This window comes from Enterovibrio baiacu (assembly GCF_004120195.1).
In the GTDB taxonomy this organism is placed as follows: domain Bacteria; phylum Pseudomonadota; class Gammaproteobacteria; order Enterobacterales; family Vibrionaceae; genus Enterovibrio; species Enterovibrio baiacui.
In genome coordinates this window covers 115343-172830 of the sequence record NZ_SCHN01000014.1, presented here as the reverse complement: position 1 = coordinate 172830, position 57488 = coordinate 115343, and the positions used below count along the sequence as shown (strand labels likewise).

Here is a 57488-nt window from a genome sequence, read left to right as displayed (position 1 = left end):
TTCTAAAGAAGGCAGCAGCAACTTGCTTTACTTGCCTTTAGATAAACTCATGAATCAATCACAACAGCAACGCACAAATGTTGATAACAATGCGTCTGATTACGGCATTGAACTTGAAAACACCACCGTTGCACCTGGTACGTCTTCACCTCGCCAAACGAATCGTCAGGGGAGATATTAATTATGCGTAAACTATTAATCCCTCTCATCATCGTTTCGATCGTGGTTGGTTTGATGTCTGTGTTTGTCGTCGATGAAGGCGAGAAAGGCATTGTGATCCGTTTTGGTCGAGTACTGAAAACGGACGATGACTTGGCACGTATTTACAATCCTGGTCTGCAATTCAAAGTGCCGTTGTTTGACCGCGTGCAACTACTTGATGCACGTATCCAAACCATGGATGACCAATCAGATCGTTTCGTAACGTCTGAGAAAAAAGACGTGATCATCGATTCTTACGTTAAATGGCGTATTAAAGATTTTGGTCAGTACTACCTGTCAACTGGCGGTGGTAACCGACTGACTGCTGAAGCGTTATTGCAACGTAAAGTAGCCGATGGTCTTCGTGCTGAAATCGGTTCGAAAACGATCAAAGAGATTGTGTCTGAGAAGCGTGAGCAAGTCATGGCTGACGTACTCGCAGAAGCGCAAGAAAGTGCGGCTGATATCGGTATTGAAGTGATTGACCTTCGTATTAAGAAGATCAACCTGCCTGACGAAATCAGTGGTTCTATCTACGCACGTATGCGTGCAGAGCGTGAAACTGTTGCACGTCGTCACCGCTCTCAAGGTCGCGAGAAAGCCGAAGTTATTCGTGCTCAAGCGGAACTTGAAGTGGCAACAGTGCTGGCTGAATCAGAAAAAACTGCACGTGTAACGCGCGGTGAAGCTGATGCAGAAGTTGCGAGGATCTACGCAGATTCGTTCAACCAAGAGCCTGAGTTCTATAACTTCCTACGTTCACTACAAGCGTATGAGAAGAGCTTTAACAACAAAGGCGACATCATGGTTGTGGATCCAAACAGTGATTTCTTCCGCTACATGAAAGAACCAAACCTTAACGTTAACTAAGATTCTTAGTCGCGTTATAGAAAGACAAGGCCTTCGCGCCTTGTCTTTTTTTTATCCGTTTATTGAGGTGTGAAATGGGAAAGGAAATCATACTGGCGCTGGGTTTGGTGCTGGTGGTCGAAGGCTTGGGTCCTATGCTCATTCCGAACAAATGGCGCAATATGGTGAGTGAGATGAGTCAGTTACCTGATGCTACGTTACGACGCATTGGTGGGTGTTTAGTCGTCGCTGGCGCGGTTATCGCATATATGATGTGGCCGTCTAAGTAAATGAAAAGAGAAAAAGTTTGTGACGGCTTGGTATTCAGCATCGCGACGACGGTTAAAAAATGACTGCAACGTTTAAATGAAGGTGCTAGAATCCCGTTTTAATCAGCAACTGACTGGAAAAGATGAGTAATAACGTAGTCGTTCTCGGCACTCAATGGGGTGACGAAGGTAAGGGTAAGATCGTCGATCTTTTAACTGAAGACGCAAATTACGTGGTTCGCTACCAAGGCGGTCACAATGCGGGTCACACTCTCGTTATCGACGGTGAAAAAACCGTTCTGCATTTGATTCCTTCTGGCATTCTTCGTAACAACGTTAAGTGCATCATCGGTAACGGTGTTGTTCTGTCTCCTGACGCATTGATGAAAGAAATGGGCGGCCTCGAAGATCGTGGTATTCCAGTTCGTGAACGTCTGTTCCTGTCAGAAGCTTGTCCACTAATTCTTCCATACCACATCGCTCTTGATGTTGCGCGTGAAGCAGCTCGTGGTAAGAAAGCTATCGGTACTACGGGTCGTGGTATTGGTCCTGCTTACGAAGATAAAGTTGCTCGTCGCGGTCTACGCGTTGGCGACCTTTTCGACAAAGAAGCATTTGCTGAGAAGCTTAAAGAAGTGATGGCATTCCATAACTTCCAGTTAGAGCACTTCTACAAAGCTGAGCCAGTTAGCTACGAAGACACGCTTGCGAAGATCATGGAACAAGCAGACGTACTAACCAGCATGGTTATCGACGTGACTCAAGAGCTTGACGACGCGCGTAAGCGTGGCGACAAGATCATGTTCGAAGGTGCACAAGGCACACTTCTGGACATCGACCACGGTACCTACCCATATGTAACGTCTTCTAACACAACCGCTGGTGGTGTAGCTGCAGGTTCTGGTTTTGGTCCACGTCACCTAGGTTACATCCTAGGTATCGCAAAAGCATACTGCACCCGTGTAGGTTCAGGTCCTTTCCCGACTGAGCTGTATGATGGCCTAGAGAAGCAAGATCCAGTGGGTAAACACCTGGGTACTGTTGGTCACGAGTTTGGCGCGACGACTGGTCGTCTTCGCCGTACTGGTTGGTTTGATGCCGTGGCAATGCGCCGTGCAGTTCAAATCAACTCTATCTCAGGCTTCTGCTTGACCAAGATGGACGTGATGGACGGCTTGGAAGAAATCAAGATCTGTACTGGTTACCAGTTGGCTGATGGTACGGTTCTCGACGTTTCTCCAATGGCTGCTGATGCGTACGAAAACGTCACACCAATCTACGAAACTGTTCCTGGTTGGAGCGAGAAGACCTTCGGTGCGAAATCAATTGAAGAACTGCCACAAGCAGCACTTGATTACATTGCACGTATCGAAGAGCTGACGGGTGTGCCAATTGACATCATTTCAACTGGCCCAGATCGTAACGAGACCATCATTAAGGTGCATCCTTTCGCGTCTTAATCGGTTCGAATTTGAAAAAAACCAGCCCAAGTGGCTGGTTTTTTTTTATCCAAAGCCCTCTATACTCAGTGAAGATCCTCTTGGGAAATATTCACCAGAAAAAAGGTAAAGTTCATCCTTGGGGTGCCGATACAAATTAGGCAAGACGACTCATATCGAACTTACTGACTTTCACAAAGTGGGAATGCATGAAACTGCGAACCTTATTTATATCACTCATGTTTGCCAGCTCTGCCGCCAAAGCAGAGATAGGGCCTGCATTGCCTGTATATGAAGATTCGCAATTACTCCGTCTGTTTGAAACCAACAGCCACCTGCAGAAAGTGAAAGCAGATGAATGTCAGCTTCTGCAAGATATCGAAGCGCGTGCTATTCGCGTTGAATCGCCATCGTATCAATTTCTCTATGGCGACATGTTGGCGTGGGGCGTGTGTGTTGACCGTGATGTCGAGCAAGGTGTTTATTACATGCAGCTTGCTGCGCAGCAAGGCTTACCGGCTGCACTCGAACAGCTTGGGCGTTATTACACGCGTGGCACCTTGGTTCAGCAAGATAAAGAACGTGCAATTCCCTACTTACGTGAAGCCGCGTCACTTGGCAATACACGTGCGAGGTTGCAACTGGCAGAGCTTCTTGTGAACGATTATGGCAGTCCACTCGACTATGAGGATGCGTATCGTTGGCTTTATCACACCATCACAGCGGATCGCTCAACACACCAAAAAGTCGCCATGCTCCGTCGTGCACTTGAAGACAAAATGCCGAGAAACGTTATTGCACGCGCCAAGCGTCGAGATACCTATTGGTGAGTTTACGTTGACTGCGTTGCACTCAAGAATAGTGAAAGCCCCGCATATTGCGGGGCTTTCGTTTACTTACAGATGAAAGGCAGTGATCACCTGCAAAGTAATCAATCAATCACTTTATGTGGGCCGAAGCACTCATAGTGAATGCTACCTTTGCTGACGCCTGAGCTCACTAATTGCTTGGCGACAGCTTGCATGAAGCCAACAGGTCCACATAGATAGAAATGGCGTTGAGCATCGTCGGTTAATCCATCAATGACACTCAGATCGATCATGCCCGCGTGGTCATAATCTTCTGCCACTTTGTCACTCGCTAACGGATCGCGATACCAGACGTTGCGTGTTGCGCGTGAGTTTTGCTTGATAAGGTTATCGATGTGCTCACCAAATGCATGGTGCTGGCCGTTTTCGGTCGCATGGATCCAGTGAATATCTGCGTCATGTTCGCCAGTCAGTGTTTCAAGCATAGAGAGCATTGGCGTTAATCCAACGCCGCCAGAAATCAGCGCAACAGGGGTATCTTTGCTGGCTTCGAGGAAAAAGTCTCCGCTTGGCGGGGCTAGCTTCACTGTATCACCCACGTTCAAGTGATCGTGCAAGTAGTTCGACACAAGACCTTGAGGGTCACGTTTTACTGAAATACGGTAAGTATTGGTTTTAGGTGCGCTAGACAGGCTGTATTGACGGATCTCCTGATGCTCAAATTGCTCAGGATTAAGGTAGATACCAATGTACTGCCCCGGCTTGTAGCCTGTAACAGGCTCACCATCAACGGGCGCAAAAACAAAGCTGGTGATCACATCGCTCTCTTTGGTTTTTGTCAGCACTGTAAATTCTCGCGTGCCACGCCATCCACCTTGCGTACTTTCTTTGCCCTGATAAATCTCTTCTTCTCGGGTGATAAACACATTCGCCAAAAGGCCATAGGCTTCCGCCCATGCATCAATCACTTCTTTCCCCGGGTTGAACATCTCATCAATGGTGGCAAGCAGGTTTTCACCGACAATGGCGTACATTTCTGGTGTGATGTTAAAGCTGACATGCTTCTGAGCAATTTTCTCCACCACAGGAAGCAGCACTTCGATGTTATCGATATTTGCTGCATAACCATGAACGGCATTGAACAAGGCTTCGCGTTGCGCACCCGTAAATTGGTTGCTCATGTTGAAGATGTTTTTCAGTTCAGGGTTGTGTTTGAACATACGCTCGTAGAAGTGGGCAGTGAGTGCTGGACCCGTTTCAGCAAGCAATGGTGCGGTCGACTTTACAATCTCAATCGTTTTTGGACTTAACATATTCGTCTCTTCTTTAAAGTTACATCTAAAATGCATGTTTTAAGTTGTATCTGAAATGTATGTTTAGATCAACTAAAAATGATCTTTTATTTTGAAGAAAGGCAAAGATGATCAATGCTGATAAAGTTGGAGAAAAAAGAAACAGTGACGAAGCGCGCCTTTTACATCAGTTCAGGGTACAATGCGCCAGAGGAGATTTGAAAACGTGCAATTAACCAGTTTTACAGACTTTGGCCTAAGGGCTCTCATGTATCTGGCTATGCTGCCGCCCGGAGAGTTGACCAGCATTAGCGTGGTCACAGAAAAGTATGGGGTGTCTCGAAATCATATGGTGAAAATCATCCACCGTATGAGTCAGGCAGGCTACGTAGAAGCCGTCCGTGGAAAGAATGGCGGGATACGATTAGGCAAACCAGCAGCATCAATTGTCATTGGCGAAGTGATCAGAGCGCTTGAACCTCTGCATCTTGTCAATTGTGGTGAAGACAACTGTCATATCACCCCCGCTTGTCGTCTAAAAGATGCACTCGCGAAAGCGATGCAGGCATTTCTTACAGAGATGGACAACCACACACTTCACGATTTGGTGGCAGGAAATAACAACCTACACCGCCTTCTTATCCCTGTTCGCCCGGCTTAACAAGCGTATTGATAACTTGTCGTCATTTTTTCGTGGCAATTCTGCTGGGCACCCATTTTCTTTTATTTAAAGCGATATACTTGAAATCAAGTGTCGCTAACGGGAATCCTATATGTCTCAGGACAAACACCTACATAGCAACGATCCGCATTTGGTTCGTGAAGCAGAAAAATATGACAATCCGGTACCAAGCCGCGAGCACCTACTAGAAGTCATTAAAGGTTTCAGCACGCCGGTTAACCGTGACCAGCTTTTTGACGTGCTGGGCTTAAAATCAGACGAAGAGTATGAAGGTCTTCGTCGCCGCCTTCGCGCCATGGAGCGTGATGGACAGCTTATCTTTACTCGTCGCCAATGCTACGCCTTGCCAGAACGCCTGGACTTGGTGAAAGGCACCGTGATTGGCCACCGCGATGGTTTCGGCTTCTTACGCCCAGAAGGCAAAGGCAATCGAGAAGACTGGCTCTTGCCGCATCATCAAATGAAAAGCGTCATGCATGGCGATTTCATTCTCGCGCAACCTGCAGGCACTGATAAGCGAGGCCGCAAAGAAGCACGCGTTGTGCGCGTGCTTGAAGAACGCAAAGGCCAAATCGTTGGTCGTTTCTTCTTGGAAGATGGTAACGCCTACGTGGTGCCTGATGACTCGCGTTTAAGCCAAGACATCATTATTCCTAAAGATGATCGTAAAGGCGCTCGCATGGGCAATGTGGTGGTGGTGGAAGTTTTCCAACGCGCAACACGCCAACAAGGTGCGATGGGCCGTATCGTCGAAGTACTGGGTGAGAACATGGCACCGGGTATGGAAATTGAAATTGCGCTGCGTAGCCATGACATTCCCAATGTGTGGCCAAAAGACGTTGAAAAGCAGATCAAAGGCCTGACAGAAGAGGTGCCTGAAGAGGCGAAAGTCGGTCGCGTAGATTTACGTGAATTGCCATTGGTGACCATCGATGGTGAAGACGCGCGTGACTTTGATGATGCCGTCTATTGTGAGAAGAAAAAATCAGGTGGTTGGCGTCTATGGGTTGCCATCGCGGATGTGAGCTACTATGTGCGTCCTGATTCAGCGCTAGACAAAGAAGCCATCAACCGTGGTAACTCGGTGTACTTCCCGTCGCAAGTTATTCCAATGCTGCCTGAAGTGCTGTCTAACGGTTTGTGTTCTTTGAACCCGCAGGTCGATCGTCTGTGTATGGTTTGTGAAATGACCATCTCCGAGTCAGGCAACCTTTCAGGCTACAAGCACTACGAAGCTGTAATGAATTCGCATGCACGCCTGACGTACACCAAAGTGGCGCAGATGTTGGATGGCGACGAAGAGCTTCGCGATCGCTACGCACCGTTGGTGCCGCACCTTGAAGAACTGAATAAGATGTTCAAAGTGCTAAAAGGTGCGCGTGAGCAACGTGGTGCCATTGAATTTGAAACCGTCGAAACCAAGTTCATTTTCAATGCGATGCGCAAGATTGAACGTATCGTGCCTGTGGAGCGTAACGATGCGCACAAGATCATCGAAGAATGTATGATTTTGGCCAACGTTGCCTCTGCACGTTTCGTCGAAAAACACAAAGAAGCCGCGCTCTACCGTGTGCACGAAGCGCCGGGTGAAGAGCGTCTTACTGGCTTTAAAGATTTCTTGGGTGAAATGGGTCTGTCACTCAATGGTGGTTTATCGCCATCACCAACAGATTACGCACAACTGGCGCACTTGATTCAAAGCCGCCCAGATCGCGAATTGATCCAAACTATGCTGCTTCGCTCAATGAAGCAGGCGGTATATCAAGCAGACAACCAAGGTCACTTTGGTTTGGCGTTGAAGCAGTATGCACACTTCACCTCGCCAATTCGTCGTTACCCAGACTTGTTGCTGCACCGCGCGATTAAGTACCTTATTGCCAAGCAAGAAGGCCGCAACACTGATCGCTGGACACCAACCGGCGGCTTCCATTATTCATTCGATGACATGGATGTGATGGGTGAGCAATGTTCGATGACAGAACGTCGTGCAGATGATGCAACACGTGACGTGTCGGATTGGCTAAAGTGTGAGTACATGCAAGACCACGTTGGCGATACCCTTGCGGGGACGATTGCAAACGTGACAGGATTCGGTTTCTTTGTGCGCCTGAATGAGCTTCACATTGATGGTCTTGTCCATATCTCGAACCTAGACAATGACTACTATAACTACGACATGGTGGGTCAAAAGCTCGTGGGTGAGAGCTCTGGTCGCGTTTTCCAACTTGGCGATCAGGTCACGGTCAAAGTATTATCCGTCAACCTTGATGAAAGGATGATCGATTTCGAACTGGAAGGCACAACGCGTAAACCGCGCGGTGCAGGTAAAACAGCGCGCAAACATGCCAAGAAAGGCCGAGCTGAATCGGGCAAGAACCCTGAATTCAGCAAAGAGCGCGGGTCTGTTCGTCAGCAACTAAAACGTGGCGCTATTCCAAAAGCTGGTGGGGACGATAAAGCCCCTGAAGGTAAAGGGAAGGGCAAAGGTAAAGGCCATCGCAAAGGTCCATCGGCGAACAAAGGCCAATCCGCAAACAAAGCGACGGATGGAACTCCAGCGAAGAAAAAGAGCAAGGCTCAGAAGGTGCGTAAGAAAAAAGCGCAACGAGGCAAACCCGCGAAAGCCGGCAATTAAAAGAAGTAACTCATGAGCAATGAAATGATTTATGGCATTCATGCCGTCAAAGCCGTGTTGGCATCTGATCCTGCACGCTTTATCGAAGTTTATGTTTTAAAAGGTCGTGAAGACGATCGTTTACTGCCCGTGCTGAAGGAATTGGCTGAGCTTGGCATCACCACTCAGGAAATGGGACGCAAGGCGTTGGATGATAAAGCTGATGGTGCGTCGCATCAGGGCTTGATTGCACGTGTTAAGCAAGGTCGTCAGTACAACGAAAATGACCTTGATGCGATTCTAGAAGGCAAAGATAACCCACTGTTGCTGGTTCTTGATGGCGTCACAGATCCGCATAACTTAGGTGCATGTCTGCGTAACGCCGATGCGGCAGGTGCGTGTGCGATTATCGTTCCGAAAGACCGCTCTGCTCCATTGAGTGCAACCGTGCGTAAAGTTGCTGTTGGCGCGGCAGAAATTGTGCCGTTGGTTCGTGTAACCAACCTTGCGCGCACCATGCGAGCACTGCAAGAAAAAGGCGTGTGGTTTGTAGGTACTGCGGGCGAAGCCACGCATGACATCTACCAAAGCAAAATGACAGGTCCACTGGCGATCGTCATGGGGGCAGAAGGCGACGGTATGCGCCGCCTAACGCGTGAAACCTGTGATGAGCTGATCAGCATTCCAATGGCTGGCAGTGTGTCGAGTTTGAACGTGTCTGTCGCAAGCGGTATCTGCCTGTTTGAAGCAGTGCGTCAGCGCCGCAGCTAAACGTCTACCACCTGTGATATATAAAAAGGAGCCTCAAGGGCTCCTTTTTTTATGCCAATTCTTGATGGGCGAGCAGTTTGAAATCAGGGAATGTTTCGCATTGCGATAACCCTTTTCCGGCCTTGTTATTCACTAGCGTGAGGAACAAATCATACAGGCCCATGGCGTCTTCATAGTCGTGTTTACTGAGCGCCATGAAAAACACCAGATAGGCTTTTTCGCCGTTACCCCAATCGATACCACGTGGTGCCGCGACGGTGTAGACCAAGGAGCGCTTTGCAAACAGTTCGATGGAGTGAGGAAGGGCAATGTGTTCGCCCATCATGGTAGAGACGATCACCTCTCGTTCTTTTAACGACGCACCGTAGCCTTTTTCCACTAAGCCTTGAGACTCTAGTTGGCCGCAGACTTTGTCAAATAAAGTGGCCTGGTCGATTGTCTCGTCGATATACAAGAATTGCTCGTCGGAAAAGTATTTCTCCAACATGTATGGGCCAGTACGGTCGACCAGAACCAGCTTACCGAGTTCTTCGAGCTGGTGCTGCGTGGGGAACGGGTCGAGAACAAATAAAGGCACGCCGGAAGACACGTTGGCTGATGTCGATATCAGCATATCTACGTTTGAAGGTTGAAGATTCTCAAGTGCCTTTTCAGAGTGAATAGTCTGCAACTGTAATAAAGGGTAATGACGACGAATGATGGCTTCTAATCCACGGGAGGCTGCATTTCCTGCATCGCAGAACAAAAGTGCTTTCGGTGCACGTTGATACAAGCAGTGGTTGCGTTCTAAGCCGACTCCAACGTGAATAACCAGATATCCAATTTCATGTTGTGTCATGCAGTAGCCTGTTGTTCGTATCCAATCGGCAATTGCGGCGAGTGTAATATCGTAGGCGAGCGGGTAGTGCTGCTTAATATGTTCAGCAAGGGGGTTTACCGTCGCAACGTGGTGCTTCACGCGAATGATCATATTGCTGATGTGCGTTTTTAAATCTTTTTTTAGCTGTTCATCATCTCGGATATCGTAGGGATAGTGTTGATGTACATAGTTTAGTATGTGGTTGACCAACTCTTCTGCTTCACTGACCACGCGACTATTTAAATGAAACTGATTAGCCGTAATACGCGCCTGGACATGCACGGCAAGTGCCGCAATCTCATCCTCATTCGCGGGCAGCAGCATCGGTAAAACATCAAACATGGTAGAAGCGATAGGCAGAATATCGTCAATCACATCTTCTTTTGGAAAATCACTTAACGCTTGGCCGGCGGCTAAGCGCTGTAAGGTAACGGCGGCATAAATGGCGAGCCACTGCAGACCGTCATCATTGATATACAGGTTTATCGTGGATAATACTTCACGAAAACGCGATGCAAAAACCTGCTGCGACTTGGTCGGAAACAGTGTGCCAATCAATCCGCGTGTGCGTTGTGATTCTTTTTGCTCTGCATAGATTATTTGTGCCAAACGCGCTCGAATCGCCGTTTCGCTTCCCACGATGCGCATCCCCAAACGCGGCTTACTTTCAATGTGTAAGTCAAACGGTGAAAGCTGACCTCGCACATCTGCCATATCACCTTGTACCGCTGTTCGGCTAAGGTTCCACGTGTCTGCTAGGTCATCGAGTTTGACCCAATCATCAGAAGTCAGTAGCAGTACTTGAATTTGAACGATGCGTTCTTTACTTGTGCGCGGAGCTGGATCTGCATCTCGAACGGCTTGTTGAAACGCACTGAACGCCTCTTGGTTATAAATCTTGAGTTGATAGCCAGCGCCACGCTGGTGGATCATGTGGGCGCCGTGATTGACCATCACATTGTTGAGTGTCGCGACATCCGTCCTGACAGTGCGCGTTGAAACGGCGAGTTTTTGGGCTATCTCTTCTTGAGTTAACGGGGTGTTTGTGACGGCATCGAGTAAGCGAATCAGACGAGGGTGAGGGAGCTTGGACATGTTTGGGCGTTTCCTATTGCTTCACTGGTTAGGTGCCGAGTACGTTTGTCACAGGAAGGTGAGCAAACGTACTCGGCAACACGACGTCGACATGCCATTGCACACATGAAGTGCGCTGCCGTTTGAATCAGCGAGAAAGCAGACGTTTAGTGATTTCTAACAGTGTTTTTACATCTTCTGGACGGGTTTCACCGGTGGAAGAATCGATGATTGAGCTATAGATGTGAGGTATAACCTTCTCGACACCTGCATCCAAAGCAATTCGCAAAATTTCCTCAAAGTTTGCAAGGTCAATCCCACCTGTTGGTTCTAACCAGAAATTGTTGCGCGCACATGCCTTGGCAACTTCTTCATATTCATCACGAGATGCTAAGCCGCCCATCGGGAAGTATTTAACAGAGCTGCAACCCATGTCTTGTAACATGGCAATAGCGGTATCCACAGGAACGATGGCGTCAGCCATGCCGGATGATTTAGGGCCGGTAGAAATTTTTACCATGCCCACGGTGCCCGTTGGTGAAATCAAGCCATTCACGACGGTGTCGTTTTGGCCTAGCGCGTTACGGCTTTTGCCCACGCCAGTGAATACTTGGTTCACGTGCTGAGGTTGAAGGATACCCGCTAGTTCAGTGACCATGTCAGACTGATTCGGATCGCCCGCACCAAGGCCGATAGACAGCGCGTTGCCGATTTTTTCAGCGCACGCTTTCATGTCTTCCACTGCACTTGGTACATCAGGGTAGTTCTTTGAAAGCATACCCACGAGCACGTGGCCTTCTGATGCGTCAAACACTTCAACCGCGTTTTGGTGTGAGCCGGCCAATACGTTCAAACAAACACGGTCAGCATAATATTTAGGGCTAAGAGACATGGTGTTACTCCTGATTTAGTTCGGTCATGGCAGCGAGAACTTGTTGTAGTTGTTCTTGAGAGACGCTGCGCACGTCAAATTCGATAGAGCCTTCATTGGCTTTGTATGCACGGCAGTACACCGCAGGGTTGCCGCTTTGTAGTTTGGCGACAGCATCGTTTGCTGAAAGGCCAAATACGTCGGCATCAAAACTCACTTCTGCACGGGCGATATCGCGCCCTGCACTGTCCCAAACCACGCGAGACTGAATGCCAGGTAATGCGTTTAGGCCTTCAATAAATGGGGTCATTTTGCTGATCATCTCTGAGCCGGTTTCTTGTTGGCGCTCAAGGTAGATTTCAATTGCATGGGTAAGGCCAAGAATGCCTTCTTTACCCACCTTCATTGCTCGACCGATGCCCGATGATTGTTGCTTCACCCACTCCACATATTCATGCTTGCCCAACACCAATCCGCTGGTTGGGCCTTCAATGGCTTTTGCGCCACTGTAAATGACCAAGTCAGCACCTTGTTGGTAGTAAAGCCGCAGGTCTTCTTCGGCGGCGGCATCCACAATCAAAGGCACGTTATGGGCTTTGGCAACGGCTGCTGCATCTTCCACGGACAACATGCTCTTTTGCACGCAGTGGTGAGATTTGATGTAAAGAATGGCGGCGGTGTTTGCGTTGATGGCGGCACCCAGTTGCGCGGCACTGCACTCATTTGACCAGCCCGCTTCAACGATTTGACCACCACCTAGGTTGATCATGGTGCCAACCGGTGCGCCGAAATTGACGTTGTGGCCTTTCGGAATAACGATTTCATTCGGTACATCATGTGAATGGGCGTGCAGCTGCTCGAGACGGTAGGTATCACCACGCACAATCATTGCCGCGACGCTTTGCGCGATACCTGCCGATGCACAAGAGACGACAACGGCGTTTTCTACATCCAGCAAGCGCGCTATGTATTCGCCGCTTTTATTTACCAGATCTTTCATTTCGAAGTAATTGTTCATGCCAAAGCAGACGGTTTCTTCAACGTCGGGCTGCGGCGTGGATACGCCCAACGCGGTCATGCGACCAGAAGCGTTGATGACATGCTTAAGATTGTATTTTTCAAGAATGGAAGACATGGTGTGTGTGTCCTCTGTCAGTCAATATAAGGTTGCCGCCAACGATCGCCGCTAGCGGTGCGAAACGTTGTTCGCCAGTTCGTGTGTCGCCTTCGGTATCAGTGAAAGTGACAGGCGTTTGTTCGATTTCGTATAACGTCAAATCTGCATCGCAACCGATGGCAATCTGGCCTTTGGTTTCTAAGCGAAGGGCTTTTGCGATGTTCACCGTGACGCGTTCGATGATTTGTTCGTGGCTTAGACCAAGGGTGAAGAACATCGACATCAAATGCGCTAGCCCATACACCGGACCGTTGATGCGGTTCTTGCAGTAAATGTCTGAACTGATGGTGTCAGGCAAAATGCCTTGCTGGATTGATTGCTCTGCGACATCGAAGCTGAAACTCGCACTGCCGTGGCCGATGTCGAGCAACATCCCGCGCTCCATCGCATCTTTCACTGCACCGCGAAGCTTTCCTTCTGGGGTCAAAATGCGGTTTGGTTTGCCATTAAAGCAATGCGTCAAGATATCGCCTTCGCCCAACAAAACGGCAATGTCTTCAAGTGTTGGGGGCGCGTTACCCACATGCACCATCAGAGGCAAGCAGCCGCAATCATGTTGAAGCTGTTTGGCTGACTTCAAGGGGGCTAAACCGTTCTCGCCGATCACGCTGCCGCTCATGCGAACTTTTAGGCCCACGACGAAGTCTGGGTGGCGTTCCACGGCTTGTTTAGCAAGGGGAAGATCGATGTCATTCTTGTCAGCGAGTTCATTTTGGCGAAGCAACCCAATGCGAGATATGTTCAGTAATGCACGCACTTCGGTTTGACAGGCTTTGGCTAATTCAGCGAAGTCATCAACATCATCAGCGCCCGTGCTGCCGGCATCAATCACCGTGGTCACACCGCCCGTGACGCCAATGGCATCAGGTGCGTCGTTGTAAATCGGCGAGTTTGGGTAGCAATGGGTATGGCCATCAATCCAACCTGCGCTGACGAAGATAGGGTTATCAAGCGTGATTGTGCGGGTGGCGTTGGCGTCGGTAAGGGTGCCTAGTGCAGCAATTTTGCCGTCTTTGATGGCAATGTCGGTTATCTCACCGGAAACCAATTTTGCGTTTTTTATTAGGACGTCGTACATAGCGGGTGTCTCGATAGCCCCGCCCGAAAGCGGGGTAGAAAGATTACAGTGCGATTGGGAACATAGTGCCGAGTGCCATTGCGCCAAGGATTGCGCCACCTGTGATGGGTTTGCCCCACACATAGAAAATCAGTGAGCCAATCAAAGCGCCGATACCGATTGGAATCGATGCACCCATGGCAGACAGAATAATCAGAGGGCCTAGGAAGCGACCTGAATTGTTACCTGCCCCCATCATGACGTCAGCGCCGTAGGTGGAATCGCTTTGGTTGATGGTGAATTTACGCGCCAGAATAATGAGACCGCCGATGGCTAAACCTGCCACCATGCCGGTGATCAATGATGCGGTGAAGTTTTCCACTGGGTAAACAATGCCAGCACCAAGTAGCAGAGCAGGAATACCTAGGCCTACGCCCGTTTGGATGGCGCCACCGATATCCAAGATACCGACCAGCGAGCCTTCAATAATGCGTGCAAACAAGAAGCTTGCTCCGAAGGCTGCCACCGCGCCATATGCGCCAGTGTCCATGCCTGCGCGGAACATAGAAACGAATGCGACTTCGTTAAATGCGCCGACGCCGTGAAGGTAGTACATGTGGGTACCCGCGAAGACACCCGAGGACAGCAGACCAACAAAGATTGGGAAAGACCAGTCTGCGTACCAGAAATTGTTTCTCATTTTTTCATCCATGGTAAGACCCCTTATTTACCGCTCATCATGAGATGGATGTTTTCAAGCCACATCGGTACTTGCATGTGGAAAGACTCGATTAGTTGCATGTCAAAACCGCGGAAGAAAGCACTCAGAGCGAACAGCGCAATGATGGCACTCATCATGATCTTGGTAACTTTGTTCCAGCCGCTTTCTTCGACGCCTTTACCGATCAAAATACCCAAAACCAGACCTGGTACTGCGTTACCCATGATCATCTGCGCAAGACCACCAAAGATGGTTGCCCAGAAGCCTGATTTCTTACCCGCTTCAATGGCGGCCAGCCAGAAGATCACCGGCATGACGGTGTTTACCAGCAGGTTTGCGGCAGGCACCAGTACTTTGACAGCAGTCACCTGAAGCGCAGCTGGAACGGCGGCGGCAGTGGAGTTAAGGAAGGCAACGACAATGGCACCGATGATGGCACAGGCAATGCCCATACGTTTCGGGTCATGCAGTGTGGTCGCCAGATCGCGATTTTTGACCATGAGTGCCGCGGCGCCCCAGTTAGGCAGAATGCGGTGGTCAACATCTTGTGTGAATGCACCTGCAGCAACCGTGGATGCCCACGCGTTGAAGAAGAAGCCAAGGCCAAAAGAAAAGTGAGAAGCAGGGTCGCCTTCACAAGAGTTCAATTCGCCGAGCGTACGGAACGCACCCATACCCTGAACGGTGGGGGCGTGGAACATCCTCGCAGCACCGACGCCGACGCCGATACCAACTAAGCCACCAATAATGAGCGACTTAAATAAAATGACAGAGAACATGTCAGTGATCCTTTGAGTGGCTTGTTAGCGTTTGAAGTCGACCTGCTCCACATCAATGTGGGTTAGGCTGACAGTAACCTCTAGCTTGACGCGGTATTGACGTCGCTCTCTGGGTAAGAAGAAGAAAAGGAATTTCTCTGTTCTTGCATTTTCTTCTGCTTCCAGCACTTTGACGTCTAAAGGTTCAATCCTGAGGAGAACGTTTTGGTTGTTCTTTAGCAACGTGGGTTGGATCTGGCTCAAAGCAGCAGCAAAAGCCTGCTGCTTTGTTTCGCCTTTCCCACTAACAATGACGTCAGTGGTCAGCTGTTCTTTCATGCACTGATACCGTGTTTCGCCATGAATGCTTTAACGAGTTTCTCGCCGAGTTCTTCTTTGTCATTGAAGCCAAAGCCTAGAACCACACAACCATCATTGATTGCCGTAATGCCTTCTTCGACTGAGCGCATGCCGTAACGACATTTGTAGCCATATTTGGTTTGCGCTGTGATGGCACCTGCACCGCCGCTACCACAAAATGAAATACCCATTTGTGCTTCTTGCTGGTTCATGATGTCGCCCAGCTTCATGTCCGCAGCCATACCAGGGATCACGGTGACTTGTGCACCTGCAGCTTCTGCGCCTGCGCCAACTTTCTGGCCTTTACCCATGCGATCGCCGATTACAAGTTTTAGTACTGACATGTTTATTCTCCTTTAGCGGTGCTTAATTCGTTTTCTTTCGCCACTTCGAAGTGGACTGATAAAAGGTGTGCTTCTTCATATGCGAGGTTGTTTAGCCAGCTGCAGGTTTGCTCTGCTAGCGTCAGCGACAGCGCTGAAATTTCCTCAAACATTTCCAGCTCTAGCTCAGGCAGTGCTTCACCGCTGTGAGAGCGCCAGACCATGGCTTTAATGTGCGTAGCGAGCATTTTCTGTTGCAGCGAATCTGGGTAGATGTTGTGTTCGCCTAGCAGTGCGATCGCGCGTTCAGTAATGGATGTGCCTTCTTCTACAATGAGCGCATCATCCGGGTGTAACGGTGTAGAGGTTTGCAAGAGTGTCTCTCCAGACGTTGTTGCGTTGAGTGAAAGATAAGTGGTAAGGCACAGAGGGAGGAGAGGCACTTTTTCCGTTTTGAAGTGGAAACAAGCGGAAATGACGACAGATTGGACAGCTTTATGTGATCGTGAGCTTATAAATTAGCGCGTGCTAACCAGAAAAGCGTGATGGGGGTAACTCCATGTCTGGTTATATCTTCTGATGCGGAATCTGCGTGCCATCACAAAAGTGATTTGAACGGGAAAATACACGCAGTTAAGCAATGCCTTTTGCCAATTCAGTTTGGTATGCGAATAGTGATTGCTATTAACGATGCAATTCTGTACTATCCTGCCTCCAAATTCCCAGTCTTTTACTTTCGTTCCTTGCTTCCTTTGGACGACTGGGCCAACACTGGAAGCTGAATAATCCGTAAGGAGCAACCTATGCGTCATTACGAAATCGTATTCATGGTGCACCCTGATCAAAGCGAGCAAGTTGCTGGCATGATCGAGCGTTACACTGGTTCTATCAAAGAGTCAGGTGGTCAGATCCACCGTCTAGAAGACTGGGGTCGTCGTCAACTGGCTTACCCAATCAACAAACTGCACAAAGCACACTACGTTCTTATGAACGTTGAAGCTGACCAAGCAGTAGTTGATGAGCTGGAAACCGCTTTCCGCTTCAACGACGCTGTGATCCGTAACATGGTCATGCGTACCAAAGGCGCTATCACTGAGCCATCTGTAATGATGAAGGCTAAAGAAGAGCGCGCACCTCGTCGTGAAGAACGTGCAGAAGCACAATCTGAAGACGAAGCAGCAGCAGAGTAATTTGATTTGAAGACCAATCGGATTGAGCTTGCAGGCGTTATCGCTCAAGGCCCGATTCGAAAGCAGAGCCCTGCCGGCATACCGCATTGTCACTTTGTGATAGAGCACCGTTCGGAACAACAGGAAGCTGCACTGCAAAGGCAGGTGTATTGCCGGTTACCGGTCGTCATCAGCGGGCAGGGGTCGCAAAACCAAACTCAGCATTTAGCTTTAGGCAGTCACATTAAGGTCGGCGGGTTTCTCGCTTACCAAACCAGCCGTAACGGCCAAGGTAAATTAGTGTTACATGCCGATGAAATTATAGATATTTAGATCAGGAGATTGCCCATGGCACGTTTCTTCCGTCGTCGTAAATTCTGCCGTTTCACTGCAGAAGGCGTACAAGAGATCGATTACAAAGACGTAGCGACTCTTAAAAACTACATCACTGAAGCTGGCAAAATCGTACCTAGCCGTATCACTGGTACTCGTGCTAAGTACCAGCGTCAGCTGGCTCGCGCTATCAAGCGTTCACGTTACCTAGCCCTGCTGCCGTACACTGACAAACATCAGTAATCGGCACTGCCAATTTTAAGAGGATTAGATAATGCAAGTTATTCTGCTTGATAAAATCGGTAACCTGGGTTCACTAGGTGATCAAGTAGCAGTTAAGTCTGGCTACGCTCGTAACTTCCTTATCCCACAAGGTAAGGCTGTTATGGCAACTAAAGCAAACGTTGAGCACTTCGAAGCTCGTCGTGCTGAGCTTGAAGCAAAAGTTGCTGAGACTCTAGCTGCTGCTGGTGCTCGCGCTGAGCAAGTTGAAGCTCTAGAAGCGGTTGTTATCGCGTCTAAAGCTGGTGACGAAGGTAAACTATTCGGTTCTATCGGTACTCGTGACATCGCAGATGCAGTTTCTGCAGCTGGTGTTAAAGTAGCGAAGAGCGAAGTTCGCCTGCCAGAAGGTGCACTACGTAACACTGGCGAATACGAAATCAGTCTGCAACTGCACTCTGAAGTATTTGCTACTGTTAAAGTTAACGTTGTTGCTGAGTAATTCAGACACACGTAAGCTTTGAAAAAACCGGCCTCAGGGCCGGTTTTTTTGTACCTAAGAAACGAGATAAGAGCAGTTTCGAGTGGCGAGAAAGTGCAAAAGCGAAAACCGATGACTTGATGTTGCTACGTATTGATTTTTACTCTGCCAAATCTCAAATCTCAAATCTCAAATCTCAAATCTCAAATCTCAAATCTTGCCTAAAACTTATAAACCATATTCACGGTAAAAATCGAATCCAGATTACTGAGCCCTGGTGGGACGTCGTTGATGTACTTTTGCGTGGTGGAGATTTTGATCGCCAAGTCATCAATCAAACTGGTTTGCACCGAAAGGCGCGCTTCGAAACTGGTGTTACTTGGTCCACTGATGGTGGTTAAGCGACCTTGGAGTTCAGCGGTTTTGGTCATTTGCCACATTAACTCTGCTTGTCCTCTGACGATGAACTCTTGCACGTTGTGCGGCAGGATCAGATCGTCATCATCAATCTCATCAAGGTTGGGTTTTTGGTAACGATAACCTGGGCCGATTTCTAGCAATAAGGTCATGTCTTCACGCCAAATCGCTTGGTAACCTAAACCTGTCGCGAAGGTAAAGTCGTCGAAGTAAGGGCCATACTTGTCATTGGTGTAGGTGATGTTGGCGAGGACATAGCGTGTGGGGTCGAATTTATAGTTGGCCTGACTTTCCATTTCCCCTTTGCGCTTGTCTTCCTCGCCGTCTTTTTCGACCAACAGGAACTTAACTTCTGAGGTGTGGCGGTATGGGCCACTGGTGTAGTTCATCCCTAAACGGGTGTTCAGCGTGATAGAGTCAGAGTTGCCTGAGAGGGTTTGTAAACCGAGTTCGACTTCAGATTGCCAAGGCGGGGGCACGTCATCGGCCCATGCACAAAAGGGGAGTGCAACCAGACAAAAAAAAGACGGTTTCAACAGCGCCGAGGCCATATGGTTTACCATTACTAAGATCGGAAAAACATTTTAACGGAATCTGCCAAATATGCGTCAGCAAGATGTTAAATTGGCAGGAATTTATTTCATCATTGCGTCAGCCTGCGTTCAGCAAGGGATTCCTTTTCTGATTGGGGTGATACCCAAGCATCTTCGCGTTGTTTGGGTATATAATGTCGGGCGCAATGATAAGGTAACGAGTGATATGGCAGAGCAACGCAGCAAGCAATTTAACTCCAACAAACCCAAAGACCGTCAGGTTGACGCACTGAAAGTGCCACCGCATTCCTTGGAAGCGGAGCAGTCGGTATTGGGCGGCTTAATGCTGGATAACGAGCGCTGGGACAGCGTGGCAGAAAGAGTGGTGGCATCGGATTTTTATAGCCGACCGCACCGCATGATTTTTGAAAGCACCAAGCAATTGCTTGATAGCGGGAACCCGCTTGACCTTATTACTCTGTCGCAGCACCTTGAAAAGAACAGTCATCTCGACGAAGTAGGTGGCTTCGCGTATCTGGCTGAGCTTGCAAAAAACACCCCAAGTGCGGCGAACATTACCGCCTATGCTGACATTGTGCGTGAACGTGCAGTCGTTCGTAATCTGATCAGCGTGGCGAATGAAATTGCCGATGCTGGCTATGAGCCTGAAGGGCGTACGTCTGAAGATCTTTTGGACATGGCAGAAAGCAAAGTGTTTGCCATTGCCGAAGCGCGTACGAGCGAAAGTGAAGGCCCTCAGAACGTTGAAAATGTTTTGGAGAAAACCTTAGAACGTATCGAGATCCTGCTGAAAACACCGCAAGATGGTGTCACAGGGGTGTCGACTGGTTTCACGGACCTCAACAAGAAAACCGCGGGCCTACAAGGCTCTGACTTGATCATCGTCGCGGCACGTCCATCCATGGGTAAAACCACCTTTGCGATGAACCTGTGTGAAAACGCTGCGATGGATCAGGAAAAACCGGTGCTTATCTTCTCCCTAGAGATGCCCGCGGAACAGCTGATGATGCGTATGTTGGCGTCATTTTCTCGCGTTGATCAAACCAAAATTCGTACCGGCCAGTTGGATGATGAAGACTGGGCACGTATCTCTTCTACCATGGGTTTATTGACCCAGAAGAAGAACATGTACATCGATGACAGCTCTGGCCTGACACCGACGGACGTTCGCTCGCGTGCGCGTCGTATTGCGCGTGACCATGGCGGGCTTTCCATGATCATGGTCGATTACCTTCAGTTGATGCGTGTACCGGGTCTGCAAGATAACCGTACCTTGGAAATCTCTGAAATCAGCCGCTCTTTAAAGGCGCTGGCGAAAGAATTGAATGTGCCCGTTGTCGCCCTGTCGCAGCTTAACCGCTCGTTGGAGCAGCGTGCTGACAAGCGTCCTATTAACTCCGACTTGCGTGAATCTGGGGCAATCGAGCAGGATGCCGACCTTATCATGTTCATCTACCGTGATGAGGTTTATAACCCTGAAAGTCCACTCAAAGGCATTGCTGAAATCATTATCGGTAAGCAGCGTAACGGTCCTATCGGTTCGGTACGTCTGACCTTCCAAGGTCAATTCTCACGCTTTGATAATTACGCAGGCCCTGCGTTCGACGAAGAGTAACCGCGAGGTTTCATGAAAGCAGCAACTGCCTATATTCAACTGGAAAACTTGGTTCACAACCTTAACGTTGTGCGTACCAAAGCACCGAACAGCCGCGCATGGGCGGCGATCAAAGCCAATGGTTATGGTCATGGTTTGTTGCCTGTTGCGAATACGCTTGCTTCCCATGCGGATGGGTTTGGTGTTGCACGACTTGAAGAAGCACTCGCACTTCGCGCTGACGGCATCGACACGCCCATTTTGCTCCTCGAAGGTTTTTATTCGGCTGACGATCTGCCTTTGTTGGTTGAACATCAACTACACACCGCCGTGCATTGCATTGAGCAAGTTGAAGCACTTGAGAGCGCCACACTCGCGACGCCCCTTACCGTGTGGCTGAAAGTGGATTCTGGTATGCACCGTCTTGGCGTGCGTGAGGAAGACGTTAGCCAATTCATTGAACGATTGAATGCGTGTCCGAATGTGGCGAAGCCTTTGCATTTCATGAGCCACTTTGGCTGTGCCGATGAGCTTGAAAATCCCGTCACGAACGCGCAGATCGCCCTGTTTTCTGCCGTGACCAAAGGGCAAGATGGCGACCGTTCTCTTGCCGCATCATCAGGTTGTTTCTTTTGGCCTGACAGCCATCTCGATTGGGTGAGACCGGGCATTAGCCTTTATGGCGTGTCTTCCGTTTCATCCCTTACCGGTAACGCGCTGGGTTTGAAGCCCGTGATGACGATGACATCGAGCCTTATTGCAGTAAGAACCGCGAAAAAAGGCGAACCCGTGGGCTACGGCGCGCGTTGGGTAACCGATCGCGACACCAAAATTGGTGTGGTGGCGATAGGTTACGGTGATGGCTATCCACGCGTTGCTCCAGATGGCACACCCGTGATGGTGAACGGACGCAAAGTTCCCTTGGTGGGACGTGTTTCAATGGACATGTTGACCATTGATTTAGGCCCAGACGCGAAGGATTGCGTAGGCGATGAAGTGATCTTGTGGGGCGAGAGTCTCCCCGTTGAAGAGATCGCGAACCATGTTGGGACGATTGGCTATGAGCTTGTCACTAACATTACGTCGAGAGTTGATCTCGTTTATACCTAATCCTTTTCGTGGGTCATTTTGAACAATCATCAATGTCTACTAGCCGCATCTTTGATTGCGGCTTTCTTATGCTTGCCTGTTAGTGCGAGCGCAGAAGACGCGGTTTCGTCATCCAATGATGTGATTTCCACAGACACTAACTCGCTTGATATAGAAATCGTCCCATTTGTATTTTCGACCGAAGCCATGGGATTCTCTGCTGGCATGGCGGGGCTCTGGAAAGGGGCTGGCCAGCCACAAGCCTCAATGTTTGCCGCAGGGCTCGGCACGACGAAAAATACGTGGATGAGTTTTATCGCTGCCAATAACTACGTGTTGTCATCAGACAGCCGCTGGTTGTTCAGTGGGCAATTCTATGAGGCCGACTATACGCAATTTGATTATTTTCTTGGTGATGCGGCGAACAATGATTCCATCAAGTCTGACAGCATAAAAGCAGACAGCCGAGACACGCGTCATCATCTTTCTATGCGTTACATCTTGCCGATCGGTGCTGCAACCTCTCAGCCCATTCGAGCAGCACTTTCTCCTTACCGCGAAGTGACCGGCCATACGCCTTGGGATAGCGGCGTGTCTTCCATCGATTTTCGCCCTTTCTATGAATCTCGCGAGTTAGTGGGCGATGCGGCCAACGTACCGAGTGATTTTTCAGATACTGATGAAGTTTGGGGGCTAGAAACCCGACTTCGTTGGGATAACCGTGATAGCGCGAATAACCCGACAGCTGGCAGTCTTAGCGAATTCATCGTGACGGCGGATCTGGGTTCAAATGATCGCGCAGGTTGGTGGAAGTGGGAAGCAAGCCAAAGTTGGTTCCATGCTCTTGGCGATTGGGACGAACTAGCCAAGCAACAGGTGGTGGCGCTAAACGTTTATACCGCGGATACCCCGAGTTGGAATAACACCACGATCGTGAATGGTGAACGTGTTTATGAACGCCCACCTGAGTTCGCTGGCGCTCGCCTTGGAGGGCTCTATCGTTTGCGCAGCTTCCAAACCGGGCGCTTCGTTGGCCGTTCTGCATTGAGTTACAGCTTGGAATACCGTGTTATCCCTGAATGGCAGCCGCTAGGGAGCCTTCCTGTGTTCAATTGGTACGATGTGCCTTGGTGGCAATGGGTCGCCTTTGTTGATGCGGGGCGCGTGGCAGACACCTATGATTTGGCAGAGCTTCATCGTGACATGAAATGGAGTGCAGGTGGTGCGATTCGCTTCCAAGTGGAAGGTGTTGTTCTGCGATCTGAAATGGCATGGGGCAATGAAGAAGGGTTATTTAGAGTAATGATTAACCAACCGTTCTAAAGGCAAAAAAAATAGCCAAAGCAGCGCTTTGGCTATTTGTGTTCTGTGTTTCTATTATCGATCTAATACGGTGATATTTTGAAGTTGGATATTCACGTCATCACCGCCATCAGCGCGATCAGAGGTGATGTTCCAAGTCAGCCTAAACTTGGCCTGAGTGGATGCAGGGGTAAAGTCATAGGTGTAAGGTACAGTCGTTGGTCTTGAGTAAACACGCGAGCGGTAGTTACCCACCACAACCCAGCCGTTACCGTAGTCCATTTCTACCGTCAATCGTGACAGTCCACCGATGTCTTGCGTGGATAGAATCTTATAATTCAGCGTACTTGCCGACCCTACAGACAAGCCTTCCACTGTGCCTTCATAGCGAGAGGTATGTGTGGAATTGTGGTAGTCGTAGATCATTGTATAGTCGTCAAATTCATGACAGTTGGCGAGTGTTGCTGGTCGTGCTGTCCAACTGCCGTTTGAGCACAACTTAATACCGACTTCAGCAGGGTCATTATCAACAACGGTGACACGGGCTGAGCTCAGGTCGCTCTTGTCGGTGGACACCCAAGCATCCAAAGAGAAGTTCTCATTGCTCTCATGCGTGGAATCGTTAACGGTCGGCACGCCAATTCGTACCGAGGTGACGCCTTGTGGCAAGCTGATTTCGGTCAATGTTGATGAGAGCGTGGCAGATCCCGTGGAGTTATCAGAGAACAGCAACGCGACGGTATTTTCGTAATCGCTATTCAAGGTCGCCGTGCCATCTTTCAATGCAACGCGCAGTGCGGTGTTTGCATCGCTCGTGGCCTTGTCGAAATCAACGGTGAAATACGCGGTAGAACCTTCCGTTACAGAGTCAGATGCCAGTGTAATGCCAGTCACCTCTGGCGTTACATCACTATTGAATTCCGTTTTCTCATAGCAGGTATGATCTTCTGATGTCACCGTTGCCATGGCGCTGATGCGGCTTGGGAATAAGCCGACCACTTTTTTCTCGCCCGTAGAAGGCTTTAAGCGGTACAAGTGATTACTGTTTACGTTACCCGATACGTTCTGGTTCTTGGCTGCAACAAGCACTTGGCCATTTTGATCCAGGGAGGCTGCTGCCACGAAATCAATAAAGTGAAAGGCTTTAAGGGTTTGTGCGCCAGTGCTGGTATTGATGGAAAGCGTGCGGTTGTTTGTGACAAACAGTAGTTCACCACCTTGAAAAACAAAATCGCCCCAGTTAGTAAAACCACCAAACTTCAAACCATTCTCGAAGTCGCCAATATGCGTGGTCTCGCCGGTGGTTGGATTAACCTTAAAAATGGTTTGTGAATCTGACGCAAACAACTCACCGCTATCCGGATCAAATGCCATTCGCAGGATTTGCTTGTTTACGGTAGGGCCAGCAACATGCTCGCCGGTAGCTGGATCCATGTAAGCAAGCTGATAAGACTCGGTGGTTTTGGCGTGAAGATCTAAGTTTTTCAGTTCCTCAGCCGTGACATCGGTTTCAGGTACTTGAACATGGTAAGACGTCGGCTGCGGTGAATTTGTGTAATAAAGGAGATCTGTAATGCGGTCATACGCCATGCTTGATGCGCTGAAAAGCGCACGAGAATGGTATTCCACGCGTTCGCCCGCATCTGAAAAGTATTGCGTCGACATCTGCTTCGATTCTTGTACGTCGAGCAATAAGCCGACGTGCCCACGTCCAGCGTTCATCGAATAAACGTTACCAGCACAGTTTGCGACTGCCTGCATAGAGGTAAGCGCGCCAGCGAGAATTGCGGTTGAAAGCAGGGTTTTCTTCATCATCATTGGAAACCTAGAGTCCGTTAAAATTGGTCGTCCCATCTTCCGTGTTCCATGAAATATGTAGGACTGAGCAATGCCGCGGTGATCGCGACAAATTTACGATGATGAGAGGGTATGCAAATACGCGACTTTGGTTTGTCTTATAAGTGATACGGGTAATTTCTTTGATGATTTATCAGTAATAAACCATAGAAGTGCTCGGGGGTTTTAATGATGAAAGTATTATTTGTTGGTATTTGGTTTTGCTCATTGACTAAAGGGGAGGGTGAGAAAAGTATGTTCTACCAATTTCCAAGATTAAACTTGAGTATCTTTATTTTTCAATGAGATGGGGTATTTTTAGGTGTGTTGAAGTTACCCCCCCCCTGTCATTAAATTGATACATATGTTCGTTATATGTTTTTCATGTGTCAGTCGAGTTTGCTTTGGTGTCGTCCTTTCGTCTTATTTCTATTCCCCCTGAATCGTAACGATGACACGTCGAGAGCCTGCGTGGTCTCTATGCTCGCCGAGATAAATACCTTGCCACGTCCCTAATGCCATTCGTCCATTTGATATCGGCACTGACACGCTTGAGCCCAGCAAGGAGCTTTTAATGTGCGCAGGCATGTCGTCATCCCCTTCATAGGTATGTTGGTAATAGGACGCGCGCTCTGGCACGAAGTGGTTGAAATGCGCCTCCATGTCGCTGCGTACCGTTGGGTCGGCATTCTCATTCAGCGTCAAACTGGCGGAAGTGTGTTGAATAAACAGGTGAATTAGACCGATGTGTACGCCGCGTAACTCCGGAATGTGTTGTTCAATTTCATCAGTGATCAAATGAAATCCGCGGCGCTTGGCGGTTAAATGAATTGTTCTTTGAATCCACATTTTGCACACCTGCTATGTGAGGAAGTATATAAAGTGCGTGTTTAAGTGGCCTTGCATCGCTTTTTAGGATGCGAAATCACTGACCTAACGCAAAACGGTTGCAATGTAATCATGCCAACATGGCACACCTTAGCCAATCGCAATAAAAAGATATCGGCGTAAAACTGTGTAATGGCCTAGCATGGGTACACAGTAGATCGTAACATTACACCACTTTGGCGATTACATGACGAAGTGTGGTCTGCCTCGAATAATGTGGGATGACAGTGCCCACTCGAACCGACTCTGTCTATAAGGAACAATAATTATGTTGAAGTCTATCAATCCGACGCAAACGGCAGCGTGGAAATCGCTTACCGCTCATTTTGAAGATGCGCAGGATTTGACCCTTAGCTCGCTTTTTGCCAACGATCCAAACCGTTTCGATAAGTTCTCTGTCAATTTCGGTGACGATATCCTGCTGGATTACTCGAAAAACCTGATCAGCGAACAAACACTCGATAAGTTGTTCGCGCTTGCAGACGAAACAGAGTTGAAAGCCGCGATTGGTGCAATGTTTGGTGGCGACAAGATCAACCAAACCGAAGACCGTGCCGTGCTGCACATTGCTCTGCGCAACCGCAGTAACACACCGATCATGGTTGATGGCGAAGACGTTATGCCGCACGTGAATGCTGTGCTTGAGAAAATGAAGGCATTCTCTGAGCGCGTGATTGGCGGTGATTGGAAAGGCTATACCGGCAAAGAAATTACTGACATCGTCAACATCGGTATCGGCGGTTCAGACCTTGGCCCTTACATGGTGTCAGAGGCATTGGCTGCGTACAAAACGCGCCTGAACCTGCATTTTGTATCTAACGTTGATGGCACACACATTGCTGAAACGTTGAAAGGTTTGAACCCAGAAACAACGCTGTTCTTGGTGGCATCTAAAACCTTCACCACACAAGAAACCATGACCAACGCATTGTCTGCGCGTGATTGGTTCCTGGCGACAGCAGAAGACCAAGCACACGTGGCGAAGCACTTCGCTGCGCTGTCGACTAACGCAACATCTGTTGCGGAATTCGGCATCGACACCGACAACATGTTTGAGTTCTGGGATTGGGTTGGCGGTCGTTACTCACTGTGGTCTGCAATTGGCCTGTCTATTTGTTTAGCGGTGGGCTACGACAACTTCATTGAGTTGTTAGCTGGCGCACACGACATGGATAACCACTTCCAGCAAACCCCGTTCTCTGAGAACTTACCAGTGCTATTGGCATTGATTGGTGTTTGGTACAACAACTTCTATGGCGCAGAGTCAGAAGCGATTTTGCCGTACGACCAATACCTGCACCGCTTTGCTGCGTACTTCCAGCAAGGCAACATGGAATCAAATGGTAAGTATGTTGATCGTGACGGCCTGCCTGTTGATTACCAAACGGGTCCAATCATTTGGGGCGAGCCAGGCACGAATGGTCAGCACGCGTTCTACCAGCTGATTCACCAAGGCACGAAAATCATCCCGTGTGATTTCATTGCACCAGCAATCAGCCACAACCCACTGAGCGATCACCATCCAAAACTGATGGCGAATTTCTTCGCGCAAACAGAAGCGTTGGCATTCGGTAAAAACCGCGAGCAAGTGGAAGCGGAATTTGTCGCGGCAGGTAAAACGGCGGAAGAAGTGGCAGAGCTTGTGCCGTTTAAAGTGTTCGAAGGTAACCGCCCAACCAACTCTATTTTGGTGAAGCAGATTACCCCTCGTACGCTAGGTAACTTGATTGCGATGTATGAGCACAAGATCTTTGCGCAAGGCGTTATCTGGAACATCTTCAGCTTCGATCAGTGGGGCGTAGAGCTAGGTAAACAACTGGCAAACCAAATCTTGCCAGAGCTTGCAGATCAAGAAGCCGTTGCGAGCCACGATAGCTCAACCAACGGTTTGATTAATGCGTTCAAACAATGGCGCGCCTAATCGCTCAGGTTCAGTAAGAAACAAAAAACGCCGCATTAGCGGCGTTTTTTTATGAGCAAGAATGACGTTAATCGTCAAAACAGATTTCGATATAAGCTCGCCCGAAATCCGAATCAAACGGCATGATGATGATTTGGCCTTCGCTTTTATGCGTAATGGTATGGTCACGGCCAGACACTACGATCGGCGTTGCCATATCAAAATCGAAGCCTTTCTCCGCAAGAAGACGCTTCGCACCGCCTGTCACCATATTGGTGATCTCACCTACCATGTCCGTCACATCTGCATCGATTGACGTTGGTTTCTCGCCCAACATACGGTTCATTATTTCTAGCGCCAGCTCTTCCTCAAACGTGACAGAAAGAGAGCCTTTTGTTTTAGGGCCAACCATGCCAATCAAACCTGACACGTCGCCTTTGGCAACTTCCGATGTCTTCAACTGCGGTTTCTTTGGCGTAATCTCAAGCTGTGCCATGGTCGTCAATACATTGACCAAAGAAGACAAAAATGGGTTTACAAATTCCGCGCGCATAATGTTCGTTTACCGTCCTAATGCAACTAATGTTTCGCTACCTGACAAGATCCACAGGTTCCATGTGTTTCTACAACGTGATGACTCACGGCAAAACCAGCCTTACTTGCTTTCTCTTGAAGCGCTGTGGACAAAGAATCAGCATGACACTCTTCCACTGCACCACACGAATCGCAAATCAGTAATTGTGAACAGTGTTGCGCATGGCCGGGTAAGCAGCAAGCGATAAAGCTATTCGTAGACTCTACTTTGTGCACAAACCCCTGAGAAAGCAAAAAATCGAGCGCCCTGTAAACCGTCGGAGGCTTCGCTTGGGGCTCAGTTTCTCGTAATACGTCCAGCAAATCGTAAGCACTAATGGCTCGTTTACTCTGAACGATAATTTCATATACCCGTTCACGCTGACTAGTCAGGCGCACGCCTCGCTCTTCGCATAAAGCCTGAGCGCGGGTAATTAGCTGTGAAAGATTGGTCATAAGACCTCAAGAATCAGGCTGAAGGCTTCATTCTATCACAGCAAACAAAACGCGCACCCGCAAGGCCGTGATGAGGGTTTATATTTCATCATTGTAGATGATAGAAATCGGTGAAAATGCGTTCTAGCACGTGAAGTTAGTGGTTTTTCCGGTTTGTAGAAACTCACGTAAGGTGAGATACCGACGCTCTTCACACATAATCTTATGTTTATAAAGCGTTTATTACACTTCGCTATGCTCGCGGCAAATTAACGTGCCGAAATCCGTCACTAATGTCTCTTTCGTCAATGCGCAATAAAAATGCGCATCAGACACTGGTGTGTGAAATTTGCATGTTTTGCACAAGCCAAAACTTGCCGATTGCGTGCTGCGTTGTATGTCTCTCAACAATGTTTCCAACTGCGTTTTCAATTGCGCATTCCCGCCACCCAACCTCTCCAATCCCTGTTTAAAAGACGCAGGAGGAATGGCCTTTTTAGCCATGGCTTCACCGTGAGGTGTGAGCACCAAATGCGACACACGGCGATCGACAGGATCTTTTTCCTTAGTGAGATAGCCCTTTGTTTCTAAGAGAGAAATAGATTGCGACGTTGTGCCTTTGGTTATCCCCAGAAACTCGGTGACGGCTGCGGGGGTATCGCTGTATTTGTTGCAACGAGAAAGATAGTAGATCACCTCAAGGTGCACAGGGTGTAAGCCATGCTCAACGCCCACGAGTCGCACTTCATTGCGATACAAGGTCGTGATGCGTTCAAGGATGTCACAAATTGGCTCGATATCGTTCATGCTCACTTCTACTGAAAATGGTTTTTTGTCGAAACTATGTTGACAAGCATAGCAGGGTTCCGATATTAATTAAAAGTATCGACGCGAAACCAAATGTAAGAAAGGAGCTCACAATGAAAAACACCACACTCACTTTGCTCGCACTTTCGTTGAGTGCGTCAGTCGCCGCGCATCAAAATGCCCATGAAGGCCATATTGTGAGCGGCAAAAAAGAGGGCATTAGCCCAACGTTCGATATTGTTCACGCCAAAGTGGTCAAAAACGGTACGTCATTGACGTTTCAAACCGAGGTTGTTGGCGAGGCTGGAAAAGAAAAACCCGCCTCTGTAGGGCAATTAGCAGGATCAGCCGTGTATAGCTATGTCTGGCCAACAGCGCTTAACTCCGCGGACATCGGGTTTGATAAAGACAAAGGCATCGTCGCGCTAGCGGTGACTGCTCACCCTGATTTTGATGACACGCCGCGTTACGATGAAAACCGCGATGGCGATAACGCCAATGACGGCAACGTATGGCATTCACACTGGGTCGTGCTCACAGAAGACAAGGCTTGTCCCGGCGGTTTGAAAGTGCGAGACATTCCACCAGGTTCATCGCCAACCGTGCCTATTTCTTGGCCTGAGCTTCCGATCTATATCGACAGCCCTGGCTATGAACCGCACTTCGCGAAAACAGAGTTAACCGTTGACGTGCCCACCAAAGACATTCACTTCAACGACAACTTTAATTTTGATGCCGTTACCGCCGTACTCAAGGTCAATGACAGCGTGCATAACCCACTGCTTTGTGTCATCGGTGTGGATGATATCGCCTCTGGGGATTTGTCACTGCCCGGCATTGTGAAAGGGTAAGGAGAAGAGAATATGGCGATACATGTTTACGACACCTACGCGACGGCATCTTCTGGCAAGATCCTGCATTTCGATGTGTTGATGCGCGTTAAAGATGATGATCTGGCCGTGAAATATGCGAAAGCGTGGTTGGCAGAGATTGGCGAGGCAGACGCCACGGTTAAATCGGGTAACTGCGCGTTTTGCCACACCACTGCAGATCTCCCACAGTATGATCAAGAGCTTAATCAGAACGGCTATGCCATCTATAAATTGGAAGGGTGCCCTGAGTAAGTTGAATGCAAACCCATTGATACAAAAAGCACTGCATTCTTCAGTGCTTTTTGTACGTTAGTAGATGATGAGTTTCCTTAGGGTTAATGTGTTCGTGACTTGGGCATTGGCATGACTTGAGGTAGAATCCGCACACTTTTTATCAGGTGCTGCTTTTCGCAGCACTTTGGCGTTACAGAGTGCTATGAGGTCGATCCATGTTTAATGAAACCACTGACATCCAAAACCCACTATCAGGCAGCGCGTCTGAGGGTTTGTCTTACCCGTCAGCCCGTTTCTCCATTGCGCCGATGCTGGATTGGACCGACCGTCATTGCCGCTACTTCCACCGTATTTTGTCGAAGAATGCGTTGCTTTATACCGAGATGGTGACAACAGGTGCGATCATTCATGGCAAAGGCGATTTTCTTCAATTCAATGAAGAGGAGCACCCTGTAGCGCTGCAGTTGGGCGGTTCAAACCCTGTTGATTTGGCAACGTGTGCCAAGTTGGCGGTTGAGCGCGGTTATGACGAAATTAACCTGAACGTAGGTTGCCCGTCAGATCGCGTTCAGAATGGCCGTTTTGGTGCGTGCCTAATGGGTGAAGCCGAGTTGGTGGCGCAATGTGTGTCAGCGATGAAAGAAGTGGTTGATATTCCTGTGACGGTGAAAACCCGTATTGGTATCGATGACCAAGACAGCTACGAGTTCTTGGTGGATTTCGTGCGCACTGTGAGCGAGAAATCAGGTTGTGATAACTTCACCATTCATGCGCGTAAAGCATGGCTGTCAGGGTTGAGCCCGAAAGAGAACCGTGAGATTCCACCGTTGGATTACCCACGCGTTTATCAATTGAAGAAAGATTTCCCACACCTGACCATGGCGATTAACGGTGGTATCAAATCCCTTGAAGAAGCGGAAGAACACCTGAAATTCATGGACGGCGTGATGATTGGCCGTGAAGCATACCAAAGCCCATATATGCTGGCTGAAGTCGACAACCGTTTGTTCGGTGGCAATGCGCCGATCATCAAACGCAGCGACGCGGTGAAAGCGATGTTCCCGTATATCGAAGCGCAGTTGAGCAAGGGTTCTTACCTTAACCACATCAGCCGCCACATGTTGGGCATGTTCCAGAACATGCCGGGTGCGCGCCAATGGCGTCGTTACATCAGTGAGAACGCGCACAAGCCAGGTTCAGGTATCGAAGTGCTGGAAGCTGCACTCGCGAAAATTCCTGCGGAATTGGATGTATAAACGCATCAACATTCACTTAACTCGATGTGGTTAAAAATACCGCGTTAGTTGGTGTGATTTACCAGATTTTGAAAGGCGTTATCCGCTTCGGGTAACGCCTTTTTGTTTATGTGGTTGATAATAAACAAATAAAAAAGTTGGCAAGGTTCGTGCAATCTATCCATCAAAGGAAAAGTCACTGAGTACCTTAGGAGGGTCTGATGATTGAGTTTCTATTCTTGGTTGGTTTTGCGGTTGCCTTGTTAGCGACAGGGTTGAGCTTTATTGGCATCATTGCTGCGGTGGCCGTTGGATTCATCGTGATGGCGCTGGCAGGCATGATTGGGCTCATGTTCAAAATGCTGCCTTGGATTATCTTGATTGCGGTTGTTGTATGGCTACTGAAAGGTCGAGATAAGCATGCAACCCAGTACCGTGAGTACTGTTCGAAACGTACACGTCGCTACCAGCGTGCCCGCCGATACTAGTCTATTATCTACTGATAATTAGGCGATAAACATGAATCATTCCGCATAAAAACTGGGCAGTTTTGTGCGGAATGTTTGCCTCGTTTTTGCTATAGTGCTCGCAAACATAATCCAATAGAAAGTTAGGCGGAGCCCTTTCAATGAAAAAACTGAACCTTTCTCTTGCTGCGTTAGCAGTGGCTGGTGCATTTGCAATGCCTGCGCAAGCTGCGGTACTTCTTGGGGCCAAAGTGGGTGCAGACGCGTGGTATGCGGATGCGAAAATCGACGATAAACGTGCAGATGACACGAATGTTCAAGGCTCTTACTACGCGGCGTTTGAGCATTTCATTCCTCTGGTGCCTAACGCAAAAATTCGCTACACCGATGTGTCTTCTTCTGGTGCGAATACGCCAAACGTCGATTTCACTCAGTACGACTTCATCGCGTATTACGAAATTTTGGACAACGACCTGATCTCTTTCGACATCGGTCTTAACCTACAAAAGTTCGAAGGTAATTGGGGTTCTCAAAACTTCGATGAGTGGCAGCCAAACGTATACAGTGACGTTCGCCTGGGCATTCCAGCAACGCCTGTGTCTCTGTTCGGTAGCTTCAGCTTTGGTAGCTACGATGAAACCAGCACCGTTGATGGTGAAGCGGGTATTCTGTTCACCCTGGGCTTGGTTGCAGCTGACTTGAACTTCAAAGCGGGTTACCGTGTTCAAGATTACGACTTCAACTACTTTGGCGCTAACCAAGGTAAATTCATGAACGATGGCTTCTTTGGCGGCGTTGAATTCAATTTCTAATCGCCCGTTCTGGATAGTGAAAACCGCGCATTGGCGCGGTTTTTTTGTTTCTGGTGGTAAGAAAAAAGAACTAAGGCGGCCCACCTTTGCTTTGTTCTCGTGTCGGTTGAAAGCCTGCTACTGCGAGTATCACGAAAACCAGAGTACAGCCGCTGACCACGAAAAACGCCGTGACATTAAGCTGCTGGTAGAGGGCGAAACGAATCAGCTCCACGCCAAAGGTGAATGGGTTATAACGGCATATCTCGTATAACCAAATACTGGCTTCCTGCATTTTCCACAGCGGGTAGAGTGCGGACGAAAGAAAGAACATGGGGAAGATGACAAAATTCATCACGCCTGCGAAGTTTTCTAATTGGCGAATGCGCGATGCGATAACAATGCCGAGCGCGCTTAACATCAACGCGGTTAAAAACAGCGCGGGGATGACCATCACATAGCCCATTGGCTCGAGCGGTCTGTCATACAGCGCTGCAATCACCAAAAATGCCCCCACTTGCAAGACGCTCACAATGGCGCTGGCAATCTGTTTAGAAAGTAAAAGAAATGGGCGAGGAAGCGGGCTGGTGAGCAGCACTTTAATGCTGCCCATTTCTCGGTCATAGACAATGGATAATGAGCTTTGCATGCCGTTGAACAGCAAGATCATGGCGCAAAGGCCGGGCAGGATATATTCCTCATAATTGATGTAGGTGGCGTAAGGCTCCATGATCGCAATGCCGAGGGCGGCGCGAAAGCCGGCGGCAAAGACCACCAGCCAAAGCAATGGCCTCACGAGGCTGGCTGCAAAGCGTGCGCGTTGTGAGAAAAAGCGCAGCCATTCTCGGTAACAAATCCCCACAAAGGCATACCAATACCTCATTGCACACCCTCGTCAGTGAGTTGTGAAAAAACGTCAGACAAGGATTTTGCCTGATAAAAAGCGACGAGATTTCTCGCGGAGTCATGGGCTTTTAGCTGGCCTTTATTCAACACCAATACATCATCGGTTGGCGCCACTTCTTCGATAAGGTGTGTCGCCCACAGTACGCATAATGGCTTTTGTTCGCATAAGGCTCGCACGGCATCAGATAAGGAGGCGCGTGCTTTCGGATCAAGGCCGCTGGTGGGTTCATCCAGCAGTAGGATGGAGGGCGAGTGCATCAGGGCGCGAACCAATTCTGTGCGGCGGCGATGGCCACCGTTCAAGGTGCGCACTTTGTCTTTGAGCCGATCACTCAGTGAAAAATGGGCGAGTAAAGGGGCGGCATGCTGCTGTGTTTGTGTCGCGCTAAAACCATGTAACGCGCCGTAGTAGTTGAGGTTTTGCGCGACGGTTAAATCGAGGTCGAGTGTGCTTTGCTGAAACACTACGCCCAGTTTCGCCATGGTTTGGCGATTGGGTGGTTCGCCGAGTAAATGCACATAGCCCGACTGAACAGGCAACAAGCGTGTGAGCAGGGCAAACAAGGTGCTTTTCCCTGCTCCGTTAGGGCCGAGCAACATGTGTAACCCATCGCCTAGCGACAGGTTGATGTTGTTCAGCGCTTGTCGCCCACCGCGAGGTTTTGCGGCGCTTGTTTGACCATAAGTATGGCTGAGGGCATGAATGTCGAGCATGAAATTCAGTTGACCTCTCGCACTGCGACACCCCAAGGATAGCGCCCCACTTTAATGGTTTTGATCACTTTGCGGTTTGGCACGTCGATCACCGAAACATCGCCGCTCACGCCATTGGTGGCGAGCAATCTGTCTTGTTCCGCGTTAAATGCCATTTGCCATACGCGACGCCCCACAAGCAGGTAATCTTCCACCTCCAGTGTTTTTGTATTCACGACGGCGACATGGTTCGCAGGGCCTAGTGCGACAAACGCGGTGCTGCCATCTTGGCTCAGTTTCACGCCGACAGGTTGCACTTTGTCTTTGTGTACGCCTTTGGGGGCAAAGTTGATTTTTTTGATGATGGCTTTGCTGTCGGTATCAATCACAGACACGGTGCCGCCAATTTCTGCGCTTACCCATAGCTGTTTACCATCCGGGCTGAACTCCGCGTAGCGCGGGCGGGCATCGACCAAGGTGTTATGCACCATGGTATTGGTTTCTGTGTCGATCCAATGCGCCATGTTTGACGTTTCAGAAGTAATGATAGCCAGTTTCCCATCAGGGCTAACCGCTACGCCTTCTGGTTCAACCCCAACCTCCACTTGCGTGATAACACTGGCATCAGGAATGTTGACCACCGTCATGAGTGCGTCGTCTTCATTGGCGATGTACAGGCGTTTGCCATCGGGGTGAAGGGCGAACAACTCAGGATCTTCCCCTGACGGCAACTCACCGACTATCTGGCCAGAATCGAGATCGAAAACCTGCACCGTGTCTGATTCACTCGCACAGATATAAAGCTGGGTTTGATCCTTGCTGATCTCTATGCCGCGCGGGCGATCACCAACCTCAAAGGTGTTAATCACGGTCAGCGTGTCCATATCAATCACACTGATGGTGTCATCTTTCTCATTGGCGACGTAAGCCAGCTCTTTGGCGGATGCGCCAGTACTGAACAGTGCCGTGGTAAGCAGTGAAGCACCGAACAACGTGCTCACGGTAAGGGCGATGAAATGGGAGAAACGATTCATGATCCTATGTCCTTATAAAGTGGGGTAAAGGCGGCACTGACTTTGGGCTTGGTCGACGCCGAGCGTATCGAGCTCGTTACGCGGATGAAGAAAGCCCTCAAAGGGAGCAGTCGCGACGAGTGCCTGCGAATAGAACAAGGGAACAGGCTGGCGAAGTTGCCCGTTCCACGCGCGGTAAGTGAGCTTACGCCCCTTGTAAGCAGCTAATTGGAAACGATCGCCGAGGATGAAGCGTTGAACCTCTTTCACCTCGGCGGTGTTGAGCGCAGTGACGGCTTCATTGAGGGTGCGTACCGCCACCCAAGCAGCAAAGTCTTTGGCGGTCATTGGGCGCTCGAAATCTTTTTTGAAGCGGTTTTGCAGCTGAATGGCACCCCATTGCTCGATCGCGTAGTGCCAGCCGTCGCTTCGCATTCCGTGAGAGCCGATAACAGGGCGGGGTAACCAGGTATTAAAAGGCAGGTGCTGGCCAAACAGATTGCTTTCATCGACGGCCCACACCACGTCGTAATTTTGGGCTTGTGTAAAAAGCGGCAGTTCCTGAGAGGCGGAGCGTCGAAGATCGGTGTCAAAATCCCAGACCTTTTCATCGACAACGCGATGATTGAATTTCTTGAGCGAGGCTTTAACCGCGGCAAGAGACGCTTGGTCAGCTGGGTTCGGCCCCGCGACTAAAAAGACGGTATTGAGTCGGCGTAATCGGAGCCATTGCCCAATGGCATCGGCGCGCATGGCATAGCTGACACCCGTGTGCAGTGTGTTCGGTAAGCAAAGAGACGTGCGCAAGGCATCGTCCGCGTTGCCGTAATTGAGCACTATCGCATTCTGAGGCAATGCGTTGCGAAGAGCCGTTAATTCTGCGGTACTGAGGTCTGCGAGAAAAAAGCGCGTGCCGCTTTTGTACCACGATGTCGCGGTGGTAATTAGCGTATTTATGTCATCACTGGTTTGGCGGGTGAGGGTGTATTTTTGGCCGAGGAATTTGCCTGTTCCGTTTGCGTCGCCAATGGCGCGCAGTGCACCGGCTTCGCCGTCATTGTCGGCGGCGCGCAGGTAGTCAGGAACGGCGGTCGTCACCGTAGAAGGTTGACGAAGTAAGCCAATGTTCATCTCTACGTTGGCTTTCACGGACGATGATCCTCCCAGCGCGATAAACAAGCTGAGAAAGGAAAAGAGGGCTTTGATAATCAATGTATTGCTGCATTTTTTGTCTTCTGCCATGCGACACACTCCGACGTTATCAACGCCTTCACTGTATGCAGTGGCCCTTTCTTTTTCCAACGACAAGCCGTCGAATTGCCAAAAATCCTCCTAAAGAATGAGGGATTTCCCCGCCTTTGTAGCATGTCGTGAAATTCGCCTCGCCCCTACACTTTTCCAAGCATCGAAAAATGAAGGAGCCTGAATGACATGGAAAACGTTGAACGCAATATTTGTATTATTACCGCCCTCGCGCTGGTCGCCGTCTTGTCATCTCAAACTGTGTTCGCACATGGAGATGTCACCCCGCAATCTATCGACACATCAAGCATCCCGACCTTGGGGCCTGAGTGGGTTGACACTAACCCGTACCGCGATGTTGATGGCGATGTAAAAGTCGAAATTGAACGCATCGGCGCGTCGGCTTACAACCAAAACTGCGCGCGATGCCATGGTCTTGAAGGTATCTCTGGCGGCATCGCGCCCGATCTTCGCATTCTTTCTCCTGATTACGACGGCGATGAATGGTACATCTACCGTGTACAAAACGGCGCTGTCCGAAACGGTGCGGTTTACATGCCCAAGATGACTGAACATCTCAACCAAGAAGCGCTGTGGGCGATCCGAACCTGGCTTGAGTCTGTCGCGCCTGAAAACGGCTAGTCAGCGCAGTGAAGAAGGGAGGAAAGAGTATGGCTTTGTTTACTCGAACATTCACCGCGTTTGCCAGGCTTTGGTTGATGATTAACGTGACTTGGCTGTTGATCCTGATGGGGTGGATAGTGTGGAGCTCACCTGTGAATGCGCGCTCTTATGATGACATTCAAGCCAGTGGTAGCATCAGCATTGCGGTGTACAAAGATTTTCCTCCCTATTCATTCATCAATGCGCAGGGCGACGCGGCTGGCATCGACGTGGCACTGGCGCAGGCGCTCGCTGACGGTCTAGGTGTGTCACTGGATTTACGGTGGATGACGCCAGATGAAACCGTCGAAGATGACATGCGAAATTACCTGTGGAAAGGCATGAATTTAACCAGTGAGGACGGGCGACGGGTGAAAGCCGATGTCATGTTGCGTGTGCCTTACGACCGGGAGTTTGCTTTGCAGCGCGACGATTTAGGCCTGCCGGCACATGAGCTTGTACACATGTTCGCGCCCTACCAAAGAGAACGCTGGCTACTGGCATATGACACGGCAACACTTGAGCGTCCTCAGACCGCAGCGCGATTTATGTATCACCCAGTTGGCGTGGAAGTCGACACCGTACCGCAGTTCTTTTTGACCACGGCTTATGGCGGGCGTTTTCGCCAAAACGCCCGCACTTATGCCTCCATTAATGATGCATTTGATGCCTTAAACCATGGCGAGATTGCCATGGTAATGGGAATGAGTTCGCAGTTGGAATGGCTGAATTCCCAATCGCGTCGGGATTTATCACAAGACAGTCAGCACACCGAGCCTGCGCTAACGGAATTGGCGTTCCCTTTATTGGGGCGTGCGGACTGGGAGTTGGGCATGGCGGTACACAATAATTACCGCCAGTTGGCGTATGCCTTAGAAGACATCGTGCTTGCGCACATTCGCTCTGGCGATTTCTCCCGCTGGGCGGCACGTTATGGCGTGGATTTTAACGTGCCGACACGGTTTTCAGATATCGCGCCGAGCAACGATTCTGCGCGGAATAACAATGAAAAGGGGATGAATGTCGAGCCTGTTGCCACGCTCGCGCAATCCCCTTGAACACATCGTCACAGTTGGCCCTAACCAAAACGTCTCAGCAAGCGATCGACTAGTCGGTCGTCTTTTGCAAAACAACGCAGTTTGTTTCCTCTATCGCCTGATTTTTTGTGGGTGCGCTTTTTGACAGCCATAGAAAGAGAGGCAGGGCTTCGCTCGGCCTGCATTCAGCGATAAGGAAGGAACGGTTTTGCTACCCACAGGATTTATTGATTCTCAATGGACACCTAGTTGCTGAAAAGCAGTTAGCTAACGAAGAGGTATTCCCATGACAGTAACGTCATTTAAACGCGGCGCGCTATTTGCCGCACTCTCGCTCGCGCTGGCATCATCGCCACTTTATGCGGGCGTCACGGACGAAGATATCCTCGCCGATCAGGCCACCACGGACGATGTGGTGAGCTATGGTCTTGGCCTTCGAGGACAGCGTTTTAGTCCGCTGGACGCGATAAACCGAGAGACAGTGGAAGAAATCCGTCCCGTGTGGGCGTTCTCACTGGGCGGAGAGAAACAGCGTGGTCAAGAAAGCCAACCCATGATCAAAGACGGTGTGATGTACGTGACCGGATCTTACTCGCGGGTGTACGCCATTGATGCCAGAACCGGTGATGAGCTATGGCAATACGACGCGCGTTTGCCTGATGGCATCATGCCGTGTTGTGACGTGATCAACCGTGGTGTCGCCATGTATGACGACTTGGTGATTTTCGGCACCTTGGACGCCAAACTCGTCGCACTGGATGCGAAAACGGGCAAGGTGCGCTGGAAAAAGACCGTGGATAACTACCAAGACGGTTACTCCATTACTGCTGCGCCGATCATTGTGAAAGGCAATGTCATCACGGGTGTATCGGGTGGTGAATTTGGGATAGTAGGGAGAGTGCGCGCGTATGATGCGAAGACAGGTAAGTTGGTGTGGGAGCGCCCGACCGTTGAAGGCCACATGGGCTACGTCTACAAAGACGGAAAGAAAATCGAAAACGGCATCTCAGGTGGCGCGCCAGGAAAAACATGGCCAGCCGACCTCTGGAAAAGTGGCGGTGCCGCGCCGTGGTTAGGCGGTACGTATGACCCTGACACGGATTTGCTCTTTTTTGGTACGGGTAACCCTGCGCCATGGAACTCACACATGCGTCCGGGCGATAACCTCTTTTCTTCATCACGCCTTGCGATCGACCCTGATGACGGAAAAATTGTGTGGCACTTCCAAACCACGCCGCACGATGGCTGGGATTTTGATGGTGTAAATGAGCTGATTTCATTTGATTACCAAGAAGACGGTAAAACCGTGAAAGCGGCTGCGACAGCAGACAGAAATGGTTTCTTTTACGTGCTAAATCGCACCAATGGTGATTTCATTCGCGGCTTCCCGTTTGTCGATAGAATCAGCTGGGCGAAAGGCCTCGATGACAAAGGGCGTCCTTTGTATGTTGATGAAAACCGCCCGGGTGATCCGAGTGAAGTGAAAGACGGCAAGCAGGGTAAAACCGTGATTGCAGCGCCTTCTTTCCTTGGTGGTAAAAACTGGATGCCGATGGCCTACAGCCAAAATTCAGGCTTGTTCTATGTGCCTGCGAATGAGTGGCACATGGACATTTGGAATGAGCCAGTGTCCTACAAACGTGGCGCAGCCTACTTAGGGGCGGGGTTCACCATTCGTTCAAACCACGATGATTATATCGGCGTGCTCCGTGCCTATGACCCGAAAACCGGTGAGAGAGTGTGGGAGTTCAAAAACTACGCGCCACTGTGGGGCGGTGTACTCACCACGGCAGGCGGTTTGGTGTTCACCGGTAACCCTGAAGGTTACTTGATGGCCTTCGACGACAAAACGGGTGAGCTGCTTTACAAGTTCAACACCGGCTCAGGCATCGTGGGTAGCCCTGTGACATGGAAAATGGACGGCGAGCAATATGTCTCTGTCTTATCCGGCTGGGGCGGCGCTGTGCCACTGTGGGGCGGCGACGTTGCCAAGCGCGTGAAGAACTTCAACCAAGGTGGCACGGTATGGACCTTTAAGCTGCCGAAAAGCTAACGGTTTTAATATCTGCACCTCAATGCCGAGCCTTATGCTCGGCATTCTTCTCTCTTCTCTCTTGTTCTGGCTCTTTCTCGCATCTCGCATCTCGCATCTCGCATCTCGCATCTCGCATCTCGTATCTCATATCTCATATCTCATATCTCATATCTCCTCTCTCCTCTCTCCTCTCGCCCCCTCGCTTCCCCCATTATTGAAATCGGGACATGCACCTTATGGCACAGGGTAAATACTCTTTAATGACGATTCCGCAGTGCGCCGTGGCCGTAAAAAAGTCGCTGGAACGTCAATCATCCTGAGAGCGCGAAAAGTGTTCGAATACGATGAAAAACACAGGTAAATCATGGTGGGTCATGATGTATTTTTTGACGTGGAATAGCGCGAAAAACCAAAAGAAAACAGCGGTACACGCAAATGTGTTGTCCTCCTTCTTTTCGTTTACCCGTCGAAAGTATGAGATTTTGCCAACCAAGGGGTGATGGTGAGATCCCACCTCCTTTCCATACTCTAAGTACAACGCCTGACATGACCTCCAAAGGGAGCGTCAGGGAAGACGAAGGCGATATCGCCAACGAATTATGATGAGGTGGACAATGATTTACGCAAAACCAAATACCGACGGAGCCGTCGTTAATTTCAAGGCGCGTTATGGCAACTACATTGGCGGTAACTGGGTTGAGCCAGTTAAAGGACAATACTTCACTGATACATCGCCTTGTTCGGGCGAATCGATCGCAGAAATTCCTCGCTCCAGCGCAGAAGACATTGAATTGGCGCTCGACGCCGCGCATCAAGCGAAAGCTGCGTGGGGAGCAACATCCGCCACCGAGCGTTCTAATATCCTCCTCAAGATCGCTGACCGCATCGAAGCCAACATCGAATATTTGGCCGTTGCAGAAACATGGGAAAACGGCAAAGCCGTGCGCGAAACCCTCGCCGCTGACCTGCCGCTTTGTGTCGATCACTTCCGCTACTTCGCCGGGGCGATTAGGTCCCAAGAGGGGTCTGCGGCTGAGATCGATGCCAATACCGTGGCCTACCATATTCACGAACCTCTAGGGGTCGTCGGGCAGATCATCCCTTGGAACTTTCCACTGTTGATGGCGGCATGGAAAATTGCGCCAGCGCTTGCTGCAGGTAACTGCATTGTTTTAAAACCTGCCGAGCAAACACCGACGACCATTTTATTGTTGATGGAGTTGGTGGGTGACTTGTTGCCACCAGGCGTATTGAACGTGGTTAATGGCATGGGGCCCGAGGCTGGCCAAGCGCTTGCAACATCCAACCGTATCGCAAAGATTGCTTTCACAGGCTCGACTGCGATTGGTAACCATGTGCTTCGCTGTGCGGCAGATAATTTGATCCCATCAACAGTGGAGTTGGGCGGTAAATCCCCCAATATCTACTTTGAAGATGTGATGCAACAAGAAGACGAGTTCATCAGCAAAGCCGTTGAAGGCTGTGTATTGGCATTCTTCAACCAAGGCGAAGTGTGCACGTGCCCATCGCGTGTATTGGTGCAAGAAAGCATCTTTGACGCGTTCATGGCGAAAGTGGTTGAACGCACCAAAGCAATCAAACATGGCAACCCGCTCGACACAGAAACACAAGTGGGCGCACAAGCGTCTAACGAGCAATACGAGAAGATTTTGAGCTACATGGATATCGGTCGTGAAGAGGGCGCGGAGCTACTGATGGGCGGCGAGTCGGCAGACTTCGGCGGCGGTTACTACGTGAAACCGACCATCTTCAAAGGCGACAACACCATGCGTGTATTCCAAGAAGAGATCTTCGGCCCTGTTATTGCTGTCACCACCTTCAAAGATGAGGCTGAAGCGTTAGCGATTGCCAATGACACCGAATATGGCCTAGGCGCAGGGCTTTGGACGCGTGACGTAAACCGCGCATACCGCATGGGACGAGCCATTCAAGCTGGCCGTGTTTGGACGAACTGTTACCACCTTTACCCTGCACATGCGGCGTTTGGCGGTTACAAAAAATCCGGTATTGGCCGTGAAACCCACAAGATGATGCTGGATCATTACCAACAAACCAAAAACCTGCTGGTGAGTTACGACATCAACCCGCTCGGTTTCTTCTAAATCCTTTCTGCAACCTGACGGCAGCGTTCCCAGTGCTGCCTGACGGATATGCGATGCGGAGTTCGTACTCCGCTTTTTTAACGGGTATTTCCATGCCAGAGCAGTGTATGTATTGGCGTCGTTGGCTTTGCCTCAGCTTCTTTTTGATTCTCTTTACACCGTCGCTTTGGGCCCAAGATTGGCTTGAAGTGAGCGATGAAGCGCAAGCCCTCTTTCCGAGCGCCACCCGCATGAAAGCATCGCAAGATGCCATGCCCATTACCGATATCTATCAACTCGACAATGTCATCGGCTATCTGTTTGAAACCGATGACTTAACGGACTTTCCGGGCTTCTCAGGCGACAGCATTAATTTGCGCGTGGGTCTTGATGTGCAGGGGCGCATTGTTGGTTTGGTGTTGGTGCGTCATCACGAGCCGATCTTCTTGCATGGGCTGGGTGAAGCGCCTTTGTATGAATTCATTGCCCAATACCAAGGGTTGTCGTTGAAACAGCAAGTGTTGGTGGGCAGTGACCAAGCGCGGATTGCCAGTGATGATTTAGCCTATTTTGACGGTGTCACCAAAGCGACAGTCTCCGTGATGGTCGTCCATGACACCATTTTGGCCGCAGCGCGAAAAGTGGCGCAGGCAAAGCTCAGTGGCTTTGGTTCTTCCGCCAAAGCCAAGCTGAACATGAAGGCGTTCTCTCCGCGATCCTTTGACGCGTTACGCCAAGAGCAGGCACTTTTCCGGTGGCAACTTAGCGATGAAGCGGCGGCTGCGCAATTGGTTGTGGACGCGGATCGGTTGCGGTCCGCGCGTGAGGCCAATGATGAAAACGCGCCTTTTATCGACTTGTCGATCGCGCTTATTAACCCGCCAAGCGTGGGGCAAAATCTGTTGGGTGATGCGGAGTATCAACGCATCATGGAATCTCTTTCGGCTGGGGAAATCGCGCTCCTTGTCGGCTCTCGAGGTGGCTATTCGTTTGTGGCGGACGACTTTGTGGCGGGTACAACGCCTGCGCGGTTTTCACTTCGCCAGCAAGGTAGCCCGCTGGCGCTTCGTGATGCCGATTTGTATCACGCCCAATCACCTGTGTTTGCAGAACAAATCGCCGCCTTGATGCCAGCATTCGATGACATAAAAATTCTCACCTTCTCGGATCAAAGCGGGTTCGATCCGTCGTTGCCTTTGTCATTCGGTATGACGATCCAATTGAAGAAAAACTTTCTTGAATCAGAGCATGTGCTGATCGACACCGAATACCGGTTGCCAGACAGCGTGTTGATCCCTGTTGAACCCCCTAAGCCGCCTATCCCTTTGTGGCAGCGGATCTGGCAGGATCGGCTTGTCGAGGTTGTTATCCTTTCAGTGTATCTCGCCCTACTGACCGGCATGTTTGTGTTTCAGCATCGCTTGGCTGGATTTGGCCGCTATTTAACGCCAGTGCGACTCACTGCCTTGGTATTTGTGATCGGGTTTATCGGTTTTTATGCCCAAGGGCAGCTTTCTGTCGTCAACATTTACACCCTGTTTTTGTCCCTTTGGAAGGGCTTTGATATCACAGTCTTTTTGCTCGACCCCATTTTGTTTGTGCTGTGGAGCTATGTGTTTATCAGCCTATTTTTGTGGGGAAGAGGCCTGTATTGCGGGTGGTTGTGTCCGTTTGGCGCTATGCAGGAATTGGTGGCTGCCGTGGCGGAAAAGTACCGCTTACGACAATGGAAGATCGGCGACGGTCTGCATCAAACGCTCATCACTGTGAAATACGGTGTGCTGGTGGTGTTGGTGAGCATGGCGTTCTACCAACTTTCTCTCGCAGAAACCCTCGCAGAAATCGAACCATTCAAAACGGCGGTCACGCTCATGTTCGACAGGGCATGGCCTTTCGTGTTGTACGCCGTGTTGCTGCTGGCGCTGAGTGCACGGGTTCATAAAGCGTATTGCCGCTACATGTGCCCACTGGGAGCGGGCTTGGCCGTGTTAGGGCGTTTGCGGCGTTTCAGTTGGCTCACGCGGCGTAAGGAGTGTGGTCAACCCTGTCGGCTGTGTGAAAAGCATTGCGGCATTAATGCGATTCAAAAAACAGGGCAGATTGATTACAACGAGTGTGTGCAGTGCTTGGCCTGTTTGGCCATTGTGAGCGATGAACACCGCTGCGTAGCGAACAAATACGGCAAGAAAAGAAAATTGAGACGCGCAACAAATACGCTCGATGAAGGCGTGGTAGTCACTGTTTCTCCTCATGATTTTTCGAAAACTCAACCCTAGGTGTCGGGTTATGTCCGTTTTGGCAAAACTGATTTGCGTCTCGGACGAGAGAAATCATCACAAAGTAGGATTGGTAGTTTCTCGCCTTGTATTTAGGCTAATAACGGTGGCGATAATTTTGTCACATTCGTATCAGGCACAAGGAGCAATCACTATGTGGAAAAAACCTAGCTTTACGGAACTGCGACTCGGATTTGAAGTTACCCTTTACATCAGCAATCGTTGAGAGAGTCGTAATGGGATGCCGCCTTCGGGATGCATCCCTTTTTTTTATTCTTTTTCCACGATGTCTGGATGGTTTGAAATGGCTCGTTGGATCTTCAGCGACGGCGAAAAGAATGGCCAAGGAGAGCGCGAATGCAGATTGTGGTGTTAGGCTCTGCGGCAGGTGGCGGGTTTCCGCAATGGAACTGCCATTGTCGTATGTGTTCGTCGGTGAGAAACGGCACCAGCCGTGCTGAATCAAGAACCCAATCGTCGATTGCTGTCAGTGACGACGGCGACAATTGGGTGGTGATTAATGCTTCGCCAGACATTCGCCAGCAAATCAATGCCTCTCCTCAGCTTGCGCGTGCCAATGGCGCCCGTGGGTCGGGCATTCGATCTGTGATTGTCACGGATGCGCAAATCGATCACACCACAGGGTTGTTGATCCTCCGCGAAGGCCTGCCGCTCGATTTATATTGCACCGCAGAAGTCGCGCAAGAGCTTTCCACCAGCTATCCCATTCTTTCCATGATGAAGCATTGGGAAGGTGGATACCGCACCCATACCGTCGATCCAACAGCTGACGAGGGATGGCAAATTCCCGCAGTGCCCGCGTTACGTTTTCACCCCATCGTCTTGGCATCGAATGCGCCGCCGTTTTCCCCGTACCGCAATAAACCTCGCCCCGGCGATAACATCGGCCTGCGTATTGTGGATACACGCTCCGGCGCGACCTTGTTCTACGCGCCAGGTTTAGGTGCGCCCGATGATGCCGTGTTGTCTGCCATGGCAAGTGCGGATTGCGTGATGATGGATGGCACCTTATGGACGGATGATGAAATGATCCGCGAAGGACTGGGTACGCGCTTGGGTAGCGAGATGGGACACCTTTCTGTGTCGGGAGACGACGGCATGTTGGCTTTGCTGGATCAGTTCGACAAGCCGAGAAAAGTGCTGATCCACATTAACAACACCAACCCGATCCTCGATCCCTATGCGTCTGAGCACAAGGCCGTGCTGGATGCGGGTGTCGAGATTGCCTTTGATGGCATGCACATTCAGATCTAGGAGGGATGATGAAAGACGCGATGAGCCGAGAGGCGTTTCAAGCCGCCTTACTTGCTAAAGGGCAGTATTACCATATTCATCATCCTTTCCATAAAGCGATGTACAGCGGCAAATGCACCAAGGCGCAAATTCGTGGTTGGGTTGCTAACCGTTTCTATTATCAAACCGCTATTCCTATCAAAGATGCGGCCATCATGGCCAATTGCCGCGACCAAAAGGTCCGTCAGCAATGGGTACAACGCATTCTTGACCATGACGGGCATGAAAGCTTGGACTGTGAATGGGGCGGTATTGAGGCGTGGCTTCGTTTGGCGGAATCCGTGGGGTTAGAGCGCCAAGAAGTGCTTGATGAAAAGTGGGTGCTGCCGGGCGTGCGGTTCGCGGTGGATGCGTATGTGAATTTTGCGCGCAGAGCGACATGGCAAGAGGCGGCATGTTCATCGTTAACCGAACTCTTTGCCCCTGAGATTCACCAATCTCGCCTCGATAGTTGGCCGACCCATTACCCGTGGATCGACCAAAGCGGCTTAACCTATTTTCGTCAGCGCTTGAGCCAAGCTCGTCGTGATGTTGAGCAAGGTATGGCGATCACACTCGATCATTTTCAAACGTCAGAACAACAGGAAAGGGCACTCAATATTTTGCAATTTAAACTCGATATTTTGTGGTCGCTGCTGGATTCGCTGAGCATGGCGTATGAGTTCGATCGGCCGCCGTTTGTTGGGGTAGCGGATGAGCCCGTTTGGCACCATGCGATTGATCGTTAACAGAGATGATAGAGACGAGTAGCGAGATTCTAGATAACAACCAGAACGAAAGAGCAAGGCAAACGGTAGGGAGTGGGCATGAGTGATGAAGTGGTTTACCAACGCAATGCAATGTTTCGAATGCAGTTCGAAAAGGCGCAAGAGAGCTACGTGCTGCTGTTCCCAGAAGGCATGGTGAAGCTCAGCGAAAGCGCGGCTGAAATCTTGCTGCAGTTTGAACATCCTAGCCCTGTGTCAGCGGTAATTTCTCGCTTGGAAGCCAAATTTCCGGGTGTGGCGCTCGCGCAAGATGTCGCGGAGTTTGTGGAGGTGGCGTGTGATAAAAAATGGCTCGAAAGCTGTTAGTCCGCCGCTGTGGTTGCTGGCTGAACTGACATACCGCTGTCCGCTGCATTGTGCGTATTGCTCGAACCCGATCAATCTGGGTGATCCTTCTGATGAACTGACGACAGAAGAATGGTGTCGCGTGTTGGCACAAGGGCGTGAACTGGGTGCGGTGCAGCTAGGTTTTTCAGGTGGCGAGCCGCTGCTTCGCCAAGATCTCGAAGAGATTGTGGCCCATGCTCATCAACTGGGGTATTACACCAATTTGATCACCTCTGCGGTCGGGTTGACTGAAAAGCGGATCATCAAACTGAAAGCGGCAGGCTTGGATCATATTCAGATCAGTTTTCAATCTGCCGATCCGGATCTTAACGACGCGATCGCGGGAAAACGTAACGCGTTCGCGCACAAAAAGGCCATGTTCAATGCCGTTAAAGCGAATGGGTTTCCCATGGTGATGAACGTGGTGATCACTCGGCAAAATATTGAATCCATTGACGCCATCATGGCGCTAGCGATTGAGCTTGATGCGGATTACGTCGAACTGGCCACCTCCCAATACTACGGATGGGCGCTGCATAACCGCGATGCATTGTTGCCGTCCCATGAGCAAATTGCGCGTGCGGAAGCGCGTGTGAATGCGCTGCGAGACCGCCAGCAAGGCCAAGGGCCTAAGTTTTTATTCGTCACGCCGGATTACCATGAGCAGCGCCCGAAGCCCTGTATGAGTGGCTGGGGAAACATTTTCCTCAACATCGCACCGGATGGAAAAGCACTGCCTTGTCACAGCGCGGCGCTGTTGGATTTGCCTCACCCAAACGTGAAAGAGCAGGCACTTTCAGACATTTGGTATCACTCTGACAGCTTTAATCGCTTTCGCGGATTTGACTGGATGCCCGAACCTTGCCGAAGCTGTAATGAGAAGGAAACGGATTTTGGCGGTTGTCGGTGTCAGGCATTGTTGCTGACAGGTGATGCTGCCAATGCCGATCCTGTTTGCAGTAAATCCCCGCATCACACGGTGATCGAGGATGCGGTGGCGAAGGCCAATCAAGGCTGTCATAGCGAAGCATTGGCAAGGAACGTGAAAAATAGCCACCTGATCTTGTCCGTAAAACCATGATGTATTTCATGAGGAGAGGCTATGGCGACACCACATCCTGCCGCGCCAGATTGGTTTTTGCTTCCACCTGCTGAACAGCAGTTGGACTCAGGATGGGTGGGATATCGCCACGTCACGGGCGTCATGCATTGGCATCATGCAGCATCAGATGAAGACAGGCTCAGTGTTGCCCTTGTGGTGCCGACGCCGTCAGACGATGACAGTGGCATTGCGCATGCGCTCGAGCACATGGTGCTTCGCGGTTCAACGCGCTATCCCGACCCTGATACCTTTCTCTCCCTTCGCGCCGAACTGACCCTGCTTGAATTCAATGCCACCACGCAAAAAGAGAGTACCCGTTTTCATCTTTCAGGTTATGACCCCGCCTCGGTACTTCGTGGCATCGGTTTTCTGTCCGATTGCGTGTTTTCGCCCTTATTGAATAGCGATGACTTCGACGAAGAAATCATTCGCCATACGCTGCGCGCGGAGGGGTTAGGGCTAGATGGCACCTTGTACCGAGAGCTGACGGAATATCAGCGTAACGATCGATTCAACGAAGCGGTCGACATGGCGGTAAACAGTGAGCCGAGAGCGCCGCTTTACGGCGGCATGCCTGACACATTGGAAGCCTTGGATATCGTCAAACTGCGCCGTTACCACAATACGCACTACCGCCCAGAGAACACCGTGCTTATCTCGTCAGGATCTTGGCCGATGATTGGTTTGTGGCGACAAGTATCGAAAGCGTTAATTAACGTGGGGAAGGCACTTTCAACGTCGGATGACGATGACAAGGTTCATCATGCTCCTTCGGTTTCCTCGCACGCTTCTTCGTCAGACTCTTTGCCTGAGACGTTGCCCGAGCATCGCATCGAAACCCTGCCTTTTTCGCCGTACTGGGCGAGCGTGTTGCACCCGTCTTTACGGGCGCTGCGGTGCCAGAAGAAACTCACCGACATGGGCGCGATCCTGCTGCCGTTGATCTCGGATTTTCAGCCCAGACCCACGTTGCGGTTTCGCGTAACGCAGCACACTGATATCAATGCGCTATCGCGGTGGCTTGAACATATTAAGGATGAGATATCAGCGCGTCGCATTGCGTGGCAATCACAGTATTTCACGTTGGAGCAAGGACGGTTCATGGCGAACCGCTGGGGCGATGGTTTGCAGCGTTTGTTTCATGATTTCGCCGTTTCACCGTTCGCGCCGTCATACCTAAAAGCCACGCCAAACACAGAAAAACTGCCCCCTGACTCTGAGGGTGTCTCCTTGGCGCCTCAAGGCGAATGGTTGTCGCCGTGCCAACCGCTTCGACGCTTATCCATATTGTGCCGTTGTCAGGCGCGCGATCATGCTACCCGTGCTGCCATCGAACGCTGGTTAACCTTGTGTCAGCAACGTACGCTGCGATGGGCGTGGATGAAGGGCAGCCCGATACTTTGCGACATCAATCAATGGGATTGCGCGAATGCCGTCATCCTTGGGTATACCGTTGATTTACCTATCAGTGACGTGGACGCGTTGCGCCAGTTTTGGCATCACACCTTAAGAATGCATGAGATCGATGCGATCCCGGGAACATGGCAGCGCACCGAAGATGGCATGGTGTTCTTGGGTAAGGGCAGTGCGCCTGTGTATCGCACGGGCAGTATCATGGCGAGCCATAAAGATGAAGACTCGGCCATGCATGTCACCTTGTCATTCCCGCACTCGGTGGAGGCCGGTGAAATTGCTGCGCTGGGGCAAGCCGTGATGGCCACGAGCATGATCCAAAAGCGCCGTCTTGGTGGACGCTGCTATGCCGTGAGCGTGGGGGTTGATCTCATGCATTATGAATTAACTTTCGATACGGTCGCCGATGGCGACCCAAGCGTGAGCTTTATCGCTTTGCTCAACGCGTTTGAAGTGCTCAGTAAGTCTAGGGATGACCTGGCGTTCGAAAAAGCCTGTCACGGCGGTTTGGGGCTGGTTTCAGCGAAGTACAACAAATCGCAAGGGCGTTTTCATCGTGCGTTGCTGGGCATGGTCGGACAGACTACGGCCATCGATGTGTCGAAAGCCACGCCGGATTCTTTGGTGAATTTGGTGACACAGGTATTAGCGGCCTTGAAGCAGCCTACTTGGCATTGATGACACGCTGATCAGCGCTTGAGGTAGCGGTCGAAATCAATGTTGGTGACGCCAACCACGGCTTGAATGCGGTTGTGAACACCGAGCTTTTTCAAGATGGCTGACACGTGTGATTTTACCGTGGTTTCAGAAATGTTCAGGTCGTAAGCGATTTGCTTATTTGCCGCCCCTTGCGCCATGGATTTCAGCACCAGAAGTTGTCTGCGCGTGAGAGTGTGCAACATTTCAGGTGAGAAATGGGGCTCATCCTGACGACGGTGCGATGCGTCTTGATCCCCTTCTGCGCGAATAATATCGGCAGGCAAATACACATGCCCATCAAGGATCTGTTCGAACGCTTCTCGCATCTTTTCTCTTGGTGCACTTTTCGCGATAAACCCAACGGCACCATAGGCGATGGTTTGAAGAATGATCTGCTTATTGGTTTCTGCTGAAATGATCGCAACGGGAATGGTAGGGCTTTGATTTCTCAACTCTAATAAGCCTTTTAATCCGGCCATGCCGGGCATGTTGAGATCAAGCAGAATCAAATCGAGATCCGTGTGAGTGGCAGCAAGGTCTAAGGCATGGGTAATGTCTTCTGATTGCAAGATTTCACACTCTTCATAGCGTGATCGGATGACGGCGATCAGTGCGTCTCGAAACAGTGGATGATCATCGGCAATAAGAAATTTGTACATGGCTTAGTCCCTTTCACTACGTAAGTTAAACGCCCGCCATCTTCCTGATGACCCCTAATATTGCTGTGATTTCACGGATGTAAATGCACCAAAATGGTTTCCTAAACATTGCGTTTTTTGTTCTTTCCAGTGTAGTGACCCTGATTCCATTTGTGGTCTTTGAAGTGTCCCAATCTTGAAACTTTCATCATGCGGGGTTTGCAAAAACATAAAAATCATCCTTTAGGAGGAAGCGCGAAGAATTGTGCACTGCTTACACTTACAAGATGTGAGCACCGATTTAAGAAACGCCGAAAGGTGTCAGGAGATAGGGCATGACAGCACAGCAATCGTCGTTGCAACGGCAAGCCGTTTACAGCGCAGCAACCTACCAGCTCGATGCGGTGAAAGCCGCGCGAGAACTGGCGTTACAGCTTGATAGTGATGACATTGGCTTTGTGTTGTTCTTCTGTTCTTCTGCCTATGATTTACAAGCCCTTAGTAAGGAAATGTCGTCTGCATTTTTGCATTGTGAGGTCATGGGCTGCACGTCGGCGGGGGAAGTTACGCCCTATGGATATTCGAAAAGTAGCATCAGTGCGCTAGGCTTTTCCCATAAGGATTTTAAGGTTTCTGGCATGCGCGTGCCGTTGGAAGATTTTACACTTCAGTCGGCGCAACTCTGTGTCAGTTCCTTGATTGAGGCGTGCCAAATCGACCTGAAAGCGCCCATTAACGGCAACACCTTTGTGCTCACCTTGATTGATGGGTTGTCGCCCATTGAAGAGCGTTTTCTGGTGACCTTGGATACGGCGTTGGGGCGCTTACCGCACTTTGGTGGCTCGGCGGGGGATGACATCCACCTCGCGAACACGCATGTGTATTGTGACGGCGAGTTTCATACCAACGCCGCCATTGTGGTGATGTTCAACACCCATTGCCCGTTTGAAGTGTTTACCACGCACCATATTGAAAGTCTTGATAGCAAGCTGGTGGTCACGCAAGCCGATTGCACCTCGCGCAAAGTGTATGAGTTTAACGCCGAGCCTGCGGCGCAAGTGTACGCGCGGGAAGTGGGCATTCATCTCAATGATCTTCGCCCTGAAATCTACGCGCTTCATCCTTTGGCGGTGTTGATTGGCGATCAGTACTACGTGCGATCGATCCAGAAAGTAAATGAAGATCTGAGCTTGGATTTTTACTGTGCAGTGGATGATGGGATCGTCGTAACGGCGATGCGACCGGGGGATCTTTTTGCGAACACGCAAGACACACTGTCGGCGATGGAATCACGCATTGGGGAGCTGGAAGTGACCTTGGCGTGTGATTGCTTCTTGAGGCGCTTGGAGGTGGAGCAAACCATGAAACAAGACCAAGCGAAAGCCATGATTTCCCGTTTTCGTTTGGTGGGGTTCAACACTTATGGTGAGCAACTCAATGGGATACACATGAACCAAACGCTAACAGGCGTGATGATTGGTAAACCGCCTCGACATGGCGCGGTGCCGCGGGGAGCAGACCCATCTCAAGAAGCGACGGAAATGTCGCCATATTTGGCGAAAAAGGCAGGGTGAATTGAGTCAAAACGAGAAGGAACTCAAACGGCGTATTGCCGCGTTAGAGGAAGAAAACACGCGGCAGAAAAAAATGATTGAAGCATTGGTGCATCGCGTTGAGCAAGGGGGAAGCCCGCAAGTGGATGCATGGGGCGCATTTCAGCATTCCGTGGTGCTGGCCGATCAGGTGCGCGATAAAACCGAAGAACTGAATCATGCACTGCAATCGCTCGAATCCACCAATCGCCAGCTTTCGCAAGCCAAGTCGCAAGCCGAACAAGCCCATCAGCGTTTTATTGATGCCATTGAGTCTATTTCTGACGGCTTTGCACTCTACGATCCGAACCGCGAGTTGGTGTACTCAAACAGCCGTTTTCAACGCTACTGGAAAGACAACGCCGTCTCGCTAGATACGACGTCGCTCACTCCTGAAAAGATCCGCGAACTCGCGCATGCGCAAGGGTTGATCGTGAGTGAGCCAGAAACCACCAACAACGGCCACACCTTAAAACTGAATGACAATCGTTGGCTTCAAATCAAAGAGCGTCTTACCAGTGATGGCGGCATGGTGATGGTGTATTCCGACATTACCCAGTTAAAACAGGCAGAAACGGCACGCTTTGAAGCGGCCATGGCTGAGAAAAGTCGCTTGCTTCAAGACATGGTGGACAACCTTTCCCAAGGGGTGCTGTTGGTCAGCAAAGAGGGGAATATTCAGGTTTTCAATCAGCGCTTTGTGGTGATTTCAGGGCTGGTGCAGTCGCAGCTTTCAGGCGCAAAGTTGGACGATGTTCGAGAAAGATGCCCGATCACATTAGAGCGGATTGGACGCGGTGGGGCGCATCCGCCAGAAGGCATTCGGGTTCAGACGTTACCGGACGGCCGCGTGATTGAAGTGCGTAGTCATGCCATGGAAGAAGAAGGCTACGTCAATACGTACACCGACATCACGCAGCGTTATTTGGATGCCAAGGAACTGAGAGAGACCGAGCAATGGCTGCGTTTGATCACTGACAATGTGCCCGCCTTGATCGCCTATGTGGGGGACGATCTTCTCTACCAATTCACCAACCGTGCTTACGATGAATGGTATGGCTACCCGCGCGGTGAGTTGATCGGTAAACACATCTCGATCATGCGTAGCCAATCGAAATTCTCGGCGTTGAAACCCTATCTAGATCGTGCGTTATCGGGCGAGTCTGTGATGTTCGAAATCGAAGAGAACAATGCCAGTGGCAACACCCGCTATGTAGTGAAAAGCTATGTGCCGAACCTCTCTTCCGCAGGCAATATCACGGGGCTTTTCGTACTCAACTGGGACATCACAGAGCGCAGGCGCAGTGCCGAGGAACTAGAGCAAGCCTATCAAACCATGGAACTCAGAGTGCAAGAGCGTACGGCACAGCTACAAACTCTGAATGATCAGCTCCAAGGTGAAGTGGAAGAAAGGCGCGTCATGCAAGAACGGCTGCTTGAAACCAAAAAAGATGCCGAGTATGCCAATTTATCAAAAACCAAATTCCTTGCTGCGATCAGCCACGATTTGCTGCAACCGCTCAATGCCGCTCAGTTGTATTTAGGGTCTTTGCTGAGTCACCGTATGTCACCGTCGGCGCGAAAACTGGTGGATTCATTGACGCACTCGCTTCAGGACGTGGAGTCATTGATCACGACCTTGGTTGAAATATCCAAGCTGGATGCCGGCGTGGTCAGAGCCGACAAACAGTCGTTCCCCATCAGCGATTTGCTCGACAACATCGCCGATGATTTCTCTCATGCCGCAGAAGGCAGCGTCGTTGAAGTGCGATACGTGCCTTGCTCTGCCTACGTGTATACCGATTCACAATTGCTGGCGCGAATCATTCGTAACTTGATGACAAATGCCCTTCGCTACACGGTATCTGGCAAGATTTTGCTGGGCTGTCGTCGTTGCACTGATGGGCTTCGCATTGAAGTGCTTGATACCGGCGTTGGGATCCCTGAAGACAAAAAGAAAGAGATCTTCCAAGAATTCAAGCGCCTCACTGCGGATCAAGAGCTTCATCATACACAGCTTGGTTTGGGCCTCGCGATCGTTGACAAGATAGCCAGTGTATTGGGGCATGGCGTGTCGGTAGATTCGATGCCTGGCCGAGGATCGCGCTTTTCCGTGTTTGTGCCCTATGGAAACCGAAGTATCCCTAGCCCTCGTAGCATTGAAACCTTAGTGCCCGATGCGGGCGTCGTACTGCAAGGCGCGCGAGTATGGGTGGTTGATAACGATCCAAACATTTGTCATGCCATGGAAGAACTGCTGCAGCGCTGGGGTTGTGAGGTCGTCACGGCGTGCTCGTTGCAGGAACTCCAAATCAGTTGCGATACGGTGCAGGCACCCGTGGAATTGTTGATTGTGGATTACCACCTCGACACAGAAATGACAGGCTTGGCATTGGCGCAATACATCAACGCTCGGCGACTACAGCCAGTACCAACAGTGCTCGTGACGGCCAATCGCAGTGAAGCTTTGCAGCAACAAGCGCGAGATTTTGGGTATTTGGTGCAACATAAGCCCGTCTCTCCGATGCGCTTGAAGATCACCTTGGTGCATTTATTAAATGGCGAAAAAGGGGACGGGGTTGGGCTATCTTCCTCCTCGCTTCTGTCTCACAAACGATAGCGCTCGCCGTGGCACATCGACGTGCTGACGACTATGCTTTTACCAGACGATGCATGTGGTTAATCGCGTAACCCTAAGCATTGCAAAAAGCAGGAAGAGCCAATGACAAAATCAGAACTCCGTTCTCTCTACAGCCAAGAAATGCTGGTGGAGGCCATGATCGAACCGTCGTTGTCGAGCGATGGATGGATTGTTGAATTTCGCCATGCCCGCGGGGGACTTGTGCCATTAACCGATGGAAATGGTGTAGAACAATGCTTCGGCGACGTTGATATGGCGACAGAAAATGCCTTAGAAGTGGGCTTTCATCAGGTACGTATCGTCGATATGTAATCCGGTTTGAATCAGTGCATCAGCTTCTTTTGTCTTTCCGTTTTGAACGCTGAACTCTGCCGTTAGACCGTTAATGAACCACCGCTGCAATCTCAATTGTGGCTGTGGTTTTTCTCACCTCAAAACTTTGCTTTCTTCTCTCCGGTTTCCACCTAGTGTCATCCTTTGCTGATTAGTTCACACGCCCTATGTCACAGTTTCTGACCGAATTTGCCCGATATTCAAACCCAAAGTTATAAAACATGCATTTCTATTATTTTTAGTTATTACGGCGAATGGCTAATCTATGCTCACGAAATAAAAAAGGAATGTCGTGACATGTTACTCAAGGAACTTTCTGCACTGGCAAGCCCGCTTAATGACCAACAGATCGGTCAGCTTCAGCAGGCCGTGGCAGAGCTATCGCCACAACAGATGGCGTGGATCAGCGGTTACTTCTGGGGTTTGAGCCAGACACCTGCCGCTGCGGCAAGCAACCCTCAACCTCTTGCACAAGCGGTCGCTACAGCAGCGAAACCTGCGGGTAAGCTAACGATCATTTATGCCTCTCAAACAGGCAACGCGAAAGGCGTTGCGGAAGCGTTGGAAACGCAAGCGAAAGCAGACGGTGTGACGGTTTCTCTTTTCTCAGCGGACGACTACAAGCCGCGTGATATCGCAAAAGAAACCCACTTGGTGATTGTCGCGTCAACCAACGGCGAAGGCGAGCCACCTGATAATGCCATTTCGCTGCATGAATTCCTTCAGTCTAAGAAAGCGCCGAAGCTCGATAACCTGCAATATGCAGTACTCGGTTTGGGTGACTCAAGCTACGAGTTCTTCTGCCAAACCGGTAAAGACTTTGATGCCTTCCTCTCTAAGCAAGGCGCGAAAGCGATCATTCCTCGCCTTGATTGCGATGTGGATTACGATGCCGAAGCAGCAAGCTGGAGTGCGGATATCCTCGGCAAAGTGAAAGAAGCACTGAGCGGCGATGCTGACGAAGTGGTTGTGCCGATTCACGGTGTTGAAACTGCAGCGCAGGTGTCTGCTTACAACAAGCAAAACCCGTATGCGGCGGAAGTCGTAACAAACCAAAAAATCACAGGTCGTGATTCAGGTAAAGACGTTCGCCACATCGAGATAGATTTGGGTGAATCAGGCCTGACATACCAGCCGGGTGACGCATTGGGCGTGTATTACAGCAACGGTGCAGAGCTTGTAGATGAGATCTTGGCGAAAGGCGGTCTAACGGGCGATGAAACCGTTGACGTTGCAGGTGAGTCGTTGTCGCTGCGTAAAGCGCTAACGGACAAGTTTGAAATCACAGCAGCAAACCCACAACAAGTTGCGGCCTATGCTGAGCTTTCAGGCAGCAAGAAGCTTCAAAAGCTGGCAGAAGATAAAGATAA

General features: G+C 50.2%; 57 protein-coding genes (2 of these 57 running past the window's edge). 36 read left to right on the top strand and 21 right to left on the bottom strand.

Features of this window, described 5'->3' with window-relative positions; genetic code table 11:
- The 5 genes from hflK to motX form a co-directional block, all read left to right on the top strand.
- Positions 1-181: the 3' portion of an FtsH protease activity modulator HflK gene (gene hflK / locus EQP46_RS16430; RefSeq protein WP_129494675.1), read on the top strand. The gene continues 968 nt to the left of window position 1, outside the view; the window shows 181 of its 1149 coding nt (coding positions 969-1149); its start codon lies off the left edge, out of view; the stop codon is at positions 179-181.
- A 2-nt stretch (positions 182-183) separates the two neighbouring features.
- Positions 184-1071 (top strand): protease modulator HflC, encoded by an 888-nt coding sequence (hflC, locus tag EQP46_RS16425; RefSeq protein ID WP_129494674.1) that lies wholly within the window; start codon positions 184-186, stop codon positions 1069-1071.
- 74 nt (positions 1072-1145) lie between these two features.
- Positions 1146-1340 carry a DUF2065 domain-containing protein gene (locus EQP46_RS16420; RefSeq protein WP_129494673.1) on the top strand — a complete coding sequence of 65 codons (195 nt, stop codon included), beginning with the start codon at positions 1146-1148 and terminating at the stop codon, positions 1338-1340.
- A gap of 122 nt (positions 1341-1462) precedes the next feature.
- Positions 1463-2779, top strand: a complete 1317-nt coding sequence (locus EQP46_RS16415; protein WP_129494672.1) for an adenylosuccinate synthase — start codon at positions 1463-1465, stop codon at positions 2777-2779.
- A 188-nt stretch (positions 2780-2967) separates the two neighbouring features.
- A complete protein-coding gene (motX, locus tag EQP46_RS16410) occupies positions 2968-3588 on the top strand; it encodes a flagellar protein MotX (RefSeq protein ID WP_129494671.1) in 621 nt (206 codons plus the stop codon).
- A 101-nt stretch (positions 3589-3689) separates the two neighbouring features.
- On the opposite strand, the gene hmpA is transcribed toward motX, so the two are convergent.
- Positions 3690-4880 (bottom strand): NO-inducible flavohemoprotein, encoded by a 1191-nt coding sequence (hmpA, locus tag EQP46_RS16405; protein WP_129494670.1) that lies wholly within the window; start codon positions 4878-4880, stop codon positions 3690-3692.
- A gap of 205 nt (positions 4881-5085) precedes the next feature.
- Between hmpA and nsrR the strand changes: the two genes are divergently transcribed.
- The 3 genes from nsrR to rlmB all read left to right on the top strand — a co-directional run bounded on the left by nsrR (position 5086) and on the right by rlmB (position 8926).
- Complete coding sequence (nsrR, locus tag EQP46_RS16400; protein ID WP_129494669.1) at positions 5086-5520, top strand: nitric oxide-sensing transcriptional repressor NsrR; 435 nt, start codon at positions 5086-5088, stop codon at positions 5518-5520.
- Between the two features lie 112 nt (positions 5521-5632).
- Positions 5633-8176 (top strand): ribonuclease R, encoded by a 2544-nt coding sequence (rnr, locus tag EQP46_RS16395; protein ID WP_129494668.1) that lies wholly within the window; start codon positions 5633-5635, stop codon positions 8174-8176.
- A gap of 12 nt (positions 8177-8188) precedes the next feature.
- On the top strand, positions 8189-8926 hold the full coding sequence (rlmB, locus tag EQP46_RS16390; protein WP_129494667.1) for a 23S rRNA (guanosine(2251)-2'-O)-methyltransferase RlmB: 738 nt from the start codon (positions 8189-8191) through the stop codon (positions 8924-8926).
- 49 nt (positions 8927-8975) lie between these two features.
- Here the strand turns inward: rlmB and EQP46_RS16385 are convergent, their stop codons facing one another.
- From EQP46_RS16385 to EQP46_RS16345, 9 genes are all read right to left on the bottom strand, one after another.
- Positions 8976-10880 carry a BglG family transcription antiterminator gene (locus tag EQP46_RS16385; protein WP_129494666.1) on the bottom strand — a complete coding sequence of 635 codons (1905 nt, stop codon included), beginning with the start codon at positions 10878-10880 and terminating at the stop codon, positions 8976-8978.
- 127 nt (positions 10881-11007) lie between these two features.
- Positions 11008-11751, bottom strand: coding sequence for a 2-dehydro-3-deoxy-phosphogluconate aldolase (gene dagF, locus EQP46_RS16380; RefSeq protein ID WP_129494665.1), 744 nt, complete (start codon positions 11749-11751; stop codon positions 11008-11010).
- 4 nt (positions 11752-11755) lie between these two features.
- A complete protein-coding gene (locus tag EQP46_RS16375) occupies positions 11756-12865 on the bottom strand; it encodes a DgaE family pyridoxal phosphate-dependent ammonia lyase (protein ID WP_129494664.1) in 1110 nt (369 codons plus the stop codon).
- Positions 12849-13985: an amidohydrolase/deacetylase family metallohydrolase gene (locus EQP46_RS16370; protein WP_129494663.1), complete on the bottom strand. Its 1137-nt coding sequence runs from the start codon at positions 13983-13985 to the stop codon at positions 12849-12851. Before EQP46_RS16370 ends, EQP46_RS16375 begins: the two co-directional genes overlap by 17 nt.
- 43 nt (positions 13986-14028) lie before the next feature.
- A complete protein-coding gene (locus EQP46_RS16365) occupies positions 14029-14676 on the bottom strand; it encodes a DUF4310 family protein (RefSeq protein WP_129494662.1) in 648 nt (215 codons plus the stop codon).
- Between the two features lie 11 nt (positions 14677-14687).
- Positions 14688-15464, bottom strand: a complete 777-nt coding sequence (locus EQP46_RS16360) for a DUF4311 domain-containing protein (RefSeq protein ID WP_129494661.1) — start codon at positions 15462-15464, stop codon at positions 14688-14690.
- A 24-nt stretch (positions 15465-15488) separates the two neighbouring features.
- Positions 15489-15782, bottom strand: a complete 294-nt coding sequence (locus tag EQP46_RS16355; protein ID WP_129494660.1) for a DUF4312 family protein — start codon at positions 15780-15782, stop codon at positions 15489-15491.
- Positions 15779-16147, bottom strand: a complete 369-nt coding sequence (locus EQP46_RS16350) for an SFCGS family glycine-rich protein (protein ID WP_017012406.1) — start codon at positions 16145-16147, stop codon at positions 15779-15781. The genes EQP46_RS16355 and EQP46_RS16350 overlap by 4 nt, the downstream gene beginning before the upstream one ends.
- 2 nt (positions 16148-16149) lie before the next feature.
- A complete protein-coding gene (locus tag EQP46_RS16345) occupies positions 16150-16500 on the bottom strand; it encodes a transcriptional regulator (RefSeq protein WP_129494659.1) in 351 nt (116 codons plus the stop codon).
- A gap of 429 nt (positions 16501-16929) precedes the next feature.
- Here EQP46_RS16345 and rpsF point away from each other — a divergent pair, with 429 nt between their 5' ends.
- The 4 genes from rpsF to rplI are packed head-to-tail and all read left to right on the top strand — an operon-like array spanning position 16930 to position 18352.
- A complete protein-coding gene (rpsF, locus tag EQP46_RS16340) occupies positions 16930-17316 on the top strand; it encodes a 30S ribosomal protein S6 (protein ID WP_017012404.1) in 387 nt (128 codons plus the stop codon).
- 6 nt (positions 17317-17322) lie between these two features.
- A complete protein-coding gene (gene priB / locus EQP46_RS16335) occupies positions 17323-17628 on the top strand; it encodes a primosomal replication protein N (protein ID WP_129494658.1) in 306 nt (101 codons plus the stop codon).
- 15 nt (positions 17629-17643) lie between these two features.
- Entirely contained in the window at positions 17644-17871 is a 228-nt protein-coding gene (gene rpsR, locus EQP46_RS16330) for a 30S ribosomal protein S18 (protein ID WP_002539422.1), read from the top strand.
- Between the two features lie 31 nt (positions 17872-17902).
- Entirely contained in the window at positions 17903-18352 is a 450-nt protein-coding gene (gene rplI, locus EQP46_RS16325) for a 50S ribosomal protein L9 (RefSeq protein ID WP_129494657.1), read from the top strand.
- A gap of 200 nt (positions 18353-18552) precedes the next feature.
- On the opposite strand, the gene EQP46_RS16320 is transcribed toward rplI, so the two are convergent.
- On the bottom strand, positions 18553-19299 hold the full coding sequence (locus tag EQP46_RS16320) for a DUF481 domain-containing protein (protein WP_129494656.1): 747 nt from the start codon (positions 19297-19299) through the stop codon (positions 18553-18555).
- A 208-nt stretch (positions 19300-19507) separates the two neighbouring features.
- Between EQP46_RS16320 and EQP46_RS16315 the strand changes: the two genes are divergently transcribed.
- Genes EQP46_RS16315 through EQP46_RS16305 form a run of 3 tightly spaced genes read left to right on the top strand, consistent with a single transcriptional unit; the run spans position 19508 to position 23308 of the window.
- Positions 19508-20917, top strand: a complete 1410-nt coding sequence (locus tag EQP46_RS16315) for a replicative DNA helicase (RefSeq protein WP_129494700.1) — start codon at positions 19508-19510, stop codon at positions 20915-20917.
- 12 nt (positions 20918-20929) lie between these two features.
- A complete protein-coding gene (alr, locus tag EQP46_RS16310; RefSeq protein WP_129494655.1) occupies positions 20930-22006 on the top strand; it encodes an alanine racemase in 1077 nt (358 codons plus the stop codon).
- Between the two features lie 18 nt (positions 22007-22024).
- Positions 22025-23308: a BamA/TamA family outer membrane protein gene (locus tag EQP46_RS16305; protein ID WP_129494654.1), complete on the top strand. Its 1284-nt coding sequence runs from the start codon at positions 22025-22027 to the stop codon at positions 23306-23308.
- Positions 23309-23362: 54 nt separating this feature from the next.
- On the opposite strand, the gene EQP46_RS16300 is transcribed toward EQP46_RS16305, so the two are convergent.
- Positions 23363-25102: a Calx-beta domain-containing protein gene (locus tag EQP46_RS16300; RefSeq protein WP_129494699.1), complete on the bottom strand. Its 1740-nt coding sequence runs from the start codon at positions 25100-25102 to the stop codon at positions 23363-23365.
- A gap of 450 nt (positions 25103-25552) precedes the next feature.
- Complete coding sequence (locus tag EQP46_RS16295; protein ID WP_129494653.1) at positions 25553-25972, bottom strand: secondary thiamine-phosphate synthase enzyme YjbQ; 420 nt, start codon at positions 25970-25972, stop codon at positions 25553-25555.
- A 307-nt stretch (positions 25973-26279) separates the two neighbouring features.
- On the opposite strand from EQP46_RS16295, the gene pgi reads away from it, so the two are divergent.
- Positions 26280-27932 (top strand): glucose-6-phosphate isomerase, encoded by a 1653-nt coding sequence (pgi, locus tag EQP46_RS16290; protein ID WP_129494652.1) that lies wholly within the window; start codon positions 26280-26282, stop codon positions 27930-27932.
- Positions 27933-27999: 67 nt separating this feature from the next.
- On the opposite strand, the gene EQP46_RS16285 is transcribed toward pgi, so the two are convergent.
- From EQP46_RS16285 to EQP46_RS16275, 3 genes are all read right to left on the bottom strand, one after another.
- Entirely contained in the window at positions 28000-28464 is a 465-nt protein-coding gene (locus EQP46_RS16285; protein WP_129494651.1) for a chemotaxis protein CheX, read from the bottom strand.
- A 26-nt stretch (positions 28465-28490) separates the two neighbouring features.
- On the bottom strand, positions 28491-28940 hold the full coding sequence (zur, locus tag EQP46_RS16280; RefSeq protein ID WP_129494650.1) for a zinc uptake transcriptional repressor Zur: 450 nt from the start codon (positions 28938-28940) through the stop codon (positions 28491-28493).
- 222 nt (positions 28941-29162) lie between these two features.
- Entirely contained in the window at positions 29163-29726 is a 564-nt protein-coding gene (locus EQP46_RS16275) for a MarR family winged helix-turn-helix transcriptional regulator (protein ID WP_129494649.1), read from the bottom strand.
- A 113-nt stretch (positions 29727-29839) separates the two neighbouring features.
- On the opposite strand from EQP46_RS16275, the gene EQP46_RS16270 reads away from it, so the two are divergent.
- The 5 genes from EQP46_RS16270 to EQP46_RS16250 all read left to right on the top strand — a co-directional run bounded on the left by EQP46_RS16270 (position 29840) and on the right by EQP46_RS16250 (position 33346).
- Positions 29840-30577, top strand: coding sequence for a hypothetical protein (locus EQP46_RS16270; RefSeq protein ID WP_129494648.1), 738 nt, complete (start codon positions 29840-29842; stop codon positions 30575-30577).
- Positions 30578-30589: 12 nt separating this feature from the next.
- Positions 30590-30850, top strand: a complete 261-nt coding sequence (locus EQP46_RS16265) for a DUF2024 family protein (protein WP_129494647.1) — start codon at positions 30590-30592, stop codon at positions 30848-30850.
- 197 nt (positions 30851-31047) lie between these two features.
- Positions 31048-32088: a tRNA dihydrouridine(20/20a) synthase DusA gene (dusA, locus tag EQP46_RS16260; protein WP_129494646.1), complete on the top strand. Its 1041-nt coding sequence runs from the start codon at positions 31048-31050 to the stop codon at positions 32086-32088.
- Positions 32089-32288: 200 nt separating this feature from the next.
- Positions 32289-32555, top strand: a complete 267-nt coding sequence (gene pspG, locus EQP46_RS16255) for an envelope stress response protein PspG (RefSeq protein WP_017011244.1) — start codon at positions 32289-32291, stop codon at positions 32553-32555.
- Positions 32556-32695: 140 nt separating this feature from the next.
- Positions 32696-33346, top strand: a complete 651-nt coding sequence (locus EQP46_RS16250; RefSeq protein WP_129494645.1) for a TIGR04219 family outer membrane beta-barrel protein — start codon at positions 32696-32698, stop codon at positions 33344-33346.
- A 70-nt stretch (positions 33347-33416) separates the two neighbouring features.
- Here the strand turns inward: EQP46_RS16250 and EQP46_RS16245 are convergent, their stop codons facing one another.
- Genes EQP46_RS16245 through EQP46_RS16230 form a run of 4 tightly spaced genes read right to left on the bottom strand, consistent with a single transcriptional unit; the run spans position 33417 to position 37179 of the window.
- The gene (locus EQP46_RS16245) at positions 33417-34208 is read right to left on the bottom strand and encodes an ABC transporter permease (RefSeq protein ID WP_129494644.1); all 792 of its coding nucleotides are present in this window, start codon (positions 34206-34208) and stop codon (positions 33417-33419) included.
- Positions 34205-34945: an ATP-binding cassette domain-containing protein gene (locus EQP46_RS16240; RefSeq protein WP_129494643.1), complete on the bottom strand. Its 741-nt coding sequence runs from the start codon at positions 34943-34945 to the stop codon at positions 34205-34207. Before EQP46_RS16240 ends, EQP46_RS16245 begins: the two co-directional genes overlap by 4 nt.
- 5 nt (positions 34946-34950) lie before the next feature.
- The gene (locus EQP46_RS16235; protein WP_129494642.1) at positions 34951-35958 is read right to left on the bottom strand and encodes a YVTN family beta-propeller repeat protein; all 1008 of its coding nucleotides are present in this window, start codon (positions 35956-35958) and stop codon (positions 34951-34953) included.
- Between the two features lie 12 nt (positions 35959-35970).
- A complete protein-coding gene (locus tag EQP46_RS16230) occupies positions 35971-37179 on the bottom strand; it encodes an ABC transporter substrate-binding protein (RefSeq protein WP_240671753.1) in 1209 nt (402 codons plus the stop codon).
- A gap of 189 nt (positions 37180-37368) precedes the next feature.
- Between EQP46_RS16230 and pedF the strand changes: the two genes are divergently transcribed.
- From pedF to EQP46_RS16175, 11 genes are all read left to right on the top strand, one after another.
- On the top strand, positions 37369-37821 hold the full coding sequence (gene pedF / locus EQP46_RS16225; protein ID WP_129494640.1) for a cytochrome c-550 PedF: 453 nt from the start codon (positions 37369-37371) through the stop codon (positions 37819-37821).
- A 29-nt stretch (positions 37822-37850) separates the two neighbouring features.
- Entirely contained in the window at positions 37851-38900 is a 1050-nt protein-coding gene (locus tag EQP46_RS16220) for a substrate-binding periplasmic protein (RefSeq protein ID WP_129494639.1), read from the top strand.
- 265 nt (positions 38901-39165) lie between these two features.
- Positions 39166-40932 carry a PQQ-dependent methanol/ethanol family dehydrogenase gene (locus EQP46_RS16215; RefSeq protein ID WP_129494638.1) on the top strand — a complete coding sequence of 589 codons (1767 nt, stop codon included), beginning with the start codon at positions 39166-39168 and terminating at the stop codon, positions 40930-40932.
- 596 nt (positions 40933-41528) lie between these two features.
- Complete coding sequence (gene exaC / locus EQP46_RS16210) at positions 41529-43037, top strand: acetaldehyde dehydrogenase ExaC (RefSeq protein WP_129494637.1); 1509 nt, start codon at positions 41529-41531, stop codon at positions 43035-43037.
- A gap of 107 nt (positions 43038-43144) precedes the next feature.
- The gene (locus EQP46_RS16205; RefSeq protein WP_192545522.1) at positions 43145-45292 is read left to right on the top strand and encodes a 4Fe-4S binding protein; all 2148 of its coding nucleotides are present in this window, start codon (positions 43145-43147) and stop codon (positions 45290-45292) included.
- Between the two features lie 154 nt (positions 45293-45446).
- Positions 45447-45518 (top strand): pyrroloquinoline quinone precursor peptide PqqA, encoded by a 72-nt coding sequence (pqqA, locus tag EQP46_RS16200; protein WP_102259777.1) that lies wholly within the window; start codon positions 45447-45449, stop codon positions 45516-45518.
- 131 nt (positions 45519-45649) lie between these two features.
- Positions 45650-46567 carry a pyrroloquinoline quinone biosynthesis protein PqqB gene (gene pqqB / locus EQP46_RS16195; RefSeq protein ID WP_129494635.1) on the top strand — a complete coding sequence of 306 codons (918 nt, stop codon included), beginning with the start codon at positions 45650-45652 and terminating at the stop codon, positions 46565-46567.
- An 8-nt stretch (positions 46568-46575) separates the two neighbouring features.
- Positions 46576-47334 carry a pyrroloquinoline-quinone synthase PqqC gene (gene pqqC, locus EQP46_RS16190; protein WP_129494634.1) on the top strand — a complete coding sequence of 253 codons (759 nt, stop codon included), beginning with the start codon at positions 46576-46578 and terminating at the stop codon, positions 47332-47334.
- Positions 47335-47412: 78 nt separating this feature from the next.
- Positions 47413-47679: a pyrroloquinoline quinone biosynthesis peptide chaperone PqqD gene (gene pqqD, locus EQP46_RS16185; protein ID WP_129494633.1), complete on the top strand. Its 267-nt coding sequence runs from the start codon at positions 47413-47415 to the stop codon at positions 47677-47679.
- On the top strand, positions 47651-48781 hold the full coding sequence (pqqE, locus tag EQP46_RS16180; protein ID WP_129494632.1) for a pyrroloquinoline quinone biosynthesis protein PqqE: 1131 nt from the start codon (positions 47651-47653) through the stop codon (positions 48779-48781). Before pqqD ends, pqqE begins: the two co-directional genes overlap by 29 nt.
- A 21-nt stretch (positions 48782-48802) precedes the next feature.
- Positions 48803-50893 carry an insulinase family protein gene (locus EQP46_RS16175; RefSeq protein ID WP_129494631.1) on the top strand — a complete coding sequence of 697 codons (2091 nt, stop codon included), beginning with the start codon at positions 48803-48805 and terminating at the stop codon, positions 50891-50893.
- Positions 50894-50904: 11 nt separating this feature from the next.
- Here the strand turns inward: EQP46_RS16175 and EQP46_RS16170 are convergent, their stop codons facing one another.
- Positions 50905-51573, bottom strand: a complete 669-nt coding sequence (locus EQP46_RS16170) for a response regulator (RefSeq protein WP_129494630.1) — start codon at positions 51571-51573, stop codon at positions 50905-50907.
- A gap of 314 nt (positions 51574-51887) precedes the next feature.
- Here EQP46_RS16170 and nosP point away from each other — a divergent pair, with 314 nt between their 5' ends.
- The 4 genes from nosP to EQP46_RS16150 form a co-directional block, all read left to right on the top strand.
- Positions 51888-53126 (top strand): nitric oxide-sensing protein NosP, encoded by a 1239-nt coding sequence (gene nosP / locus EQP46_RS16165; RefSeq protein WP_129494629.1) that lies wholly within the window; start codon positions 51888-51890, stop codon positions 53124-53126.
- Between the two features lies 1 nt (position 53127).
- Positions 53128-55764, top strand: a complete 2637-nt coding sequence (locus EQP46_RS16160) for a hybrid sensor histidine kinase/response regulator (protein WP_129494628.1) — start codon at positions 53128-53130, stop codon at positions 55762-55764.
- Between the two features lie 102 nt (positions 55765-55866).
- Entirely contained in the window at positions 55867-56097 is a 231-nt protein-coding gene (locus EQP46_RS16155; protein ID WP_102316317.1) for a thymidylate kinase, read from the top strand.
- A gap of 318 nt (positions 56098-56415) precedes the next feature.
- A protein-coding gene (locus EQP46_RS16150) for an assimilatory sulfite reductase (NADPH) flavoprotein subunit (protein ID WP_129494627.1) crosses the window boundary here: on the top strand, positions 56416-57488 show its 5' portion. It continues 751 nt past the right edge of the window; only the first 1073 of its 1824 coding nucleotides appear in the window; it begins with the start codon at positions 56416-56418; its stop codon lies off the right edge, out of view.

Excerpts from the sequence above, each read along its gene's own strand:
- EQP46_RS16285 (WP_129494651.1), bottom strand. The coding sequence starts at position 28,464 with ATGCGCGCGGAATTTGTAAACCCATTTTTGTCTTCTTTGGTCAATGTA.
- EQP46_RS16230 (WP_240671753.1), bottom strand. The coding sequence starts at position 37,179 with ATGGCAGAAGACAAAAAATGCAGCAATACATTGATTATCAAAGCCCTC.
- EQP46_RS16275 (WP_129494649.1), bottom strand. The coding sequence starts at position 29,726 with ATGAACGATATCGAGCCAATTTGTGACATCCTTGAACGCATCACGACC.
- rnr (WP_129494668.1), top strand. The coding sequence starts at position 5,633 with ATGTCTCAGGACAAACACCTACATAGCAACGATCCGCATTTGGTTCGT.
- EQP46_RS16240 (WP_129494643.1), bottom strand. The coding sequence starts at position 34,945 with ATGCTCGACATTCATGCCCTCAGCCATACTTATGGTCAAACAAGCGCC.
- EQP46_RS16170 (WP_129494630.1), bottom strand. The coding sequence starts at position 51,573 with ATGTACAAATTTCTTATTGCCGATGATCATCCACTGTTTCGAGACGCA.
- hflC (WP_129494674.1), top strand. The coding sequence starts at position 184 with ATGCGTAAACTATTAATCCCTCTCATCATCGTTTCGATCGTGGTTGGT.
- EQP46_RS16355 (WP_129494660.1), bottom strand. The coding sequence starts at position 15,782 with ATGAAAGAACAGCTGACCACTGACGTCATTGTTAGTGGGAAAGGCGAA.
- pgi (WP_129494652.1), top strand. The coding sequence starts at position 26,280 with ATGTTGAAGTCTATCAATCCGACGCAAACGGCAGCGTGGAAATCGCTT.
- EQP46_RS16315 (WP_129494700.1), top strand. The coding sequence starts at position 19,508 with ATGGCAGAGCAACGCAGCAAGCAATTTAACTCCAACAAACCCAAAGAC.
- EQP46_RS16250 (WP_129494645.1), top strand. The coding sequence starts at position 32,696 with ATGAAAAAACTGAACCTTTCTCTTGCTGCGTTAGCAGTGGCTGGTGCA.
- EQP46_RS16220 (WP_129494639.1), top strand. The coding sequence starts at position 37,851 with ATGGCTTTGTTTACTCGAACATTCACCGCGTTTGCCAGGCTTTGGTTG.
- EQP46_RS16350 (WP_017012406.1), bottom strand. The coding sequence starts at position 16,147 with ATGTCAGTACTAAAACTTGTAATCGGCGATCGCATGGGTAAAGGCCAG.
- EQP46_RS16360 (WP_129494661.1), bottom strand. The coding sequence starts at position 15,464 with ATGTTCTCTGTCATTTTATTTAAGTCGCTCATTATTGGTGGCTTAGTT.
- rpsF (WP_017012404.1), top strand. The coding sequence starts at position 16,930 with ATGCGTCATTACGAAATCGTATTCATGGTGCACCCTGATCAAAGCGAG.
- EQP46_RS16175 (WP_129494631.1), top strand. The coding sequence starts at position 48,803 with ATGGCGACACCACATCCTGCCGCGCCAGATTGGTTTTTGCTTCCACCT.
- EQP46_RS16320 (WP_129494656.1), bottom strand. The coding sequence starts at position 19,299 with ATGGCCTCGGCGCTGTTGAAACCGTCTTTTTTTTGTCTGGTTGCACTC.
- EQP46_RS16365 (WP_129494662.1), bottom strand. The coding sequence starts at position 14,676 with ATGGATGAAAAAATGAGAAACAATTTCTGGTACGCAGACTGGTCTTTC.
- dusA (WP_129494646.1), top strand. The coding sequence starts at position 31,048 with ATGTTTAATGAAACCACTGACATCCAAAACCCACTATCAGGCAGCGCG.
- EQP46_RS16420 (WP_129494673.1), top strand. The coding sequence starts at position 1,146 with ATGGGAAAGGAAATCATACTGGCGCTGGGTTTGGTGCTGGTGGTCGAA.
- EQP46_RS16270 (WP_129494648.1), top strand. The coding sequence starts at position 29,840 with ATGAAAAACACCACACTCACTTTGCTCGCACTTTCGTTGAGTGCGTCA.
- pqqD (WP_129494633.1), top strand. The coding sequence starts at position 47,413 with ATGAGTGATGAAGTGGTTTACCAACGCAATGCAATGTTTCGAATGCAG.
- rlmB (WP_129494667.1), top strand. The coding sequence starts at position 8,189 with ATGAGCAATGAAATGATTTATGGCATTCATGCCGTCAAAGCCGTGTTG.
- nosP (WP_129494629.1), top strand. The coding sequence starts at position 51,888 with ATGACAGCACAGCAATCGTCGTTGCAACGGCAAGCCGTTTACAGCGCA.
- pspG (WP_017011244.1), top strand. The coding sequence starts at position 32,289 with ATGATTGAGTTTCTATTCTTGGTTGGTTTTGCGGTTGCCTTGTTAGCG.
- motX (WP_129494671.1), top strand. The coding sequence starts at position 2,968 with ATGAAACTGCGAACCTTATTTATATCACTCATGTTTGCCAGCTCTGCC.
- EQP46_RS16155 (WP_102316317.1), top strand. The coding sequence starts at position 55,867 with ATGACAAAATCAGAACTCCGTTCTCTCTACAGCCAAGAAATGCTGGTG.
- rplI (WP_129494657.1), top strand. The coding sequence starts at position 17,903 with ATGCAAGTTATTCTGCTTGATAAAATCGGTAACCTGGGTTCACTAGGT.
- pqqC (WP_129494634.1), top strand. The coding sequence starts at position 46,576 with ATGAAAGACGCGATGAGCCGAGAGGCGTTTCAAGCCGCCTTACTTGCT.
- EQP46_RS16370 (WP_129494663.1), bottom strand. The coding sequence starts at position 13,985 with ATGTACGACGTCCTAATAAAAAACGCAAAATTGGTTTCCGGTGAGATA.
- EQP46_RS16245 (WP_129494644.1), bottom strand. The coding sequence starts at position 34,208 with ATGAGGTATTGGTATGCCTTTGTGGGGATTTGTTACCGAGAATGGCTG.
- EQP46_RS16415 (WP_129494672.1), top strand. The coding sequence starts at position 1,463 with ATGAGTAATAACGTAGTCGTTCTCGGCACTCAATGGGGTGACGAAGGT.
- hmpA (WP_129494670.1), bottom strand. The coding sequence starts at position 4,880 with ATGTTAAGTCCAAAAACGATTGAGATTGTAAAGTCGACCGCACCATTG.
- EQP46_RS16375 (WP_129494664.1), bottom strand. The coding sequence starts at position 12,865 with ATGTCTTCCATTCTTGAAAAATACAATCTTAAGCATGTCATCAACGCT.
- EQP46_RS16300 (WP_129494699.1), bottom strand. The coding sequence starts at position 25,102 with ATGATGAAGAAAACCCTGCTTTCAACCGCAATTCTCGCTGGCGCGCTT.
- EQP46_RS16265 (WP_129494647.1), top strand. The coding sequence starts at position 30,590 with ATGGCGATACATGTTTACGACACCTACGCGACGGCATCTTCTGGCAAG.
- EQP46_RS16205 (WP_192545522.1), top strand. The coding sequence starts at position 43,145 with ATGTATTGGCGTCGTTGGCTTTGCCTCAGCTTCTTTTTGATTCTCTTT.
- pqqB (WP_129494635.1), top strand. The coding sequence starts at position 45,650 with ATGCAGATTGTGGTGTTAGGCTCTGCGGCAGGTGGCGGGTTTCCGCAA.
- dagF (WP_129494665.1), bottom strand. The coding sequence starts at position 11,751 with ATGTCTCTTAGCCCTAAATATTATGCTGACCGTGTTTGTTTGAACGTA.
- EQP46_RS16235 (WP_129494642.1), bottom strand. The coding sequence starts at position 35,958 with ATGAATCGTTTCTCCCATTTCATCGCCCTTACCGTGAGCACGTTGTTC.
- EQP46_RS16295 (WP_129494653.1), bottom strand. The coding sequence starts at position 25,972 with ATGTGGATTCAAAGAACAATTCATTTAACCGCCAAGCGCCGCGGATTT.
- EQP46_RS16215 (WP_129494638.1), top strand. The coding sequence starts at position 39,166 with ATGACAGTAACGTCATTTAAACGCGGCGCGCTATTTGCCGCACTCTCG.
- alr (WP_129494655.1), top strand. The coding sequence starts at position 20,930 with ATGAAAGCAGCAACTGCCTATATTCAACTGGAAAACTTGGTTCACAAC.
- zur (WP_129494650.1), bottom strand. The coding sequence starts at position 28,940 with ATGACCAATCTTTCACAGCTAATTACCCGCGCTCAGGCTTTATGCGAA.
- rpsR (WP_002539422.1), top strand. The coding sequence starts at position 17,644 with ATGGCACGTTTCTTCCGTCGTCGTAAATTCTGCCGTTTCACTGCAGAA.
- EQP46_RS16385 (WP_129494666.1), bottom strand. The coding sequence starts at position 10,880 with ATGTCCAAGCTCCCTCACCCTCGTCTGATTCGCTTACTCGATGCCGTC.
- pedF (WP_129494640.1), top strand. The coding sequence starts at position 37,369 with ATGGAAAACGTTGAACGCAATATTTGTATTATTACCGCCCTCGCGCTG.
- exaC (WP_129494637.1), top strand. The coding sequence starts at position 41,529 with ATGATTTACGCAAAACCAAATACCGACGGAGCCGTCGTTAATTTCAAG.